The sequence below is a fragment of the Acetobacter okinawensis JCM 25146 genome, from assembly GCF_000613865.1.
Lineage (GTDB): Bacteria > Pseudomonadota > Alphaproteobacteria > Acetobacterales > Acetobacteraceae > Acetobacter > Acetobacter okinawensis.
This window is the reverse complement of sequence record NZ_BAJU01000010.1, coordinates 1-57671: the sequence shown is the minus strand read 5'-3', so window position 1 is coordinate 57671 and position 57671 is coordinate 1. Positions and strand designations below refer to the sequence as shown.

Here is a 57671-nt window from a genome sequence, read left to right as displayed (position 1 = left end):
GGGAATCCGTGCCACCCGTCACAATGTCAAACCCGCGTTCCACCAGAACTTCTGCCAGCACGGCAGCGTTCTTCTGCACCGCTTTCTGGTATTCCTTGAACTCAGGGCGCAGGGCCTCACCAAACGCCACGGCCTTGCCTGCAATAACATGCATGAGCGGGCCGCCCTGCAGACCGGGGAACACGGCGGAGTTGATCTTTTTGGCCAACGCTTCGCTGTTGGTCAGGATCACACCACCGCGCGGGCCGCGCAGGGTTTTGTGGGTCGTGGATGTGACCACATCCGCATATTCCAGCGGGTTGGGGTACAGACCCGCAGCCACCAGACCAGCAAAATGGGCCATATCGACCATAAGCTGCGCACCCACTTCGTCCGCAATGCGGCGGAAACGGGCGAAGTCGATAATGCGGGGATAGGCAGAACCACCAGCCACAATAATGGAGGGCTTGTGTTCGCGCGCAAGGCTTTCCATCTGGTCATAGTCCAGAATGCCGTCCTGCTGGCGCACGCCATACTGCACGGCATTGAACCACTTGCCAGAATAGTTGGGGGCTGCACCGTGGGTCAGGTGGCCACCAGCAGCAAGGCTCATGCCCAGCACGGTATCTCCCGGCTTGCCCATGGCCATGAATGCCGCCTGATTGGCATTTGCGCCAGAATGGGGCTGCACATTGGCATAAGCCGCACCAAACAGCGTTTTTACGCGTTCAATGGCCAGCGTTTCCACCTTGTCCACTTCCACGCAGCCACCATAATAGCGGCGTCCGGGGTAGCCTTCGGCGTATTTGTTGGTCAGCACACTGCCCTGCGCCTGCAAAACGGCCTCGGAGGCCATGTTTTCGCTGGCAATCAATTCAATGCCATCTTGCTGACGGGTCAACTCGGCGGCAATGGCGGACGCAACGTCCGGATCCGTCTGGGTCAGCGGCGCATGAAAAAAACGGTCCAGATCCGTGTGGCTCATTCGGGTGTTTCCTCAAAATCAAACTGTCGTCTGGCAGCAGGCCCGCTTCCATAACAGACAAAAGCACAGGAAGCTCTCTTACCCCGTTCCGCCCGCCCCTGACAGGAGAAAAAAGTCAAAAAAGCAGGCCCCCACCCCTTGTGGTTTCCTGCTTTTACACGCAGCCCGCGCCGGGATAAACCGTAAATCATGCCCGTGCGCAAAACGCACACTGCCCCCATGCCCGTACCCCCGCCCTCAGCGGGGCTGATCCTTGCCGCACCGGGGTTGCATAACATGAGCATGAGCGCATACTCCGCCCGTCTTATTCACCCCCGTTTGTTCTGCCTAGGTGCCGGACCACAGGTCTGGCCCCATGGCAGGCACCGTGCAAGGAGATCCCGCCCATGATGGCTGGTCGTTTCCCTTTGACCCGCCCGCGCCGCAACCGGTTTGACGATGCGACACGCCGCCTGGTTGCCGAAAATTCACTGGGTATCAGCAACCTGATCTGGCCAATTTTTTTCATGGAGGGGTCGGGTGTCACAACCGAAGTCTCCTCCATGCCCGGCGCACACCGCGTAACACTCGACCGTCTGGCCAAGCATGTGGAGCCCGCGGCCAAGCTGGGCATTCCAGCCCTTGCCCTGTTCCCCATCACTCCGGCTGAAGCGCGGGACGAACGGGGGACCGAAGCCCTGAACCCCGACAACCTGATGTGTCGGGCGGCCAGACTGCTGAAAAAAGAATTCCCCGACATGGCGCTGATCGGCGATGTCGCGCTCGACCCCTACACCAGCCACGGCCATGACGGGCTGATAGAAGGCGGCTACGTGGTCAATGAGGCATCGGTCCAGATTCTGTCCCAGCAGGCAGTCAATCAGGCTATGGCAGGGGTGGATATTATTGCCCCATCAGACATGATGGACGGCCGTATTAGCGTGATCCGTCAGGACTTGGATGCCAATGACCTGATCAATACCCGCATCATGTCGTATGCCGCCAAATATGCCTCCGCCTTCTACGGTCCGTTCCGTGATGCGCTGGGTTCTGGCGGCCTGCTCAAGGGGGACAAAAAGACCTACCAGATGGACCCCGCCAACAGCGACGAGGCCCTGCGTGAAGTGGAAATGGACATTGCAGAAGGGGCTGACATGGTTATGGTCAAACCCGGCATGCCTTATCTGGACATTATCCGCCGCGTAAAAGACACCTTCAGCGTGCCGACTTTTGCGTATCAGGTCTCGGGAGAATATGCGATGCTCATGGCAGCCATCAACAATGGCTGGCTCGACCGTGACCGCGCCATCATGGAAAGTCTGATGGCTTTCCGTCGTGCGGGTGCCAATGGTGTACTCACGTATTTTGCCATTGAAGCCGCACAGCATATTCGGGAAAGATCGGGCCTGTAACCACCTCGCCTGGCCCGCGCCGGGCATAAGCGGGTCAGCCCGTGCTGACCCGCCATGCATCCGGGATTGCCAACCATGACGTCTCCGCTGCGCAATCCGCAGTTTTTTTACACCACTACTGCTCTGCCATGCCCGTACCTGCCTGCACGCATGGAGCGTAAGATACTGGCTGATCTGGCCGTCCCCGATGCCGACACCCTGCACAGCCGCCTGTCCGCCAGAGGGTTCCGGCGCAGCCACACGCTGGCTTACGCCCCTTTGTGCGAGGGCTGCTCGGCCTGTATTCCCATCCGCCTGCCCGTAGCGGCCTTTACCCCCAACCGCACACAAAAACGGGTATGGAACCGCAATGCGGACTTAACGGCCCATCTGCTGCCAGCAGTAGCCACAGGGGAGCAGTACACGCTGTTCCGCGACTACCTGAACACCCGCCACGCAGAAGGCGAAATGGCGAACATGGGGCCGCGCGACTACCGGATTATGGTGGAAGAAACCACGGTTGATACGCAGATCATAGAATTCCGCACACCGGACCAAAAGCTGGTCGCCGTCAGCCTGACCGATACGCTCGATGATGGGCTATCGGCTGTGTACAGCTTTTACGACCCCCAGCAGACAACCCGCTCGCTGGGTGTGTACGTTGTGCTGTTTCTAATCCGCCAGACGCTACTACTTGGCCGACCGTATCTGTACCTTGGCTACTGGATTCCGGGCAGCCCCAAGATGGCCTATAAAAGCCGCTTCCGCCCGGCAGAAATCCTGCGTCAGGATGTCTGGCAGACACTGGAGCCAGACCAGCCCGTCTGCACAGGGCGCAGCGCCCTGTTCCCTGACGCACCGCTGTTTTAACAACCGGGGGGCTCAGCCCTTTTTGTTGGTCCATGTCGGGGCCAGCTTGCCAACACCGGCGCGCTTGCCCAACCAGTCCTGCAAATCGGCCATGCCGCGGCACCGCACCGCACCCGGCCAGACCAGCCCTTCGGATGCGGTAAACACAACGGCCTGACGCAGGTGCGCGCCATCGGCATATTTTTGCAAGGCAACGCCAAGACCGCGCCCCATAACGGGCAACTGGTCAAGCGGGAAAATCAGGAAGCGGCGGTTATCGCCCAGAACGGCCACGTGGTCGCCTGAGCGGGAATGCACAGCAGTGCCGAGTCATCGTCCTTGAGGTTGAGCACCTGCCGGCCTGAACGTTTTTCGGACACGAGGGCATCATCCTCCACCACCATGCCGCGCCCGGCACTGGAGGCCACAAGACGCCTGCCCCCATCCTCCAGCACAAAGACGGCCAGTAGTTCCTCATCATTGGACAGGTCCACCAGCAGGCGCACGGGCTGGCCATCACCCCGTCCACGCGGCAGATCCGTGCCCTTGACCGTAAAGGCCCGGCCATCGGTGGCAAAAAAGCACAGCCGGTCCGTGCTCTGGCAGGGAATGGCGAGTTTGAGACCATCCCCTTCCTTAAACTTCTGGCTATCCAGATCAACGGCATGACCCTTAACCGCCCGGACCCAGCCTTTTTGGGAGAGGATCATGGTCAGCGGCTCACGCTCCACTGTTTCCACTACCGAGATATCAACCGGCTTGGGAGCGGACAGAATGGTGCTGCGCCTTGGCCCAACGCGGCCTTTGGCAAACAGCTTGACCATTTTGTCCAGTTCCTGCCCGATCTGCTTCCAGCGCTGTTTTTCGTCACCCAGCAGGGCAAGCAATTCGGCTTTTTCCGCCGACAGAGCATCATGCTCCCTGCGGATTTCCATTTCCTCCAACCGGCGCAGGCTGCGCAGGCGCATGTTCAGCACGGATTCGGCCTGCATGTCGGTCAGGCTGAAAGTCGCCATAAGGCTGGCCTTGGCGTCATCCTCCTCGCGGATAATACGGATGACCTCATCAAGGTTGAGGTACACCACCAAAAAGCCTGCCAGAATTTCCAGCCGCCGTTCCACTGCTGCAAGGCGGTGGCGGCTGCGCCGCTCCAGCACCTCGTGCCGGTGGTTGAGCCATGCCTGCAACACCTGCTTAAGGCCCAGCACACCGGGCGCACGGTCGGCCCCCAGCACGTTCATGTTCAGGGGGAAGCGGCTTTCCAGCGCTGTGGCCCGGAACAGAGTCTCCATCAGCACTTCGGGTTCAATACCGCGGGTTTTGGGCTCAAGGATCAGGCGGATTTCATCCGTACTTTCATCGCGGATGTCGCCCAGCAGAGGGAGTTTTTTCTGATCAAGCAGATCAGCCACCTGCTCGATCAGGCGGGACTTTTGCACCTGATAGGGAATTTCCGACACCACAATGTGCCATGTGCCAAAGCGCCCCTGCTCCACAGCCCAGCGCGCCCGCATACGAAAACCGCCCCGCCCAGTCTCATACGCCTGCAAAATAGCGGAGGCATCCTCCACAATCAGCCCGCCCGTGGGAAAATCCGGTCCCGGCATAAGCTCCAGCAGGTCCTGCGTTGTGGCTGTCGGCTTGCGGACCAGCAGGGCAGCGGCTGCACACACTTCCGCCGCATTATGAGGTGGTATGCTGGTAGCCATGCCCACGGCAATACCCGCCGCACCATTGGCCAGCAGGTTGGGGAATGCCGCTGGCAACACAATGGGCTCGTGCTCCTCACCATCATAGGTGGGCCGAAAATCCACGGCGTCGCTCTCTATCCCGTCCAGCAGGGCTACGGCTACTTCCGTCAGGCGGGCTTCCGTGTACCGCATGGCGGCTGCGTTATCGCCATCGATCGAGCCAAAATTGCCCTGCCCTTCCACCAGCGGGTAACGGGCGGCAAAATCCTGCGCCAAACGGACAAGAGCTTCGTAAACAGAAGCATCCCCGTGCGGGTGGAACTTACCAATCACATCGCCCACAACGCGCGCGCATTTTTTAAACCCCGAGGCAGGGTCCAGCTTGAGCTGATGCATGGCGTAAACCAGCCGCCTGTGCACAGGCTTGAGCCCGTCGCGCACATCCGGCAGCGAACGCGACATGATGGTGGACAAAGCATAGGCCAGATAGCGCTCGCTCAGCGCATCCGCCAGTTTTGTCTCCTCAATATGGCCTTCAAATGTCTCGTTCATGCTCTGCCCCAGAAAAAACGGTGCGATGTGGTCGGCACAGACATACCGCCACAGGCCCGGTTGTGCCAGCCTTGCTGCGCAGTTCAGGGCTGGTTGATGTGTGCCTGTAGCTTTTCAAGCCGCGCAAGCAGCCTTTGCCGGGCAGCAGGAAGGGGCAGATGCCGCTGCCCAAAAGCATCCCGTGCCAGAAAATGCCCACTCAGCTGCAGGCCTGCGCGCCACTCCGCCCAACTCCCCTCCTGCGCAGGGTCACGCAAAAAAGCGGGCAACGGCAGGAGCCGGTCCTTCCACTCCCCTGCACCTGCCACACTAACAGCCCGCCCCGTGCGGGGGGAGACATAGGCAAGGTCCTGCGTTTGTCCGGTGACCGCACAAGCACTTAAATCCAGCCCAAAGCCCAGCACATCCAGCAGCGCCAGCTCCCATTCAATATAATTGGGCAGGCCAGTCTGTTCCGCCACATCCGGCTATAGCCAATAAAGGACAGGAGTTTGAGAGTCGCGCCAAAAAATGCCGGGCATGGCTCGCCTTCGGGCAAGGTGGCATCGGCCAGCACACACACAGACTGCATCATGGCCAATGCCAACGGCATGTCCAGAATACGCGCGGCACATCCGTAAAGCAGCTCGCCGGATACGCGTATGGGTGCGCCCTCGCCACGCTGTGTCAGACGGGCCTTGACCACGTTGCCCGGTTGCCACAAGGCGCGCCCTGCGCGGCTGGCACCCCCATAGGCCAGCGCACGCACCAGCGTCTGCCTCGGTCAACATATGGACCCGCGCCCCGCTCTCGCCTTGCGGGGCCACAAAAACAACAAGGGCGGGAGCCTCCCTTTGCAGAGAAGTCCCGCCCTTGCTCAACAGACCAGAACCTGAGGTCTTAGACGCCAGACACCTTGGCCACTTCCGCAGCAAAGTCGTCCACAGTCTTTTCAATGCCTTCGCCCAGGTGGAAGCGGTCAAAGCCAGCCAGCGTGACGCCAGCTTTCTTGACAACGTCCTTCACGCGGGTTTCGCCATCATGCACCCACACCTGCTCCAGAAGAACCACTTCTTCGTAGAACTTACGGATACGGCCTTCGACCATTTTTTCAATAATGGCTTCAGGCTTGCCCGATGCGCGGGACTGTTCAATGAGAACAGCGCGTTCACGCTCGACTTCTTCCTGATTCAGGCTGTTCACGTCCAGCGCGGAAGCGGGTGGCGGCAACGTGCATGCCAATCTGTCGGCCAAGCTGCTCAATGGCTTCATCAGCCGTCGGGGCTTCAATTGCTGCCAGAACGCCAATTTTACCCAGACCGGGGCGCAGTGCGCCATGCACGTAAGTGGCAACAACGCCAGACGGCACGGTAAACACGCGAGCGCGGCGCAGGGTCATGTTTTCGCCAATGGTGGCGATCAGGTGCGTCAGCTCGTCAGCCACGGTGCGGCCCGTGTCCAGTGTGGCAGCCTTGATGGCTTCCAGATCATCACCAACCTTGAGAGCAACCTTGGCAACGGATTCCACAAAGTTCTGGAACGCTTCGTTACGGGCGACAAAGTCGGTTTCGGCGTTGACTTCCACCATGGCGGCGGTTTTGTCGGCAGAGGCCACAGCAACCAGACCTTCTGCTGCCACGCGGCCAGATTTTTTGGCGGCGGCGGCAAGGCCCTTGGTGCGCAGCCAGTCAATGGCGGCTTCAATATCGCCCTGCGCTTCGTTCAGCGCCTTTTTGCAATCCATCATGCCTGCGCCGGTTTTTTCGCGCAGTTCCTTGACCAGTGCTGCGGTAATTTCCGCCATATTCCTACTCCTTAGAAAACCGCAACGCGCCCCTAGCAGGGCGCGCGACAGAACATTCCGTTGCCCGCAAAAAACAGGCATCTCATGTAAAAAACAGCCCGATCAGAAGACCGGGCTGTTTTTTAAAGGCTTCAGCCTGCCGCCGGAGCTTCTTCAGCCACCGGAGCCGCTTCGAGAGCGGGTTCAACCGGCAGTTCTTCAGCAGCGCCCACGTCGTGGCCCGCAGCCCCGAGCTCAGCGGAAATACCGTCGAGCACGGAAGCGGACACGAGGTCGCAATACAGGCCAATGGCGCGGATGGCGTCATCGTTACCGGGGACCGGGTAGGTCACGCCGCGCGGGTCGGAGTTGCTGTCCAGAATGGCCACAACCGGGATACCCAGCTTGTTGGCTTCTTCAATGGCCAGCTTTTCCTTGTTCGTGTCGATCACGAACAGCACGTCGGGCAGGCCACCCATTTCCTTGATCCCGCCGAGGGAGCGTTCAAGCTTGTCGCGCTGGCGGGTCAGTTCCAGCACTTCCTTTTTGGTCAGACCGGAAGTCGCACCTTCGAGTGTTTCTTCAATCTGGCGCAGACGCTTGATGGAGCCTGAATGGTCTTCCAGTTGGTGAGCATACCGCCCAGCCAACGATGGTTGACGTAGTACTGACCGCAACGACGTGCTGCTTCAGCAATCGGGTCCTGCGCTGCACGCTTGGTGCCAACGAACAGAACGCGGCCACCACCGGCCACAACATCGCGAATCGCTTTAAGCGCGCGGTCGAGCAGGCCAACGGTCTGCTGAAGGTCGATGATGTGAACCTGGTTGCGCACACCGAACAGGAACGGCGCCATGCGCGGGTTCCAGCGGCGGGTGTGGTGACCAAAGTGAACACCAGCTTCAAGCAGCTGGCGCAGTGTGAAATCGGGCATCGCCATGGGGCGTATTCCTACCTAACTGGTTAAGACCTCCGCGAGACACCACCCGGCCTTGGGACCGGGCACCAGAGGTGTTTGGCCTCGCGTGTGTTATACCCCGACCTGCGCCGGGGCGGCTCTATATGGCGTTTGACCAAGCGGGCAAGGCCAAAAAACGTAATCAGCCCTGTTCGAGCGGTTGGGCGTGGCGGTTGGGCACGCCACTACGGGCCAGCAGGTCACGCAGGCTTTTGACCACGGGGAACACCTCTATGTTGTGGTCCCCCCCCAACTCGCGCCATGCGTTCTGTTCCATTTCCACGATTTCGCGGTCTTCTTCAAAGATGCGATGCGTGAACAGGCCCAGCACCGGCCATGCAAGATCGAGCAGAAAAGTCCATTTGGGCTTTTTGACCGAGAGCAGACCAAACGCCTGAGTAACCTGCTGGGTTTCCCCCAACGGCAGGTAGCAGGCCCACAGGTCCATGATCAGGTCCCCGTCCTTATCGTGGATCTGGAGAGTCTGGTACGGATATGTGGTGCGGATGGAGACAACCTCCTCCACCGGCTGTTCGCGACCATCATCATGATGTTTGCCAAAAATCAGGGCTTCGGCCAGCGGCTGGTTGCCACCCTTGCGGGCAAAGCTGTAGCGGGCCTCCATAAAATTGTCGCCCTTGTCCTGCCCCAGAAAACGGGCGGTGATGGAGCCCATCTGGCGGCGGTGCAGGAACTGGTGGTTCATGTCCATCAGGTTTTCATGCATGAAAGTGTAGTGGCACTTCAGGCGTGGGCTGAACTGGCGGGTCTTGAACTCTGGGTTACCCACCTGTGCAATATCAGGCACCGGCACCTTGTCGGCCAGATCGGGGTCACCGGGGAAGATAAAAATCAGCCCGCTTTTTTCGCGGCAGGGATATGCCTTAACCGGGCGGCCAACGCCCTCCTTGTTCAGGTAGGGTACGGTTACGCATTTGCCCTGCTGATCAAACGCCCAGCCATGGTAGCAGCACTTTATGCACCCCTTGTCATCCACAACGCCTTTGCTCAAGGGCACCTGACGGTGGGCGCAACGGTCCTCCAGCGCGTAAACGGGGCCGTATTCGGGGCGAATCAGCGCAATGGGGTGGCCTGCAAACCGGGCGGCAAACGCCTTGCCCGGCCGCACTTTGCTGGACCACGCCACAGGGTACCAGAAATTGGGATCAACATCGATCTGTCGCAGATCATAGCGGGGGGCATTGGCCCGGTCCGCTGGTTGCTCCGTGGCTGTTGTTGCCTGTTGCATGGTGTCACCTCATCAGAATACCACAGACCGGCTGTTCCGATGCATATTATTCCGGCCTGAAAAGGACCGGCGCACGATTGAGCATTCCAGCCGGTCAGCACAAGCCCTTATCGTCGCATGCCTGCCCACCGGACGAACAGGACTTAAAACTGCACGGGTTATGTGGCGTGGAGCAGGGCGTGCTCCAACCGGGTTGTCCATGCACCATCCTCACACAACTCCTGCCCGTCCAAGGCGCGCACAATGCGTAGGGAAAGGGAGTTGACCAGCCATACGCCGCGCGCGCCAAGCAGGTCGGTCGGGCTGAGCGGGGCCTCGCGCACAAGGTGGCGTTCCAGCAGAATCTGGCGGGCAATACCCGCCAGTGCACCCTCGCTCACCGGGGGGGTGAGCACGCCTGCATCGGTTGCAACCAGCAGATTGCTGATTGTACTTTCCGTCACCCGCCCATGCGTGTTGAGCAAAAGAGCATCCTGCGCACCCCGCCGCTCGGCCTCCTGCCGGGCCAGAATACCGGGCAGATAATTCAGGCTTTTGAGGGTGGACAGGGGCGATGCCTCATCCCGCCGAATCAACCTGCTAATAACAACACGGACATGACCGAGCGAAAACACACCGGCTGTGGCCGTCAGCAAGACCGTAGGCGTTGCATGGGCCGGGGGCAGCAACCCCCGCGGCCCCTCCCCCCGCGCCACACTCAGCCGTAGTACCGCATTATCCAGCCCGCAGGCGGCCAGCAGTTCGGTCGCGGCATGCTGCACCACCGCCGGATCAGGCACACCAAGACCCAGCACCTCCCCTCCGGCTGCCAGCCGCGCCATGTGCCGGGACAGGTGCAGCACCTGCCCACCCACTGCACGCATGGTCTCAAACAGGCCATCACCCAGAGTAAAACCCCGGTCCGCCGGGCTTATGCGCGCCACATCCGGCGCACACAGCACGCCATTGAGCCAGACAAAGCTCATGCCCCCTCCACAAATGCGGCAAAGGGTGCAAGTTTTAGCTGCATTTCCGCATATTCCCTGTGTGGGTCGGACAAAATGGTAATGCCGCCCCCCGTGCCAATGCGCAGTTGCCCCGCATGGGCCACAAAACTGCGGATAATCACCGAGCTATCCATCCGCCCATCCAGACCCAGATAAAAAACAGTGCCACAATACGCCCCACGGGGGGTGGTCTCCAGTTCGTCAATAATTTCCATGGCCCTGTGTTTGGGCGCACCTGTTACCGAACCGGGCGGCAGGGTGACCCCCAGCAGGTCAAACACATCGCACCCATGCCGTAATTGCCCCCTGACCTCCGAGACAAGGTGGTGCACATGCGCAAACCGCTCCACCCCCCAGAGTTCGGGCACATGCACACTGCCAATGCGGGCAACGCGCCCTATGTCATGGCGCATCAGGTCCACGATCATCAGGTTTTCGGCCCGTTCCTTGTCATCCCGGGCGAGGTTGTGCGCCAGATGCTGGTCCTCTACCTCCGTGCGGCCACGCGGGGCGGTGCCTTTTATGGGGCGTGTGGCAATCTGCCCCGCCGGGTCCACCTGCAAAAACCGCTCAGGCGAGCATGACAGAAGGGCAAAACCTCCCCCGCAGGACAGATAAGCCCCAAACGGTGCAGGCGCGACCTGCCGCACCCTGCGGTATAATTCCGCCGCACAGACCCCGTCTGGCAGGGGCGTGGTATGCTGGCAGGTCATATTAGCCTGAAAAATATCGCCTTGCGCAATATACTCCTGAGCCACCCGCACGGCCTGACAATATGCGGCCTCGGACAAGCTGGCCTGCAACGGCTCCAGTGGCACCACAGCAGCAGGTGCGACCTGCTCGGGCAGAGCAGCCCACGCAGCCAGTGCCTGCCTCTGCGCCTGCGCGGGCTGCCCGTCCTGCGTAAAACCGGCGACAAACACACGCTGGTTCTGACGGTCCCACACATAGGCATGGTCATAAAAAGCAGCGGCAAACAGGGGCTCGTCCCCACTGCCATGGCGGGAGGTTACTCCCTGCTGGGCCATACCGAATGCATAGCTGGCAAAGCCAACCCATCCCCCGCAAAACGGCACATCAGGCTGCGGAGGCTGCTGGGGGTAGTTCCGCGCTGTTTTGCGCAGGAGTGCAAGAATATGCTCCGGGCCGGAAAAGGCCATAACGGCCCCGTCAAACTCTACCCTATCGGCAAAAACCCGCAGGGTGTGCCTTGGATTGTGGCAGAATATGTGCCAGCGTGCACGTGCATCCAGCGCCCCCGAACTATCCAGAAAAGCGCACCACGGCGCACGCCCCCACTGAGCCAGAACCACATCTGGCGTCCGCCACGCCAATGCGCGCACCCATGCCACGGGTTACACCTGCTCCACGCGGGAAATGCCTTCCAGCGTACGCAGTTTCTGCCCTAGCAGCGGAGTAACCTTGTAGCCCCCACGCAGCCGGATTTCCACATCGCAGCTTTCCGCCACACCGGGGACCAGCACAATACGGCCAGCACCACCCCTTTGTTCGCCCAGAACCATTTGCAGGGCGGGCAGAGCTTCCTCTTTTTCCAGCCATATCCGCATCTCGCTCTGGCCCTGTGCCGCGGCCTGCTCCAGTTCCACAATGTCGGACGCGGTTATGCGCATGGCCTCGCCCTCCAGCTTGAGTTCGGCAGTAACCAGCACGGCATTCCCCGCCACCAGACTCTCCCGCACACGGCCCAGCACTTCGGAAAACACGGTCACCTCACACCCGCCGGTCGCATCGGACAGGCGCACCCATGCCATTTTGTTGCCTGTGCGGGTCGGTCGCTCCTTGCGGTCCACAACGCACCCCGCAATTTTAACCCGCCCGACCCCGGCCTCCGCCGCTGCCAGCAACTGGGAGGATTTGACAACCCCCAGCCTGCGCAGGACGGGGCCATAAGCATCCAACGGATGTGCCGTCATGTGGAAGCCGATAGCATCTGCCTCCATCGCCAGTTTTTCAAACTCTGGCCAGTCCGGACCATCGGCCAGACGCAGTGGCTCCTTCTCTCCCCCACCGCCAAACAGGCCAATCTGGCCAGAGGCCGCCTCCTGCGCCTGACTGTGGGCACGGCGTAGAATGGCATCGGCAGAATGAAAGACACGCGCGCGGTTTTTATCCAGACATTCAAATGCACCCGCCTTGGCCAGATTTTCCATCTGCATGCGGTTGATGTGTTTGGGGTCAATGCGTGTGGCAAAGTCGGCCAGATCGGTAAAAGGTTTGTCACCACGGGTTGCGACCAGCACCTCCATGGCGCCAAAACCAACTTTTTTAACTGCGGCCAGCGCGTAGCGGATCGCGTGTTGCCCGTCTGGCATAACCTCCACCGCAAAATCGGCTTCCGAGCGGTTAATATCTGGCGGCAGCACGGCAATGCCCATGCGCTCGGCCTCCTGCCGCAGCGCTGCCAGTTTTTCCGTCCGTTCCCGTGCAAGCGACATACAGGCCGCAAGGAAGGCCACAGGGTGGTTGGCCTTCATCCACGCTGTCTGGTAGGAGACAAAAGCGTAGGCTGCTGCGTGAGATTTGTTAAAACCATAGTCCGCAAACTTGGCCATGAGGTCGAACACCTCCACCGCCTTGTCGTGGTCTATGCCGCGCCCGGTTGCCCCTTTGGTAAAAATCTCGCGCTGGTGGTCCATTTCCGCACGGATTTTTTTACCCATGGCGCGGCGCAGCAGGTCGGCCCCGCCCAGACTGTACCCTGCCATCTTCTGGGCAATCTGCATGACCTGTTCCTGATAGACCATAATGCCGTAGGTCTCTTCAAGAATATCGCGGATTTCCTCATGCGGGGGTTCCCATGCCTCTCCGTGTTTGCGGCGGCAGTAGTCGGGAATGTTGGCCATGGGACCGGGGCGATACAGGGCCACGGCGGCAATCAGGTCCTCCAGCCGGGTGGGGCGCATCTGCTTGAGCACGTCACGCATGCCAGCGCCTTCAAACTGGAACACGCCTGCCGTATCCCCCCGGCTGAGCATGTCGTATGTAGCGGCGTCATTCAGGGGGATGGAGGCCAGATCCACCTCCTTGCCCATTTTGTGAATAAAATCCACACCGCGCTTGAGAATGGTCAGGGTTGTCAGGCCCAGAAAGTCGAACTTGACCAGCCCCGCCTGCTCAACAAACTTCATATTGTACTGCGTGACCAGCGTATCGCTCTTGGGGTCTCGGTAGAGCGGCACCAGTTCCACCAGCGGGCGGTCCCCGATCACCACGCCTGCGGCGTGGGTACTGGCGTGGCGGAAAAGCCCTTCAAGCTGCTGGGCAATTTCCAGCAATCTGCGCAATGCCTCGTCGTTATCACGCATTTCCTGTAATTTGGGCTCGCCCGCTATGGCTTCCTTCAGGGTCACCGGCTTGGCGGGGTTGTTGGGAATAAGCTCGGCCACACGGTTGACCATGCCATAAGGCAGCCCCAGCACACGCCCGACATCACGCACCGCCGCGCGTGCCTGCAACTTACCAAAGGTAATGATCTGGGCTACGCGGTCGGCCCCGTATTCGCGCCGCACATAGGCAATGACCTCGTCCCGTCGGTCCTGACAAAAGTCGATATCAAAGTCAGGCATGGACACGCGTTCGGGGTTGAGGAAGCGTTCGAACAGCAGGTTAAAAGGGATGGGGTCAATATCGGTAATGGTCAGCGCCCATGCGGCCAGCGACCCGGCCCCCGACCCACGCCCCGGCCCTACGGGAATGTCATGCGCCTTGGCCCACTGGATAAAGTCCGCCACGATCATGAAGTAACCGGGGAACCCCATTTTGGAGATAATATCCAGCTCAAACGTCAGCCGCTCGCGGTAGCGGGTTTGCAGGTCTTCATCCAGCGTCATGGTGGTCATGCGCCGCTCCAGCCCCTCCCACGCCATGGCGCGCAGGGTCTCGTCCTCCGTAGCCCCTTCTCTTACCTTGGGGCAGACGGGGAGCAGGGGTTTGCGCGTTTCCACCTTGATGGCGCAGCGGCGGGCAATTTCGAGCGTATTGTCACACGCATCCGGCAGGTCCGCGAACAGCGTACGCATCATCTGCGGGGGTTTGAACCAGTGCTCGGGCGTTACGCGAAAGCGGTCCTTCTCCGCCATCGTGCGGCCCTGCGCAATGCACACCAGCGCGTCATGCGCCTCGTACATTTCCGGCTTGGGGAAAAAACATTCATTGGTTGCAACAAGGGGCAGGCCAAATTGGCTGGCAAGGCCCAGCACACCCGGCTCCACCGCTTTTTCCACAGCCAGTCCGTGGCGGTGCAGTTCCACCACCAGCCTGTCATCAAATGCCTCGTGCAGGCGGGCGAGCCAGCGCGTGGCCTCATCCTTCTGCCTTCCGCCAGCATCTGGAACAGCGGACCGCGCGTGCCCCCGGTCAGCAGGATCAGCCCTTCAGCCCGCTCACACAACACATCCAGACTGACAAACGGGTCTGATGGATCGGATGTCTTGAACCCCTCGGAGGAGAGGAACTGAAGGTTGGCCAGCCCCGTCGCATTCTGCGCCAGCAGCACAACAGGCTCGGAAGGAGCGCCGGGTTTGTCGTTACGGGCGGGCAGACCGATCTGGCCGCCAATAATGGGCTGAATGCCACTTTTTGTGCAGTACTGCGAGAACTCCAAGGCCCCGAACAGATTACCCGAATCTGCTATGGCCACAGCAGGCATCCGCATTTCCTGCGCCAGAGACGCAATTTCCGGCACCCGGATTGCCCCTTGGCTCAGCGAGTAGGCAGAGTGCACACGAAGATGAACAAAATCAGCGTAGGACATGTGCCTCCATAGCACAGGCATGCCCTCTCTTCACCGTCCTGTACGCACTTTAACCATCAGGGTGCGGCATGCCCCATGCATGTGGTGGGGCAGTCACACCCGCCCTGCGGCTGGAACCGCACGCCAATCGGCACTAAAGTGGGGGATCTACCCTGTTCGGGGGTTTTATCGCCCCGATGTTTCATCTGTTATTCAGGATATTTCATGCGGATTATCAGATCCAGATCAGAGCTGGCCACACAGCGCGCCCAGTGGCGCACAGAGGGCCAGCGTATTGGCGTTGTGCCCACCATGGGCTCGCTCCACAACGGCCATCTGGCCCTTGTCAACGCGCTGGATGGCAAAGCCACGCGGCGGATTGTGAGCGTATTTGTCAATCCCATCCAGTTCAACAATCTGGCTGATTTTGAGCACTATCCACGCGGGCTGGAGGCCGATGCCGCCGTGCTGGAAGGCACCGGCAAGGTTGACGTGCTCTACGCCCCAGATGAGACAGAAATGTACCCGCCGGGTTTTGCAACACGCATTACGGTTGCCGGTCCGGATGCGATGCTATGCGGGGCAGAACGACCCGGCCATTTTGATGGCGTTGCAACAGTTGTCAGCAAGCTCCTGCTCCAGACGGGCGCCGATGTCGCAGCCTTTGGTGAAAAAGACTACCAGCAGCTCTGCCTGATCCGCCGCCTGGTGTGTGACCTTGACCTGCCCGTAAGCATTGTTCCCGTCCCCACCGTGCGCGAGGCAGATGGCCTTGCCCTTTCCTCCCGCAACCGGCGGCTGAGTGCCGCACAGCGCAAACAGGCCACCCACCTGCCCGCAGCACTGCTCGCCTGCATTGCAGACATTCAAGCCGGCAGCCCCGTTACTGACAGCCTGCAAACCTGCCGCGACCGCCTGACTGCTTCTGGGTTTAATGTGCATTACCTTGAACTGCGCACTGGGGACACACTGGAGCAGACATCCACCCCCCAGCCAGATGCACGCCTGTTTGTTGCCGCAAGCCTTGGTGACATCCGCCTGATTGACAACATGCCTCTCCACCACGCCTAACCCCACGCCCCCGATTTTTTCCACAACGGAGATAACCATGAGCATCACGCGCCTTGAACCCGAAGAGCGGCTGACCGGAGCTGTTATTCACAACGGACTGGTGTATCTGGCAGGCCAGATTGCCGATGACGCCAGTCTGGACGCCCAAGGGCAGATGGCCAACATTTTGCAACAGGTCGATGCCCTGCTGGCCAAAGCCGGAACAGACAAGAGCCGCCTGATTTCGGTGCAGATTTTTTTAGCGGATATGAATGACATGGCCGCCATGAACCGGGCATGGGATGCATGGCTCGACCGCAACAACAAACCGGCCCGTGCAACGGTGGAAGCCAGACTGGCAGACCCATCGTGGAAAGTGGAATTAACCGGCATTGCAGCCCTGCCCTGAGACCTGAAGCCAGGCCAAATTACCCCCATTGCCGTGCCACGCAGCGGGGGTAGCATCTGAAAAACACCTGACATAAACACGCATTCCCTCACACGCTCGCCAAAACATGCAAGAGTGACAGCGATTACCACACAGCAAAGCGGAAGATTGCAGGTTGGGTGGCCAATAATGGGAAATACATCACGCCCGGCACAAAACCGCTCACCCATACGCGCACATTACAAAACACATAAATCGGATGCGCTTTGGAATATAATTTAAGAGATTTTTTGGGGGAAAGGTGGTGGCTCCCGAAGTAGGACTCGAACCTACGACCCAGCGATTAACAGTCGCTTGCTCTACCAACTGAGCTATTCGGGAACAGCAATTTTACCACTCTGCCGCACTTTATTGTCCGCTCCCTCAAGGGGAAAACGCAACGCCGTGCTGCTGTGTGGGTGTATAACGGGAACCCTTTTGGGGTGCAAGACCCTTTTTATATTACAAAATAGTAATCTTTATCGCCCATGCAAACAGCACAAAAAAAACTGGCCCACTGTCGCATAACAGTGGGCCAGCATCGTTATTTATTTCCTAAGTTTCTGTTCTTCCAGACTTTATACCACTCAGAAAGTCATGGACGCCTTGACGTAGTAGTAACCACCCATAAACCCGTAAGGTGAGTTGGTCGGATATTTATATGCACCGCTGGAGGTCGAGACGGACAGAGAGCGCCGCAACTGGTTAGGATAGTAGTTGAACAGGTTGTTCGCCCCGACAGCCAGATGCAGACGGTCCAGAACCTGATACCCCACTTCCAGGTCCGTAATGTAACCCGGCTTCACGTTCAGCCAGTCATTCCCGCCCAAGCTAGGCGTTGCAATGTAGGTCACAGAACCATAACGCTCTTCTTGCACAAAGATGGACAGTTTTTTCCAGCTCCAGCGCACCCCCACCATCTCGCGGTTTTTGGGTGCGGAATGCAGCAGAAGATTCTGCGCATATGCGTTAAACATTGCTGTACTGACTTTCATCTTGGAAATTTCTGTATCCGAGAAATTGATCCCAAGGTTGAACTTCAGCTGCCCCATACGCCCCACATCCAGCGTATAGTCCGTTGTAATGTCCCCACCATATGTCACGGTATTGACCGGGTTGCCGTAATAATGGGCATAGGTCACGTTTGTCATATTGTACTGGCTCAGAATACTGGCAATGGGCGATCCATTGTATTCTGTAAACTGGGTGGAGTTGGCCATTCTGTTATTGATCTGGATGCAATACAGATTGGCGTTAACATTCCAGTGGTCAAGCGGTTTGGCGTCAAACCCTACGCTGTAGTTCTTTGTTGTTTCCCCTTTAAGCCCTGTAGCACCCAGAGCCTTTGCGGCCGCGCCATTGGCGGGGAGCTGTGCCGTGGAATACCCGGGGAAGGTGGTGACGATGTAATAGTTTTCCTGCCCAAGGGTTGGCGCACGGTAGCCTGTGCCCACGTTAGCGCGGATCGCCCAACGCTTGTTAAAGTTATAGCGTGTTCCAATTGTGCCGGTTGCTGCCGTTTTACCCATATCGGAGTAATTGACCGCGTGGCCACCCAGCGTCCACTCCCACTTGGGAGTTACATAAAACTCGGTATTAACAAAACCATCGAAAATATCACGAGATGTATCGCTAGCAGCGGCTGGCTGCGCACCGGGATGGCCGGAAGCCCCCGGCGTGGCACCAGTCTTCAACCCACCATCTGACCAGGACTGGAGGTCACCCGCCATAAGCTGGAATGTATCGTGGCGGTACTCCCCCCCAAACATCAGATTAACCGGCTTGGGCAGGAACCCGACATTGAAGTTACGAGACATTTTACCACCCGCCACAAACTGGGTGGAAATATTTGTACCATCATAAAACTTTGTCTGGCTGTTCATCCCATATGTTGCGTTGACCGAATCAAGGGTGGAGTATTCCTGCTCGTCACGCCCATAGGTAACGTATGTGTCCCACATCCAGTCCTTGAACGCCGTGCCACGGAAGCCGCCGTTGATCTGGAAGTCATCTTCCTGCAGGCCCATCTGCGGCTGGAAGCCGTTGGGGTAATATTGCAAGATATTGTTCACGTTCGCAGCCGTGCGGACAGACTGCGGCGTCACGTTGTTACGGTGCGCATAAGTTGCCAGCAGATAAGCCTTGATCGTATCCGTTACCGGCATTTCTGCGTTGGCGGACATCGTGGCAACAAGCTGGCTGCCGGCACCCATCATGCGGTTCAGGTCCTGACCGGACTGAGGGTCACCCGCTTTTTGGTAAATACCGGACCGGTTGGTCGGCTGGGTGTGGGTAATCTGACCGGCAAGGTTCATAAACCCACCGCGCTTGCCAAGTTCCAGACCATAGTCAGCCGAGCCGTCCACGCCCTGCCCGTCCCCAGCGTAGTAACCCATGTTCTGGATATTGAATTCACCACCATGGCTATTGCGCTTGAGCACAATATTGACCGCACCGGCAATGGCCTCCTGCCCGTACAGTGCACTGGCACCATCGGTAATGACTTCCACATGGTCAATTGCACTAATAGGGATAAGAGCAATATCGGACGGTTCCGTGCCTGCGTTTGGTCCGTCGTTCGAGTTGAAGTTGGCACTCAGGTGGCGGCGCTTGCCGTTTACCAGAATAAGGGTTTCATCCGCTGAGAGGTTGCGCAACTGCATGGTGCGCACAAAGCCGTTGGTGCCCAACCCACTAAAGGATGGCGAGCTGAGCGATGGGCTAAGCTGCTCAAGGGCCGCCATGACGTTGCTCTGCCCGGTCTGCTTGAGCTGCTCGGACGAGACAACCTGCACGGACGTCGTGCTGTGAACCTGAGTTCTTTCCGACAGTGCGGAATTAACCCTGTGCAGCGCCTGCACCGAAACCTCTTCCGCGCTCCCTTGCAGGGATGCGTGCGAAGTTTTTCTTTTTACCGCCTTGATTGTCGCGCGGCTTTCTTTTGCCGCCCCCATCTGCTTATGCAGTTCCTCAGCGCTTGCAATACGGCCGGATACTACGGAACTACTGCCAAGGAGCATTGTAGTTGCAGAGAAAATCCGTACTGTCCTGATCCAATTCTGGGCCATAAGTTTTCCTGCCTCCCGACAAATTTGCACAGGATGAATACGGTCTGGCGATCAACAGTGACGACGGTCTCTCATCGATCAGATAGCGAAATGGTGCTGAGTGACACTAACGGCCCGTTGGAAGCTCTATTCGTACACATCGTTTCGATATCGTTATATATTGTTCGACTTGAGACATTCCACGAAAAAATCCGAAAATAAATTCATCCAACCATTCTTTTTCAGAGCATTTAGCTACAAAAAAAGCCCATAAGCGGGTGCTTATGGGCTTCTCTGGTAACGTGGCAACTATCTTAGTTGCGCAATGGCAGTCACTTCAACCAGTATATCGGGAAAAGCCAGTTTTACTTCGCTACAGCAACGCGCTGGGGCTTTTCCTTCAACAATCCATTTGTCATACACTTCGTTAACCGCATTAAAATCATCCATACATGCGAGCATAATTGTCACATTCAGCAGCCGGTCTTTGCCGCTTCCCGCCTGCTCCAGCAACGCCTCTATGGCAGCAAGAATATCTTTTGCCTGCCCGGCCGCATCCTTGGTGCGGTCCTGTGCCGTATGCCCGGCAACATAAACTGTTCCCCCAGCCACCACAGCGCGCGAACGACGATGGTTTGTATCAATGTAAGTTATATCACTCAATTTCCAAGTCCTTCATATCCGTTAAACTTGACTGCGTTGCCTTCGGCCATATCCGTCTCATTGTAGGATGCGCTCTCGGCACAGATCCAGCGTATGAAACGGGTAATCATTGGGTCATGTGCCTTTTCTGTTGGCGTGACGACGTAGTACGCCCCACGGGAGCGGATTTTTTCTTCCGTAACAATGCACAACTCCCCTTCCGCCAGTTCCCGCTCTACAAAAATGCTTGGCACAAGTGCCACCCCCAGCCCGGCAACAGCCGCTTCTATTGTTGCATTGAACTGGTCAAACACATTGCCATGGAAAGGGGACTCCACATCCACCCCCACCTCGGCAAACCAGAACTCCCACAAGGCCGGGCGTGTTGTAAGCTGGATAAGATTGGCCCGCGCCACATCCTTTGCCGCTTGAAGCTGCATGCGCTCACGGTAAGCCGGACTGCAAACAGGCACTATTGTTTCATCAAAAATATGAAAAAGCTGACCATCGGGCCAAACTGCCGCACCGTAGTGTATGGCAATATCACAGTCCGAATTTTCAAAACTGAACGGTTGAAAAACCGTCGTCAGGCTGATCCTTACATCCGGGTTTTTTTCAATAAACCGTGGCAGACGCGGAATAAGCCAGCGGGATGAAAACGTGGAAAATATATGCAGACTAAGAGTATTTTCTCCATTCCCTGAGGAAATAATCCGGTACGCCGCACCTGCAATCTGCTCCAGAATAGACACAATGGAGGGCAGTATGGACTTGGCCTGTCTGGTCATGACCAGTCTTTTACGCCTGCGATCAAAAAGCGAAACCCCGAGTGTAAGCTCCATATTCCGTATCTGTTTACTAATGGCCCCCTGCGTCAGACAGAGTTCTTCCGCAGCGGCACTGAAGTTCTGGTGCCGGGCCACAGCCTCGAACGCCAGGAGTTCAGGAATGGAAGGAATCAGACGGCGGGGTATAAGCATCAGAACCTCCTGTAGAGAAGACGGCTTGAGCAGAGCAGTGCGCCCCCCCATGCAACCGCAACCGCACAGTCCAGACAAAGCAGAACCGGAAACTGCATAACATGCGCCAAAATCAGGGCGACACAGGTTGCACCACACGTTTGCCCCATAATTCTGGCAAGGGAGATCATGCCACTTGCGCTGCTGCTACGCTCATGGGGGCTGGCAACAAGAGTAAGGCGGTTGTTGGGCGAGACAAAAAAAGCAAACCCCACACCGGCTACCGCAAAGCGCCACATAATGTCCAAGTTGCTGGCATCAAGCGGTGTCAGGCGCACCAGTAGAAAGCCACAACCTGCAATAACAAGCCCTATGGCCGAGAGAACCTGTGCGGGAATTTTGTTGGCCAGATAAGCCACCAGCGGCCCCACCATAACCATGGAACCAGGCCATGGTGTAAGCAACATACCCGTCATGACCGGGGAGCGACCAAAAAGTTCTGTTAAGGAAAATGGCATAGAAATCATAAAGAAATTTGCAGCCGTATAACCTAAAAAACAGGCCGTTACCCCAATGGAAAAATCCCGCCGGGCCAGAAGGTCCAAAGGCAGCAAAGGAGCAGCCTGCCCTTTCTGGCGCAAAAACAGGCCCAGACCGCAGACAATTCCCAAACCTAGCAGAAAACTGCCACCAAAAACCCATTCACCACGGGCCAGAAAGTCACATCCGACCAGCGTCAGGCTGAACGTTAACATGTTGAGTATAACAGAGGATTTATCAATCCTGCGTTTAGCTCCCGGGGTGCGGGGCAAATACACAAGACTGACAAATGCGGCCAGCAGCCCCACAGGCAGGTTAAACAAAAACAGCCAGCGCCATGAACTGGTGAGGTAAAGAATCCCCCCGCAACAGACGGGCCAACCGCCACCGCCAAAGACGTAATCAGCGCGTTCAGTGCCAGACTGTGCCCAAGCCTAGCGGGGGGGCACACCATGCGCACCAGCGCTGTGTTGACCGCCATAATAGCAGCCCCACCCGCCCCCTGTATGCCGCGGGCCAGAGCCAGAACCCACAACTGGTTTGCAAGACTACAAATGACCGAACCCACAACCAGAACAAGCAGCCCGCCAATACAGACAGACTTGGCCCCAACCCGCTCAGCAAAGGTCGCCAGCGGCAACAGCAGCATGCAGTTGACCAACTGGTAAGCATTGACCACCCAGATGGAAACAGATGCAGACGTATGAAGATCCTGACCAATTGTTGGCAGCGCAATATTGGCGACCGCGTAATCCAGCACAGCGAGAAACACTGCAAGAAAAATCGCGCTCAATGCTCCCTTTTGAGCCGACTGAACCGGGGCCGCCAACTGTGTGGTCATGGAACTGCCTATTCTTTGCCGCCACGACAAAAACGCTCCACCGTGTAGGGAGCCACTTCGGGCACCACATCCCCGGCGATCAGACGCGCAATAAATTCAGCCGTAAGCGGTGCACTCACCAACCCCAGATGCCCATGCCCGGTGGCATAATAAACCCCTTTGACTTTAGGAGACGGCCCAATAACCGGCAGGCAGTCTGGCGTGGATGGACGGTTGCCCATCCAGTGGTTGGTTGTGGAAAAACCGCCAATTTTCAGGCGTGGCAGGCCCTCACGCAGGCAATCCAGCAAAATGCGCGCCCGCCGCCAGTCCGGTGCAGCGCCCTTGAGGGCAAACTCTACCTGCCCGGCTGCCCGCAACCCACCAGTCATGGGTGTAATCCCGAATTTGAGATCGGACATCATAACCGGAATTGACACCCCACCTTCGGCACCGGGCACTTCTACGTGGTAACCCCGCTCGCTGACCAAAGGCAGCCTGTCCCCGATCTGGGATGCAAGCTCCACCGAGCCCATACCCCCGGCAATAACCAGATGGTCACATGCAATCTTGTTGCCATTATAGACAACACCGGAGATTTTTCCGCCATCAATCAGGAATTTTTCCGCACAGCCGGAAATGTAGCGCACGCCTTTGTTTTCTGCGTACTGGGCCAGTGCGGCCACATAACCGCCCGGACTGCGGCAATGCGCGCCATCAACAATAAAGGCTCCATACTGGTAACGCTCACCCAGTTCAGGACATAGCGCCACCAGTTCCGGGCGCTCCATTGTTTTCCAGACAACATTGTTCTCGCGCCTGAGGCTCCATGCCAGTGCATCTGCCTCATACGCAGCTTTATTGGGATAAACGACCAGCAGGCCTTTTTTCTCAATCAGTTCAGGCACACCAGCGGCTTCGGCCAGCGCACTGTGCCGTGCGGCGGAATCTGCCAAAACGGGCGCAGCGCACGCGCAATACGCCGCACACGCTTTTGCGTGGCGCCACAGGCTACAAACCCCAAAAGCCACTGCCACGACTGCAACAGCGCAGAAGGACGGAGTTTAAGTGGCCCATTAGCCGCGAGCAGATAGCCGGGAATTTTTTTCCACATCCCGGGCATGGACAGCGGAACCACTGAACCGGGGTTAAGCCAGCCCGCGTTGCCATAACTTGCCGCTTCCTGCGAACCGGGCTGGTCCATGGACAGCAATGTTACATCATGCCCACGCAAGCGCAGTTCAAGCGCGGTTGTAACGCCCACGATACCGCCGCCGACCACAACAACATGTGTGGCGGCGCACTCTGTATTTGGTTTATCCATATCACGAACACCCTGCGTGAAAGTGTTTTAGAAAATCTCTGGTCCGTTCTTCCTGCGGGTCTTCTATGACCTGCCGGGCCGGACCTGACTCAACCACGCGCCCATCGGCCATGAACATGACAATATCCGCCACGTCCCGCGCGTAGGACATCTCATGGGTAACAACAACCTGCGTCATGCCAGCCTGCGCCAGCTCCCGCATGATCGCCAGAATTTCTGCCACACGTTGCGGATCAAGGGCGGATGTCGCCTCATCAAACAGCATGACCTTGGGATTCGTGGCCAGAGCACGGGCAATGGCAACGCGCTGCTTCTGCCCACCGGAGAGACGCTGCGGCATGCTGGCGGCAAAACCCTCCATACCCACCTGCGCCAGAAGCGGGCGTGCAATAAGCTCTGCCTCGTCTTTGGAAATACCTTTTACAAATCGCTGACCAGCCATAACATTTTCCAGCACGGTCATGTTCGGGAACAGATTGAACGACTGGAACACCATGCCTGTCTCAGCCCGGAAAGCCGCCAGCTCCGTGGTGCGGTAACGCAGTGAGAGAATGCCAAAGTCCATTGTTTTGCCATTGATTGTAATGGCACCGGCATCTGGCATTTCCAGCAGGTTGATGCAGCGCAGCAGGGTCGATTTGCCCGAGCCACTCGGCCCGATCAGTGCAATGACCTTACCTTTGGGAACAGAAAAGGAGATGTCCTCCAGAACCTTGTGTTTTCCAAATGATTTTTCCAGATTAACAACGTCAATCATCACTTCTTTAGACATGATAACGGCGCTCCAGAATACGGGCTACCTGTGTGATCGGGAACAGGATCGCAAAATAGATGATGGCGATTGTTGTATAGACTTCCAAAGGCTTATACGTGGCAGATGCCACCATCTGCCCCTGATAGACCAGGTCTGGCACCGTCACGACGGAAACAAGCGAGGTGTTTTTAAGCTGGAGCACAAACTGGCTGACCAGTGGTGCAATCATGATTTTAAAGGCCTGTGGACCAATAACACGGCGCAGGGCGGTAAACGGGCGCATGCCTAGCGCATAGGCTGCATCCCACTGCCCTATATCCACTGTATCCAGCCCGGCCCGAAAAATTTCGCTGTAAAATGCCGCGCCATAACACGACAGGGCAAGCAGGGCCGCCATCATGGGGGAGAGCGTAATATCCAGCACCACAGGCAACGCATAGTAGCACCAGACCAGCTGGACAAGTGCTGGGGTACACCGGAAGACCTCAACAAATGCCACAGCAGGCACGGACAGTATTTTCCACCCGCTCCGGCGTAAAAGCGTCAGCAAAGCCCCTGTGACCATGCCGATAACGGCGCTGATAAGCGTAAACCCCAGCGTATAACCCAGACCCGTTTCAAACAGGGGCCAGTAGTGCAGAACGTCCCCGAAGTCCCAATGATAGTTCATGGATATGCCCCCTATTAAAACGTGAGACCTGCGGGCAGGCTGGCAATATCCACATGGTTTTCCTGCAACGCTTTGTACATCCACTCCTGCACAATGCTTTCGGAGCGCGAATAAAGCAGCCAGTTGTTCACAAATGTCAGGAAGCGTGAATCCGCTGTTGCAGGCACCCCAATACACGTTGGCTGGTGCGCAATGGGGGTGGGCAGAACAAGGTCTCCAATGTTCGGATTGCGTGCATGCATGACAGATGCAATCACCACCACCTGCACCACGCAGTCTGCCCGGCCTGTTTGCAGGGCCATAATGGCATCAGTTGGGGACTGAACCGCAACCGGCGTGCAGTGTGGCAGACGCCTGCGCACGAAAATATCGTGCGAAGACCCGGTATCAAACGCCACGCGCACATCAGGCTTGTTGATATCGTCCCATGTTTTGGCAACCAGACCTTTTTTGACGATTGCAGTAAAGGAGTTGTTGATTGCAATATCACTGAAAGCGATCTGCAAAGCACGGGCAGGCGTGGGACTAAGGGCAAACATGATGTCGATCTTGCCCGTCTGCAAATCCATGACGGACGCGCCCCACTCCGCCTCTGTCACCTCAAGTTTGACCTGTAGGGTCTCGGCCATATTTGCGGCCATTTCCACACAGGCGCCACTCCAGCCTCCGGTCATAATATCCTTATGAAAGAAAGGCTCAGCCCCCGGAACAGCCGCCGTACGCAGCTTGCCCGAGGCTCTGATACGCTCCAGCGTTCCGCCTTCCGCTGCTGCGGCTTGTGTCGTGTTCAAACCTGGAACAGCAGCAGCAACAGCCGCCACTCCTGCCATCGAAAAAACAGATGCAAAGGCTCGACGAGTTGTCACAGCAACCTCTCTTTCAGCGACTAGATCATATTTGCCGGGGTATCGGATACAGCCATGACACCCCGGCCAGAGAACAATCCGGTTCGTATATCCGGTTTTAAACTATCTGGTTTTTCAACGTGCCACCTGTTTCCATGGCCTGAATGTTGTGCAGGAGAATGTCCACAACATTGCGCTCGTAAAACTGCGTTTCACCAGCAGCATGCGGCGTGACCACCACATTTTCCATCCCCCACAGCGGGGAGGATGCGGGCAGTGGCTCTTCCACAAATGTATCCAGCGCTGCGGCTGCAAGTTTGCCAGACTGCAACACATCAATCATGGCGGCCTCATCCACCACCTTACCGCGCGCCACGTTAATCAGGACTGCATCGGGGCGCATGGCCGCAAACGCATCCACCCCCATAAGCGAATGTTTCTGGCGTCAGCGGGCAGGTCAGGATCACCACATCGGCCAGCGGCAGGGTGGACAGAAAATCCTTCTGGCCAATAATCCGTACACCTTCAGGAGATGTTTCGGGAACGGAACGACGCATCGCAATAACATTCATGCCAAATGCACGGCATAGAGATGCAACACGCGCGCCAATGCCACCAAAACCCACAATCAGGACCGTTTTGCTGCTCAGCTCATGCAGGCGTTCGTCCGCCTTGGTGCTTGTCGGCCGCCAGTAGGATTTTTTCTGGTCGTCACGCGCCTCATACAACCGGCGGGACAGGTTAAGGAGCAGGCCCATGGCATGGTCCGAAACCGCGTTGGCATTCACACCCTGTGCACTACACAGATGAATGCCACGCTCACGGAACAGGTCCTGCCCATAGTGGTCAACACCCGCGCTGACGGACTGCACAAGTTTGAGGTTGGGTGTCCAATCCAGAATGCGATCTTTCCAAAGCATGGAAACAACCAGCACTTCCGCATCGTGTGCTACTTTCTCCAGCGCATCAAGCGAGGTCACCTGCGTGCAGGGATAGGGAGAGCCCCGCCGGGCCAGCTCACCTTTCAGGTCATAATGTGCATGGGCTACACAAATCTGGGGTTTGTCTCCACGCCAGGGTTTTGTCATGGCTTATTTCCCTTACTATTTGATAGAATGATGAAACCTGCGTTTCCATCTCATTTCGTCTCATAGGAGCATACACCAGCGGGTTATTCTATTCCGTTTTCGTAATGAAACACGAAAAAAAATCTCTTGGCCATTACTTTTTGGAATACCGCTGATTTAAGTTCCTAAAAAATTCCGCTGTAGTCCCCGCCATCCACCAGCAGGCTCTGCCCAGTGACAAAGCCACTTGCCTGTGAACAGAAAAAACCAACAGCAGTCGCCACCTCAACAGGCAGGCCATAGCGTGCAGCGGGCGTACGGGCGGCCCGTTCGTTCCAGATATCCGCATAGCTACGACCCGTACGTTTTGCCAGATCCTGCACATGTGCGTACTGGGCCTCGGAATCGATAATACCAGGCAGGACATTGTTAATTGTCACATTATGCGCAATCACCTGTCGCGACAGGCCGGACGAGAACGCAACCAGACCAGAGCGCGATGCATTGGAAAGTCCCATTTCTGCCTGTGGGCTTTTCACACTACGGGATGCCAGATTGACAATACGGCCAAACCTGCGGGCAATCATACCATCTATGGCCAAGCGGATCATCTCTATGGGGGCAAGCATCATGGTATCGATCCCCCTGATCCAGTCCTCCCGCCTCCATTCCCGAAAATCGCCCGGTGGCATGCCTGCACCGTTGTTGATGAGGATATCGGGCTCAGGGCAGGCTTCAAAAATATGTTGCCTGCCCTGTTCGGATGTAATGTCCGCAGCAACACAGTTTACCGTCCGCCCCGGCCTGTTGCCGATCAGATGGACCGTCTCCTCCAGCTTGGTCGCGTCACGCGCCACAAGGGTCAGATCAACATCTTCCTTTGCCAAAAGCTGCGCAATGGCGCGCCCCATGCCACGGCTTGCACCACAGACCAGTGCGTGACGGCCAGAAAGTCCCAGTTCCATTGTGATCTCCCCCAGACTTTTGATCAGCCGTGCTGTGCCAGAAAGCGGCGTGGCCGCAGGCCCGACATAAACCAGCTTACAGCCGTATAAATATCGTAAACGGGCAGCCCGGTTGCCTGCGCCACGGCTGCGGCGTACGGGGGCATATTGGTGCATTCAAGCACAATGGCACCCACATCGGGGTTGTCCTTGACCAGTTGCAGCGCGGCATTCACCACATCCTGCTCGGCCTTGTCCACGTCCATTGAATCACTTTCCGCACGGATAAGAATACGGAAAAACTCTTCACCATTCTCGGTTCCGGCAATGGGCGTATCGACTGGTGCGCCAACGGCGCTCAAATGTGCCGCCGTAAGGTGCTGGCGCACACAGTAACAATACCCACGCGTTTGCCCGGTGGCAGAGTTGTCTGCACAAGCGGGATCTGAACAAGGGAGGAGGCCAGAACAGGCACCTTGAGTGCTGCCGCCAACTGGGGCTGCAACAGCGCCAGAAAACCACAGTTGGTGGTAATGGCGGAAACCCCAAGCCGGATCAGCCGCTGGCCTTCGCGGATAAACTGGTCCAGATAATCCAGCGGATTACCCATAACAATATGTTCCGGGGTAACCCCATCCACAATACAGAGCTGGACCGGGAACGGCCATGTTGTTGCATTGCCCATATCCTTCAATACGGGGGAATTTGGCCTCAAGCATCAGCACACCCAAGGGCACACCGTACAGGGAATATCCGCCTTTTGCAGTACCATACATGACTTTTATCCTATTCCTGATGACCAATAAGGCGCAGCACACCGTTTTTCATACGATCGAATGCAGCACCAAAGCCTTGTCCGATGTTGCATAGGAGAGCCGGATGAACCCCTCCCCCCAAAGCAGGAGCCCGGCACAACCGCCACCCCACACGTGTGCAGGAAGTAATGGCAAAGTTCCTTGTCATTCCGGACCTGTTTTTTAATAACCTCCGGGTTGGCAACCAGCTCACGAATATCGGCAAAAGCGTAAAATGCCCCTTCGGGCGCACGGCAGGAGATACCCGGAATATCATTCAGCGCGGCTACACTCAGGTCACGCCTGCGCTGGAACACATCCCGCCGTACGGCAATATTGTCCTGCGTGCCGTTCAGTGCCTCCACCGCCGCCACCTGACTGATTGAGCAGGGGTTGGAGGAACTCTGGCTTTGCACAACCGCCATGGCGGCCACAATCTCGGCCGAGGCCCCGGCATAGCCAATGCGCCAGCCGGTCATGGAATACGCCTTGGACACACCATTGACCGTAACCACACGCGGCTTCAGGTCCGGGCAGGCATGCGCCATGCTGACAAAAGGTGTGCCACCATACGTAATATGTTCATAAATATCGTCAGACACGATACCGACATGCGGGTTCTGCCGCAGAACATCCCCCAGCGCTTCCAGATGATCCTTGCCATACACCGTGCCCGTAGGGTTGGAGGGGGAGTTCAGGAGCAACCAGCGGGTTTTGGGGGTTATAGCCGCACGGAGCTGCTCCGCAGTCATGCGGAACCCTTCCTCAACGCTGCACTGCACTGCTACCGGTACACCACCGGCAATCCGGATAATATCAAAATAGCTGGTCCAGCATGGCATGGGCACGACAACCTCGTCCCCTTGGTTCAAGGTGGCCATGAACACATTGAACAGTAACTGCTTGGCACCGGGCCCAACGCTGATCTCGGATATTTTGTAGTCCAGATTGTTTTCACGCAGGAATTTCTGCCGTATGGCCTCTTTTAACGCGGGAATGCCATCGAGTGCCGTGTAACGTGTCTGGTTATCAATAATGGCTTTTATACCAGCCATTTTTACATTATCGGGCGTTGGAAAGTCTGGTTCCCCGGCATTGAGGAAAATAATGTCCTGCCCGTTGGCAACCAGTTTATTCGCCTCAATACCAATGCGAATGATTTCCGAAACATTAATTCCATCGAGTTTTTCTGAACGTGAGAACTCAGACCATTGCATCATGTCTTAAACACCCTTGCTCCAGGATTTCGTTCCGCAACGTTAACATGCAACAAGAGGCTTCCGTCTTTAGTCATTTTTGTAAATTTGGAGATGAAACTATTCCATTTTTTGACCAAAACATAAAAAACAGCGCTGCGTGCAAAAAAATGGTTTAAATCTTTTCTGGTTTCATGAAATTTCATCACATCCTCATGCCTGCCATTAGCAGAAACAGCACGATGCACACCACCAAACGAGCCTGAACAGCGGGCCTTCATGATATAGAAATACCTAAAACAGATATGTAAATTCTAAAATAAAACAACAAATACTATAAACATATCACTTATATGCACATCATGATATTTCGTTATTCATTAGAAATGAATTGAGCGTCAGAATCAATTGACAGATTGCCACTGAAAACAGTTTAATTTCGGCAGATTGCAATGTTGGTCGGCATTATGAAACTGGATGAAACAGACCGTGCCCTTTTGGCGCTTTTAAGTACCAACGCACGCATAAGCACCGTTGCCCTGTCCAAAAAACTGGGCCTGTCCCGTACCACCGTGCAAAGCCGCATTGAACGGCTGGAACGCAGAGGCATTATTCAGGCTACACCGTAACACTCGCCCCCGATGCCGACCTCTCCATCCGTGCGCATGTCATGATTGCCGCCAGCCCGCACACATACGCTGCAGTAGAAAACCAGCTCAGGCAGCAACGCGGCGTGCTCGAACTTTATGCCGTGAGCGGAAAAATGGACATGATCGCCCTTATCGCCGCCCCCAATATGGAAATGCTGAACACGATCATAGACAGCATTGGTGCATTGGATGGCGTGCAGCGCACACAGTCATCCATCATCCTGTCCACACGCATCAGACAGAACACGGGCCACACGGAACACCCCTCTTTTACGCCCTGACACAGTGATTGGGATTTTTTCATTTTCTCCCCACATAACGGGGACACCCCGGCCAACACAGTGTAAGTAAGAGGCATGAGCACACCTGCCCCCTCCCCCATCTCCCGCCGTGCCCTGCTGTGGGGGGCCGGAGGTTGCGCCGCCATGGGTGGCGTGGTCGTGCTTACGCACCACTCCCGCCCCCGTACGCCCCGCAAGCAGCCCGATGGTGTGTACCGCAAGCTCAAAATCGCATGGCCCGAAGCAGCGATGTCGCCCGTGCTCGCGGCTGCTCAGGAGAAGAGTTTTTTTGCCCAGTACAATCTGGACGTGGACCCCCTGCCCGATATTCATAATGGGCAGGATGCACTGGAAGCTCTGGTGCAGCAAAAAACCGCCTATGCTCTGGCCCCGGCCCTGACCTGGCTGCAACGCCTGCATGCTGGCCTGCCTGCACGTCTGATCATGGGCGTGCAGTCGGGCAGCCGCCGCCTGCTGGTCCGGCGTAGCAGCGGCATTACCCGGCTGGACCAGCTCATGGGCCGTAATGTTGCCGTGCCCGACCAGAATGCCGCCGACAAGCTGTTCTTCTGTATCATGATGCGCCGTAAAGGCATGGATGCGCTCAACCACATCAACTGGATTGACCTGCCTATCCAGCAGATTGAGCAGGCCCTCCATGACCAGAAAATAGACGCCGTTGTGACCCACGACCCCGATGCATGGACCTGCTCCAGAACAACCCCGACCTTTTGTACGAACTGGTGGGGAGCGATACGGGGCATTACGCCGCGCGCACCAGCCTTATTCTGGGTGTTGCAGACACAGCGCACGAGGCCGACCCCACCGCGGCGACCGCCCTAGTGCTGGCCCTGCGCGATGCCGCCCTATGGGTCAACACCCACCGCGATGATGCCGCCACCCTTATAGCCGATAATGCAGCAGACCTGCCTGCTGCGAGCGCACGCAATATGTTGCGTAACGAGCCAGTCATCCGCCCCCTTCTGGGGCACGGCCTACGTGAGCAAATTGCCCAGTACTGCGATGAACTCCAGCTTGTGGGCATGCTGGCCGATGGGGAGGATTCAGCAGCCCTTGCACGGCATTATACGCTGAACGTCCTACACGAATAACCGTCCCCCACATACTCTGGCCCAAAGCCACCTGCAAACAGCCCCAGCCTTACCAGAACAGGCAGGGCAGCAAGTGCTCACTCCCGCACGCGTTTGCGCGGCAAACGCACCTCACTGGTTAACACGCCCAGAATAACCATGCCGCCACCGAGCACTGCGCGCAAAGGCAGGGCATCCCCTGCCAAATGCCCCACAAGGCCCGCCCACACAGGCTCCCCCGCGTAAATGAGTGTGGCCCGCGTGGGCGAGACCGTTTTTTGTGCCCAGTTCATAACCAGCTGGATCACAGCACTCATGACCCCAAGACCCAAAGCGGGCACAGCCCACCACCACGCAAAGGCTGGCACATGCTCGCCCATGACGGGCATGGCCGCAAAAGCCAGAAGCCCAGCCACAAACAACTGCACAATAGCGACCCGAAAGCTATTGATGGCGGGGGAAGCAAAGCGGCTGATCAGCACAACCTCCATGGCAATGGCAATGGTGCTGACAAGGGTAATGACCTCACCAAACTGGAGGCGCAGATGGGTTATGGCCTGTGGCCCGGTCAGCAGCACCAGACCACAAAAAGCAAACAGCACCCCAAGCCAGACCATAAGGTGCGGCGGTTTGCGGAAGAAAAACCACTGCAAAAACGGCACCACAGGCACATACATAGCTGTAATAAAAGCGGACTGACTGCTGGAAATACTCCCCAGCCCAACAGTTTGCAGGGCATAGCCAAAAAAAATGGCCACCCCCACACAGGCCCCCGCACGTATCTCACGCAAGGTCAGGTCCAGTAACAACCTGCGGAACAACAGCATGGAGAGCAGGGCCGCCGTGGTAAAACGTAGCCCTACAAAAAACATCGCCCCCGTATAGCGCATGGCCGTATGCACGACCAGAAACGTAACACCCCACAGGACGGTAATGCTAACCAGCGCCCATTCCTCGCGCGAGAAGGTACGGAACGCTATTTTTTCCCGCGCAGGCAGGGACTGGTCAGGCAAGTCTGGTGCTCCCGGTCCGGGCTTGTCTGGCGGCGGCGGACCTGTTTGTATTCTGGCGAGGTCTTGTTTTATGGAGTGGTATACGCAGAAAAACAAGAGAACGACAAAAAACCTGAATTACATTCAGCTTCTTGAATTATTCTGCAATGTGGTAGGTTATATTGCGTAACACAACCTACCACATTTAACTTTATGTGATGGAATTCACTTCCGTCTGGCGTGATGTGTTTTCTTTATTTCGGCTTCGCTGAAATAATATATTCCAGCATGGGGCAGTTTGATCCCAAACCGATGCTGTTCCCGATAAGGAAGTCCTTCATCTTCAGGAACAATATCAGTTCTAATATCCTCAATCTCTCCAACGAAATCAAGATCGTAGTTTCTGGGCCAGCCGGTATAGACGCGAACCATATCACCTACTGAAAACGGGAGACAGGTTCCTTTCTATTATGAAGGATACCTATTTTAGGTAATATTTTTAATAAAAAATCTCTCATAACTGATTGACCTCGTGTTTTTGCCCTACGACGAGCAATATTAAGCATCAACGTCATCCCTGGCGTCGGGCGGGTCGTAGCGTGTTCACACGAGGTATAGGCACGCCCTGCTTATTTCCCTTGGGCGATGGAATGAGTGCCCCCATTCACCGCCTTGGCTCGAAAGCCGGGTGTTGCATTAGGCAGGCCACCCGACATAGGGGGCGACCTCGAGTGAAAAGGCGCTACGACACGCCGGTTCCCAACGTATGGGAAAACAGGTTTTTCAGCAATGTTTTTCCTGATTACGAAAAAACATTGAAATACATTTTCTTGTTTTAATCAGACTATATTTTATAAATCTGATCAAAGCACTTTTTGAAATCAAATAAAAGACATCTCATATCTTGTATGGATACGGTAATCCTGATCGGTTTTTCCTTGTGCTTCGCATTCCAAAGAGTAATTGATTCGATTTGTTTGATCTTATTAGGGTTGTAATGCACATCGCCATGAGCCAAGGCATGTCTTACAAAATAGATGAATTCTAGATAATTGAGAGTCCCCGCCGCCTCAGATTCAAAGGGTATCGGAGGGGGTTTTTCTCTGAAGTGCCTGATGAATTCCTTCCCTTTGGCCGATTTTTCAAAAGGATGAATGAAGGCACCCAAAAAGGTATTGATCAGTTGGGTGACCTCACAAAGGTCGTAAGCCTGATAACTTGCTTCGATAAAGTCCAAGTTGATGAAGGACCGCCTCATGATCTCCACGAAGAGGCGGCACAACATAAAAACTCTGCTTATCAGATAGTTATGGCTCCCAGTATATAAACCCCTATTTTAACCCGCTTACAAACCGCGCCATACGCGTGCAGGCCTCGGCCAGCACATCATCCGATGTTGCGCAGGACAGACGCAGGTAAGGGGACTGCCCAAAGGCGGAACCTGGCACAGTCGCCACGAACTCCTCCTCCAGCAGGGCGGTGGCAAAGTCGTGGTCAGTTTCTATCCGCTGCCCACCTGCTGATGTACGCCCCAGACAGGCCGCCACACCGGGATAGGCATAAAACGCGCCCTCTGGCATGGCGCAGGTCAGGCCCGGCACCGCGCGCAGGGCCTCCACCACAGCACTCCGCCTGCGGCTGTATGTCTCCACCATTGTGGCTACAAGGTCTGGCGGTCCATCCAGTGCAGCCGCAGCCGCGGCCTGTGCAATGGTGCACACACCTGATGTTGCATTCCCCTGCACACCCCGCATGGCACCAATAAGGTCCGCCGGACCACCGGCAAACCCCACACGCCAGCCAGTCATGGCATAGGCCTTGGAGACACCATTAAGCGTAATGGTGCGCTCCTTGAGGTCTGGCGCTACAGCCGCGATGGAGGCAGAACGCCCCCCATCAAACACCAGATGCTCATAGATCTCGTCCGACAAAATCCAGACATCGGGGTATGCGCGCAAAACCTCGGCTATCTCCGCCATATCCTTGGCCGGGCAGATAGCTCCGGTAGGGTTGTTGGGAAAATTCAGCACAACCCAGCGTGTGCGGGGTGTTAGCGCCTGCGCCAGCACGTCTGCCCGGAGCCGGAACCCGTCCTCCTCCCTGCATGGAGCAAAGACCGGCGTTGCCCCGAACATGCGGGCAATAAGGGGATAGCTGACCCAGTAGGGCGTTGGCACCACCACCTCATCCCCCGGGTTCAGGGTCGCCATAAAGGCGTTGAAGATGACCTGCTTGCCGCCGTTGGAGACCATGATCTGCTCAGGCGTGTACTCCAGCCCGCTCTCACGCACGAACTTGCGGGCAATGGCAGCCTTGAGCGCGGGCGTGCCATCCACGGGCGGGTATTTGGTCTGCCCGTCCCGCGCGGCCTTATACGCGGCCTCCACCACAGCGGGAGGCGTAGCAAAATCCGGCTCCCCCAGTGCGAGGGAGATAACCGGCCTGCCTTCCGCCCGAAGAGCACGGGCGCGCCGTGCCATTTCTATGGTTGCGGGGGCGGGCAGACCGTCCAGACGGCGTGCAAAACTCCGTGGCATGGCTTACAGCAGGCCTTCACAAAAACGCTGGATACGTGTGCAGGCGTCACGCAGGCTCTGCGTATCCGTTGCGTAGGAAATACGCATATACCCCGGATACATGAAGGCGGAACCATGAACCGCGGCCACTCCTTCTTCTTCCAGCAGGGCGGTTACAAAGTCCTCATCCGTCTGCAAAAGCTTGCCACCGGGGGAGGTTTTGCCAAGGCATTTTTCAATACAGGGGAAGACGTAAAACGCTCCTTGCGGCACGGCGCACTCCATGCCCTTGGCCTGATTGATCATGCTCACCACCATGTCGCGCCGCCCCTGATAGGTGTCGACCATGGTCTGAATAAAGTCCTGCGGCCCACTCAGGGCTTCCACCGCAGCGGCCTGCGCAATGGAGCATGTGTTGGAGGTGGACTGGCCCTGCAACTTGTTCATGGCCTTGGTCAGTTCCACCGGAGCGCCGGAAAAGCCAATGCGCCAGCCGGTCATGGCATAAGCCTTGGACACACCATTCATGGTAAGGGTACGGCTACGCAGGCGTGGCTCCACCTCCACGAATGTTGCGGGGCGGAAGCCATCGTACACGAGCTTTGCGTAAATATCGTCCGTAAAAATCCACACATGCGGGTGACGCAGCAGAACATCGCACAACGGGCGCAGGTCTTCGGCCGAATAGGCAGCCCCGGTAGGGTTGCATGGCGAGTTGAGGAAAAGCCACTTGGTGCGCGGCGTAATGGCCGCCTCCAACTCATCTGCAGTCAGCCGGAACCCGTTTTCACGCTTGCAGGGCACCACCACGGGCACGCCTTCAGCCAACGTGACAATATCGGGGTAGGACACCCAGCACGGAGCGGGAATAATGGCCTCGTCCCCCGGGTTCAGGGTCGCCATCATGGCATTGTAGATGATCTGCTTGCCACCGGTGGAAACAAGAATTTCCTCCGCCGTGTAGTCCAGTCCGCTATCAAGGCGGAAGCGTTCGGCCACGGCCTTGCGCAGTTCGGGTGTGCCCGCCACGTCCGTATAACGGGTCTGGCCCGCGGCAATGGCCTTTACAGCCGCCTGAGCAATATTGTCGGGAGTATTGAAGTCCGGCTCGCCTGCGGAAAGGCTGATGATGTTCCGCCCTTCTGCCTTCAACGCCCGCGCACGCGTTGAAATGACAATGGTCTGGCTGGGGCTGATCCTGTTCAGGCGGTCAGCAACAAGGCTCATGGTTTTTTACTTTCCGACACAATATTCAAACACCCCCACCACCCGGGCAGGCCAAAAAGCCCATCCTGCGGCGCGGATACACTGCTACGGCGCGCACAGTAATCCTCTTCCGGCCAAGGCGGAACCGGAGATTCCACCTGTTCTGTTTTTTTTGTTCTGCGCCGGCCCATTCCCTGTCATGCAAAAACGCAGGTCATGGGCACAGGGCTGGCGTTGCCTATGGTGCGCTCACCTGTGGCATGGCCGCAAACATGGCCTTGTTACGCACCTGCTCCGCACTCATTCCACTCTCGCGCATAGCACTTACGGCAAGGGCACCATCGCGCTTGGCAAGGCGGCGGCCTTCCGCATTGCATAGCAGGGGGTGGAACGCATAATGCGGCGCTGGCCAGCCCATAAGGGTCTGCAACAGCCGGTGCAGACTGGTTGCAGGGCGCAGGTCCTCCCCCCGTGTTACCAGTGTAACCCCCTGAGCGGCATCATCACATGTCACGCACAGGTGGTAGGATGCGGGAACGTCGCGCCGGGCGAGCACCACATCTCCAAACAGTTCGGGCTGACAGGGGACCGGGCCAGTATTCAGGTCATGGTAGGTCAGCGGCCATGTGGCGCCTGCTACAGCCCCACGGGCAGCCCCTTGCCCGCTGGCACCCGCGCCATCATCCGCCCCACTTCTACCTACGGGGGATATGGTACATTCTCTGGCACGGGCCATGGCACGCGCCATATCCAGCCGCAGCACATAGGGCTGCCCCGCCTCCATCCGCCGCGCCCGCTCCGCGGCTCCAAGCGTGCGGCACCGGCCGGGGTAGAGCACCGAGCCATCGGGCGCGGTATGCGGGGCGGAGAACATGGCAGCACTCTCACGCGCAATGTCCGATCTGGTGCAAAAGCAGGGGTATAGCACCCCCATGCGTTCCAGCTTATCAAGCACATGGCCATAGACCACCATGCGGGCAGACTGGTAAAGCACCGGCCCATCGGGCAGCAGACCCAGCCATGCCAGATCATCCAAAATAGCGGCAGCAAAGGCAGGTTTGCAACGCTGGGGGTCTATATCTTCCATCCGCACCAGCCATTGCCCTGAAGGCTGGGCGAGGGTCCAGCCGAACAGGGCGGATGCCACATGGCCCAGATGCAACGCCCCCGTGGGGCTGGGGGCAAAGCGTGTGACCCATTCTGTTTTATAATGGTCACAGTACTGTAATCGAATAGTCATACTGATCTTACCAAATGCATAAGGTCACCAAATATCCGTTACTATTGCCCCGCATTTTCTTGCCACGCTGGAAGACGTCTGCAATACTCCTTGCGGTAATGATCTCGACGACGCACTTCTGATGGCGGTCGGCTTGAGTTGTTTTGACCCCCTTGGAACTGTGTTCTCGTGCAAACGGGGAGACACGTCTTGGCCGATGGCAGTACTCTGAACTACCCAGCCCTTGTTCTGAACGCAGACTTTCGACCGCTTTCATATTTCCCCCTCTCACTATGGGGGTGGCAGGATGCCATAAAGGCTGTCTGCCTCGACCGGGTTTCGGTCCTGAGTGAATATGACATGGAAGTCCACTCCCCCAATCAGGCATTCCGCCTGCCCAGTGTGATTGCCCTCAAGGACTATGTACCCGCAGCGCGCAAACCGGCGTTTACGCGATTCAATGTTTTTTTGCGGGACAATTTTTCCTGCCAATATTGCGGGGAGCGCCACCCCACGCAGGAACTGACATTTGACCATGTTATTCCACGCTGCAAGGGCGGGCGCACAAGCTGGGAAAACGTGGTAACTGCCTGTGGCTGTTGCAACCTGCGCAAAGGCCCGCACATGCCCCACCATATTGGCATGTTGCCCCGCCGCACCCCCGTACGCCCCACATCATGGGAATTGCAGGAAAACGGGCGGGCGTTCCCCCCCAACTACCTGCACAAAAGCTGGCGGGACTATTTATACTGGGATGCGGAACTGGAGGGTTAGGCCCATACCCCGCCCGCTCTAGCGGGTGTAGGTATAGCCGTATTCATCCGCCAGTTTCTGCAAATCAGGCGCGCCCTTGAGATTGAGCGGAAGCGGCTTGGCCTTGGACTCGCCCAGCACAAACCCGCCGTTGCTCATGCGCTGGCAGGTATTGGCCGCCAGTGGAAAGCTCAGGAACATAGGCCCTGCCATCTGCTTGTGCAGGCAGGTTATATCCGTATCCAGCATGGGTACGCGCCCGATCTCGGACGAGCATCCGGCCAGCACGAGCCCCCCCGCCGCCATTACACCCAGAGCAAATTTGTTTGTTTTCAGCGTCACGGACCAGCTTACCTTTGTTGCCGCCCATCGGGCGGTCTTGCTACCACCGGTTGCTCCGGTGCGGAGCATGGTGCCATGTCCACCAGCCAACAGCCAGAGGCCACAACTCACGCCCCCTTTCCGCTGGCTGCATGGCAGGCATGGGCCTGTTCAGCTTACCTCGTAACCCGCTCCACGAATGGCGTCACGCAGGGAGGAAACACCAACACGTGCAGGATCGTATGTGACCTTGACCTCACCATTGGCCAGATTGACATCCGTGCCGTCCACGCCGTCAATTGCTGCCAACGCACGTTTTACGGAAGAAACGCAACCATCACACGTCATCCCTTCGACCATGAAGCTTGCTGTCGTCTGGCTCATTGCGTTTACATCCTTTTTATCAAATTCCTGAATGGCGCTTTTACACGGTCATCCCGTTTCTTCCATAACGCAACTCCCGCTTGATGCGAAACAGAAGATGTGCCGCCGCACCCAGCTCCAAAGCATGATATAAGCAGCGCATGCCCGACTTTAAGCCCCACGCCCCGACAACAGCCCCCCTGCCCTCCGTCTGGCAGGACAGTTTTTTGCACCGGCTGATGCTGGCAAGCCTGATCAACCAGATGGAAAACCGCCTGCTGGCTGAAAACAGCGCCACACAGACGCTCGAACACTGGTTGAGAGCGCATAAGCTGCTGTGCGGGCAGGAAACCCTGCGGGCCGAGCGCGTAACAAGCCCCCCACGCCCCTGCCCAGCCGACCTGCTGGCAACGCTGGACATGCCCACCCCGCACACCGGGCAGGGCCTCGGCTACCGCAAAATTCGCCTGATGGGGAACACACACACCTACTCGGAGGCGGAAAACTGGTTTGTAACAGACCGCCTGAGCCAGTCCATGACCCAGGCACTGGAGCAGACCGACACACCTTTTGGCCGTGTTGTCTCCCCCCTGCGTTTTACCCGCCAGCTTATCCGGCGCGAAACGCTGTGGTCCCCCCTACCGGATTTGTGGGAAATGCAGGAGCAGCCCCTGCACGGCACGGTACCGGGCGCACCACAGAACCAGCCACTGGCCCTGCCCCCCCACCTGTTCCGGCATGTGGCCCTTTTACGCACCCACGCGGGCACGCCCTTCAGTCTGGTGGTGGAGACCTATACCCCGCAGGCATTTGCCTTTGGCCCGCCCCCCCAGCAGACTGCGTTGTAAATTCAAAGTCCGTTCTGGCCCGGACTACCCCCCCCCAAAGAGGTCAGGCATGACCCCTATGGGGAGGAAGAAGGCTGCTCAGGCCTCTTCCCCCATGCGGGTTTTATCCACAAAGGTTTCGGTCGCATCGTCCAGCGCACGGGTTTTGCGCCCACCGGGGCCATGCACGTACAGGTCATTGCGGTCGATCTTGTCCACCGCATCGGGCTGCACGGGCATAAGGTAGCGCGCAGGGCGCTGGTGGTCGGCAAGCTGCAATTCGGGGTTGAACACCGAGTTGAACTTCCACAACATTTTAACAAAGTTGGTCTGCCCGTTCTTGAGCAAATTGACCGCAATGCCCGCCGTGTCCTTGAGTGCCTGCCAGCCATATGCTTGGTGTTGAGCACCTGCTGGGTCTTGACCAGTTCTTCATAAAACTCAGGCAACGGCAACGTGGTGGGCAGAACCGCGTGCTGGATATCAAACAGGCGGTAGTCACGCGTGGTCAGGCGGCGTGCCTCCTTGTGCCAGATTTCCGTCCCCGGATACGGCGTGGTGACGGAAATATTCACAATGTCAGGAATTTCCAGGCACCATTGCCGCACAGCCTCAAACCGCGCACGGTCCCATGACGGGTCGGCAATAATATTGATGGCCACAATCAGCCCCAGCGAACGGGCATATTCCAGCGCCTCAAAGTTCTTGTCGAGCGAGACGCGCTTGCGGAACTGCTTAAGCCCTTCCTCATCCACCGCTTCCATACCGATGAAGATGTAGGACAGCCCGATCTCGCTCCAGACCTTGAACACCTCCTTATTGCGCAGCAGCACGTCTGCGCGGGTTTCAAGGTAATATTCCTTTTTAATGCCCCGCTTCTTAATTTCGTCAGCAATGGCCATGCCGTGCTCTTCGTGCACAAAGGCCACGTCATCCACAATAAAGATGCCGGGTTCCTTGATTTCCTCCAACTCGTCGGCGATCACCTGCGGGCTGGCCGTACGGTAGGAGCGTCCGTAAAAGGTCCATGCCGAGCAGAATGTGCAGTCCCACGGGCAGCCACGGGCAAATTCAATGGAGGCAGCGGGGTCCAGCGTGCCAATAAAGTATTTGTTGCGGTGGCGCAGCAGGTCACGCGCGGGCCGCACCTCATCAAGGGATTTGACAAAAATGGGGGGCGGGCCTTCCCCATCCAGCGTCACCGTACCGGGGACGTCCAGAATATCCGTGCCATTCTGCACGGCCTCAAGCAGCAGGCCGACGGTTGCATCCCCCTCGCCCTTGAGAATGCAGTTGACCGACCCTTCGGACAGTTCAAGCACGTCCTTGGCAATGAACGAGACGGAGTGCCCGCCAATAAACTGGAACACCAGCGGAAAGCGGTAGCGGGTTTCGCGGCACAGATCGAGAATTTCGGGCACATTGGCAAGGTAGCTACCGGAGTAGCAGATGGCGTCCGGCTGGAACTCCTCAACCAGCTTCCAGTAGTCTTCGTGCGTTTCGGCCTGAAGGTCGATAATGCGCACGTCATGTCCGGCATTCCGCGCAGCACCGGCCACCAGTTCCAGCCCCAGCGGCTCCAGCCGCAGGAAAACCTTGGTGTACATCAGGGCGCTGGGATGAACCGCCAGAACTTTCATGACATTCCTTTCTGCCTACTGCGGGCGGGGAACACGCATGTCGTTCCACCTGCCCATAACGCGGGAGCATAAGGAATGTTTATATAAGAAAGGTCGCCGCTTGCCCTGCCTTGCCGCCGGGTATCTCCCATGCGCAAGACGTCTGGCTTGGCGGTTAACCGCCATTCTGGCGGCCCCGACGTATGCACAAGGCACAACGCCGGGGTGTGCTCTGCCAGAATTAGGGCAGGATTTCCGTTTCTGCAAAGAAGAAGCGGATTTCGTTTGCAGCGTTTTCTGCGCTGTCGGAACCATGCACGGAGTTTGCTTCAATGCTTTCAGCAAACTGGGCGCGGATGGTCTGGGGGTCAGCTTTTTTGGGGTCGGTTGCACCCATGACTTCGCGGTTCTTGGCAACAGCGTTTTCGCCTTCGAGCACCTGCACCACAACCGGGCCGGAGATCATGAAGGACACGAGGTCGTTATAAAAAGGGCGTTCCTTATGAACTGCGTAAAAAGCGCCAGCCACAGCGGGGGAAAGCTGCACGCGCTTCTGGGCGACAATGCTCAGGCCTGCATCTTCAAACACGGCGTTGATCTTGCCGGTCAGGTTGCGACGGGTTGCGTCCGGCTTGATAATGGACAGGGTACGTTCTTTAGCCATAAGGCCCTCCTTCGGGTGTAAACGCAGATATCCACCCTGTTCAGGCGGATGTTCAGCGTTTCCATCTAGAGCATATCGGCGCTGGCTGGTAGGTACCACACAGAATGTAATCTATTATTCCACAAGAAACGAGAGTTGCGTTGAGCCTGCTTGTCATCTCCAACCTTAGTCTGCGCATGGCTGGCCGCGTTCTGCTGGACCAGGCGAGCCTTTCCATCGCCCCCGGCCGCAAGGTCGGTCTGGTCGGGCGCAATGGTGCTGGCAAGTCCACCCTGCTGGCCGCCATTGCGGGGGACATAGCCCCCGATGGCGGGGACATCCGCCTGTCCTCACGCGCGCGCATGGCCCGCGTCAAGCAGGAAGCCCCGGCAGATGGGGCCAATCTGCTGGAAACCGTTCTGGCGGGGGATGTAGAGCGCACAACCCTGCTGGCAGAGGCCGAACAGGCCACGGACCCCATGCGTCTGGGCGAAATACACGAGCGCCTGCGCGCCATTGGGGCCGACAGTGCGCCCGCACGCGCAGGGGCCGTTCTGGCGGGGCTGGGCTTTAGCGCGGAAGCGCAGATGCGCCCCGTATCCGACTTTTCTGGTGGGTGGCGTATGCGCGTCTCGCTCGCCACAGCATTGTTTTTGGAACCCGACCTGCTGCTGCTGGACGAACCAACCAACCATCTGGACCTTGAGGCCACACTCTGGCTGGAAGACTGGCTCCGCCGATTCGCAGGGGCGGCCCTGATTGTCAGCCATGACCGGGGGCTGCTGGACTCCTGCGTGGACGCCATTGCCCACCTTGAGCGTGGTAAGCTGAACCTGACCCCCGGCGGGTATGAAAACTTTGTGCGAATCCGCACCGAGCAGGCCTTGCAGCAAACCCGGCAGGCCGAAAAAATAGCCGCCCGCCGTGCGCATATGCAGTCCTTTGTTGACCGCTTCCGTGCCAAGGCCACCAAAGCCAAGCAGGCACAGGCCCGGATCAAGGCGCTGGAAAAACTGCCCGTGATCGACGCCGTGGTGGAAGACACCGCAGCGCATTTTGCCTTCCCCGAGCCAGAGCAGCTTCCGCCCCCCATCCTCAGCGTCAACCGTGCCAGCGTGGGGTATGACGGTAAGCCAGTGTTAGGGAACCTCTCCTTCCGGCTGGATATGGAAAGCCGCATTGCCCTGCTGGGGGCCAACGGTAACGGCAAATCCACACTGGCCAAGCTGATCGCGGGGCGGCTTGCCGCCCTGTCGGGCGATGTAGAGCGCAACCCACGGCTGAAGGTGGGCTACTTTGCCCAGCACCAGACCGAAGAACTGCATCTGGACCAAACCCCCATTGCCCATATGGCGCGCGCCCTGCCCAAGGCCACCCCACCCATTGTGCGCGCCCAGCTCGCCCGCTTTGGGCTGGATGCGGACCGGGCGGAAACCGCAGTCAAAGACCTCTCGGGGGGGGAAAAAGCCCGCCTGCTGCTCGCCCTTGCCACGCGTGATGCCCCGCAACTGCTGATACTGGACGAACCCACCAACCACCTTGACCTCGACGCGCGCGATGCGCTGATCCGCGCTCTGGCCGATTTTGAAGGCGCTGTGGTGCTGATCAGCCATGATCCCCATCTGGTGGAACTGGTGGCAGACAGGCTCTGGCTGGTGGCAGATGGCCACGTGACCCATTTGAAGGGGATATGAGCGAATACCGCACATGGCTGCTTGAGCGCGCCCGCGCCGCCAACCGCCCACGGCAGGATAGTACCGGGCAGCAAAGCCGCAAGGATGACCGGCGCGACCGTGCTGAGGCGCGCAAGGCACTGGCCCCCTTACGCAAAATCGCCAAGGATGCAGAGGCCAAGCTGGCCAAGCTGGCAAGCGAGCGCGCAAAGCTGGAGGCCGCTCTGGCCGACCCGGCCCTGTATGCAGATGGCAAGGCGGCGGAAGTAACCCGCCTGAACACACGCCTGGCCGCCATTGCCAAGGACGAAGCTGAAGCCGAGGAACGCTGGCTGGCCGCGGAAGCGGAAATGGAAGAAGCCGCAGCCAGCGAGCCCTAAGCCACGCGCCGTCCTCGCGACAAAGGCCCGTACCATTCCGGCACAACGGCCCTCACCTGCGTGAGCGCACAATTTGGGCTGCAAAGCACTCTTTGCAGCCCAAGTTCTTATCCGGCCTGCCCATCCACGGCTGCAGCCTTGCTGGCGTCACGCGCTTCCACTTGCAACGAGAGCAAAAAGAGCACCAGCCCCACAAGCGAGAGCGCCATACCTGCCCAGCCCGTGGCTTCCAGCCCAAAACCCACGGCCAGCACCACCCCGCCCAGCCATGCCCCAATGGCATTGGCGAGGTTGAAGGCAGCGTGGTTCATGGAAGCGGCAAGGGTTTGCGCATCGGCAGCAACATCCATCAGGCGGACCTGCATAGCCGGACCAATGGCAATGCCACCCCCGAGCATGAAAACAGCCAGAGCCGTCAGCCATACCGAATGCGCAACCAGCGCAAACAGGCCCAGTGCCGCAGCATTCCACAAAAAAGCAGAAATGGTCGCCCATTTAAGGTTTTTGTCCATCAGATGCCCGCCAGCCCATGCGCCCGCACCACATACCCACACCCCAGAGCGCCTGAAAAAGCGGCACCCCCCATAACGGCACATGAGTTACGTCCTGCAAGGTCACGGAAAAATAGGTGTACACACAAAACATGCCACCACAGCCCACAGCCACCGTGCCCATGACGTACCAGACCTGCTTGCGCGAAAAGGCTCCCAACTCCGACAGGGCCGAGCGCGCCCGGTTTGGCGGGTCATAGGGTACCCATGCCAGCACCATAAGGCAGCACATTACGCCAATAAGGCCGATAAACAGGTAGGACAGCCGCCAGCCAAAATAGGACCCGGCATAAGTTGCAAAGGGAGCGCCCACCACATTGGCAATGGTCAGGCCCGAAAAACACGCCCCACAGCCCGCCCACGGTAACCACGCTCCACCAGCCCGGCCGCCACAAGAGCCGCAACCCCCATAAAGGAGCCATGCGGCAACCCGGTTACAAACCGCGCCAGATCAAGCATGCCCAACGAGCCCGCAAGGGTACCCAGCGCGTTGGTCACTGCAAACCATGCCATGAGCAGCACCAGCAGTTGCCTGCGCGACATCCGCGCCGCCATGACCGACACGACAGGTGCGCCCACCACCACACCCAGCGCATAGGCCGAAATGGCCTCCCCGGTACGGGGAATACTGGCGTGCATGCTGTCCGCCATCTGGGGCAGCAGCCCCATTGCCGCAAATTCCCCCGTGCCGATGGCAAATGTGCCCACCGCCAGAGCGAGAATGGCTTTGGAGGCAGCCGCCAGTCCCCCGTCGTTCCCGCCAGACATGTCCGTTCGTGCTCCTGCAACTATCAAAGAAATGTCTTCTCACATCCACGCCAGAATGGATAAGACTACACAAAAAAGTAATAAGTCGTGTGCTTACACACAGAATGAGCGGACAGCCGTTACACAGCCTCCCCCGATCCTGAAAGAGTTTTCTTGCATGTCATCCGATAGCGGTTTCTCCCCCCCACACACGCCACGGCCGGACACCCCCACTTTTGGCCCTGAACACATTGCCCGCATTCTGCGCCTGTGCGCGGGAGCTGTGTGCATGGGCCTGCTCATCTGGCTTTTGGGTGATGTGCTGATGGTGGTGTTTGCCTCCGTGCTCTGCGCGGTGGTGCTTTATGGCCTGTCCAATATCCTGCGTCGCCACCTTGGGCTGTCGCACGGCTGGGCGCTGTCCATTGTGGTGCTGGCCCTGCTGTCCAGCGCGGGTCTGCTGGTATGGAACAGCGGGCCGTCCATTGTGAGCGAGGCAATCCGCCTGCAAGAGGCCCTGCGCCAGCAGGAAATGGCCTTGCGTGACACCCTGCAGGGCACTCCCACCGCAGATGATCCTGAACTATCTGCCTGCCTCGCTCGGGGGGCACCATACCGGAGGGGATAGCGGGCTGGCCTCCCTTGGCTCGCGCATTGCAGGCTCCATGACCGGTATTCTTGGCTCTGCCTTTGGCGCCATTGGCACACTTCTGGTCGTGCTGATTGCGGGGCTGTATTTTGCCATGTCCCCCGCCACCTATGCCAACGGTCTGCTACGATTGGTCCCCCCCGAGCGGCGACCGATCATCCGCCAGTTGCTGCTGCGCGCAGGCCAGACCCTGTGGGCATGGGTTGCGGGCCAGTCTTTGGACATGCTGGTGGTTGGCACGCTCTCGGGCATAGGACTGTGGTTTATTGGCGTGCCTTTAGCACTCGCACTGGGCGTGCTGGCGGGGATGTGTAATTTCATACCCTATATTGGCGCGATCATGGGTGCTGTTCCCGCACTGCTCCTCGCACTCTCCCTTGGCACGCGGGAGACCATTATGGTGGCCGTGCTTTACAGCGTGATCCAGTTTTTTGAAGGCAACGTGCTGGCCCCCGTCATCCAGCGCCATGCGGTGCAGATGCCACCAGCACTAACCGTTCTGTCCCAGACCCTGTTTGGAGCCATTCTGGCTTCCCCGGACTGATATTCGCCTCCCCCCTTACGGCGGTTTTGCTGGCAATACTCGATTCCCTCACAAAACCCCTAGCCGAAACAGACCGTATATGAAACATTTCCGCACTAAGTCGTGACAAGAACATATATTTCTTGTAAGAATTTCGTAATCCGCTTGGGTAACTTGGGGTCTGTCTATGCGTGTTCTTCTAATAGAAGATGATCAAACGGTCCGTAACTTTGTCGCCAAGGGCCTGGCGGAAGCGGGTCATCTGGTCGAACAGGCAGCAGACGGCAGACAGGGGCTCAGCCTTGCCTGCCAGGACAAGTTTGATGTCATCATTCTCGACCGTATGCTGCCCGGCGGGGTAGAGGGGCTCCATATTCTGGAAACCCTGCGCCGCGAGGGCAACATGACCCCCGTACTCCTGCTTTCGGCACTGGCGGATGTGGATGAAAAAGTGGCCGGGCTCAAGGCAGGCGGGGACGACTACGTCAGCAAACCCTTCTCCTTCTCCGAGCTACAGGCCCGGCTGGAAGCACTTGTGCGCCGCAACCGCAACGAGGCCCAGCCCCTGACCAAGCTGACCGTCAGCGATCTGGAAATTGACCTGCTCTCCCGCTCGGTCCGCCGGGGGGGGCAGAAAATAGACCTCCAGCCGCGCGAATTCCGGCTTCTGGAGTTTTTAATGCGCCATACCGGGCAGGTGGTTACCCGCACCATGCTGCTTGAAGGGGTGTGGGACTACCACTTTGACCCACAGACCAATGTGATTGACGTCCACATCTCCCGCCTGCGGCAGAAAATAGACAAGCCATTCGAGCATGCTCTGGTGCACACCATTCGTAACGCCGGATACATGCTGCAGGAATGAAGGCTCTCCAGCGATTTATGCAGGCCAATTTCAGCAAGGTCCGCATACAATCGGTCAGCCTGCGCTTTGGCGTTGTTTACAGCGCCCTCTTTATCATCTCCGCAGTCATGTTCCTGTCTTTTGTATGGTGGGGCACCATTGGACTGCTGGACCAGCGCGTCCGCCACTCCATTGCTCTGGACGCCCACGCCATGCTCACCGAATGGACGCACGAGGGCGTTCTGGGGCTGGAAAACCTGATAAGCAACCGGCTGGCGCAGGATATAGATGATAACGCCATTTATCTGCTGAGCGGACCGGACAACAAGCTGCTGGCAGGCAATCTGGCCCACTGGCCCACACGGCTGGACCCCAACCTGAGCTGGCAGACCCTGCCTGTCCTGCGTGACGGCCAGCTCAACCTTGCCCAGATCCGGGTATGGACCTTGCAGGGCAATTACCAGTTACTGATCGGGCGCGACATAAGCGAGCGTACCCAGATCCAGCGCATGCTCACCGATGCCATGCTCTGGACCTGCCTTATGGTCGGGCTGCTGGCTGTTGGGGGCGGCTGGGTCGTGCGTACCCTGTTCCGCCAGATCATCCATTCCATCAACCGCACCACGCTGGCCATTACTCAAGGTGACATGTCACGCCGCATTCCCGTATCGGGCATGGGGGATGAACTGGATGACGTGGCCCTGACCATCAACCAGATGCTCGACCGCATTACCCGGCTGATGGATGGGGTCAAGCAGGTTTCCAACTCCATTGCGCACGACCTGCGCACCCCCATTGCCCGTGCCCGTGCGGAACTGGAGGACGCAGCCTGCTCTGCCACAAACGAGCAGGCCCTGCGTTCAGCCATTGATCAGGCCGTCATTAATCTGGACAACGTGACCGGCATTTGCGAGGCACTGCTCCGCATTGCCCAGATTGAGGCAGGGACCCGCCGCTCGGCCTTTGCCATATTCGATCTGGCCACCACCTTGCGTGACATGGCTGAACTGTACGAAGCCGTGGCCGAGGAGCATGGCCTTGAGCTGCGGACCGACCTGCCCGCCCACCTGCCCTTCTGGGGCGATCAGGCTATGTTCCAGCAGGCTCTGGCCAACATACTGGACAACGCCATAAAGTTTTCGCCCCCCAACGGCACCATCAGCCTGAGTGCTTGGAACACTCCCACCGACCGGGAGCAGCCGGGTACTCTGCGCATCAAGGTCGTGGACTGTGGCATTGGCATGAACGAGGCTGACCTTGCCCGCGCCCCCGAACGCTTTTTTCGCGCCGAGCGTGCGCGCCACACACCGCTCGGGCCTTGGGCTGGCTCTGGTGCAGGCCATTGTGGAACTGCACGGCGGAACCCTGCTGCTAAGCCACAATAATCCCGGCCTTGCTGTAACCATTGACGTACCAGCAACGTATGATCTGCCGGGCCAAATCTAAATATTACGTAATTCTTCAATCATGACCAGAAACTATTAACGTCAATAGATCGTTTTCCGGGGAGAGTTTAGTTGAAATAACATTGATTTATGTTTCTTAGTGATCCCATGAAGCTCCGCTTACCTCTGGTTCTGGCCCTTGCTATGGCCTGCGTTGTTACGGGAGGGTCCGTTACCCTCGCCAGTAACCTGCATGTGCCAACCGGCCTGCCCTTTGGCTGGCATTTTTTTCCATCGGACAGGCTCTCCACCCCTGTGATTGTCACATCCGACAGCCTTTCATTCTGCCTTGAGCTGGCCCATCTGGTTGAGTCATACCCGGATACCTCCCCTTCCGCCGCCATCACCAACCTGAAAAAAGAAGGCATGAACCTGTGCGAAACCGGGCATGTCCGCTTGGGGCTGGTCCGTCTGCGTCGCGCCTTAATGAATGCCGAAGGAGCACCGTCTTGACACACCCAGCCCGCTTTTACCCCACGGCCCAGTTGGCGCTGGCGCTGACCTCGGGCGTACTTGGCCTGACCTTTGCCCCCCTTGCCCATGCCCAGACCAGTACGGAACCCTTTACCCGGCTGGAAATCCACGCAACGGGCACAACACAGGCCACACCAGACAAGCTGAGCGCGCATTTCCGCGCGGAAAGCCAGAACCGCAGTGCGGCCTCCGCCCAGACCGGCGTAAATGCCATGGTTAAAAAAGCCACGGATGAGGCTACCAAAAACACGGACATTAAAGCCGCAGTACTCCAGTACTCGGTGTACGAAACCCGGCCAGAAAAAGCCCGCCCATACTGGACCGCCAGCCAGACCCTGACATTTTCAGCCACAGACGGCACCAACCTGCTGCCACTGGCCGGTCAGTTGCAGGCGCAGGGCTTTATTCTGGAAGGTCTGGAATGGTCCCTCTCGGATGAAAAGCGGCAGACCCTGTTCCTCGAAGCAGAGAAAAAAGCCGTAGAGGAACTGAAAAAACAGGCTGACACACTGGCTGCTTCACTGGGGCTGCATGTGGCGCGGTTTATGCAAGTCAGTGTTTCTGACCAAGGTTACCCGCACCCTATGCCTGTTATGCTGCGCGCAGCCGCAGGTGTGGCTGATTCCGCCAGTTACAGCCCTTCCAGCACGGCAGAAGAACAGACCGTTCGGGCAGACCTTCGGGCCACGGTCCTACTGGGCCCCTGAGCGCTCCCCCCCCCATGGTACAGCTGGCATCTGAGGTGCTGGCAAATTCTCACCCAGCCCGGACACGGCAGATACCGTAAAAAAAACCGCCCGAGGGAAGCCCCCGGGCGGTTTTTTGTAGCCAGTCCAATTTGGAACGGCGCTTAGCGTGGTGCAAGCACCATAATCATCTGACGGTTTTCCAGACGGGGCATCTGCTCCACCTTGGCCAGTTCGTCAAATTCGGTCCGAATCCGCTCCAGAACCTTGATCCCCAGTTCCTGATGCGCCATTTCGCGCCCACGGAAACGCAGTGTGACCTTGACCTTGTCGCCGTCGCCAATAAAGCTTTTTACAGCACGCATTTTGACCTGATAGTCATTTTCGTCGATATTCGGACGAACCTTGACTTCCTTGATCTCGATGACTTTCTGCTTCTTTTTGGCTTCGTTGCGCTTTTTCTGCTGCTCGTATTTGAACTTGCCGTAGTCCAGAATCTTTACAACCGGCGGCTCAGCATTAGGGCTGATTTCCAGCAGATCAAGCCCAACGCCATAGGCACGGGCCAGAGCATCACGCACGGACATAACGCCCGCCATTTCGCCTGTTTCATCAATCAGGCGAACCTGCGGCACACGAATTTCTTCATTCACACGCGGCCCTTCTTTGCTGGGTGCCGCGGGGTAAGGGGATCTGACTATGGTCGGCTCCTGTAATTCATTTCAAAAACAAACAGGGGCACCATCATTCGGTGCGCCCGCCTGCGTGTAGTATGTGCGCAATTCTCCGCTCTTTATCAAGCGGTCCATGCAATAAATCAGGGGCATTGCAGCATTGCCACAAAAACCCGGCCTGCTTCACGCTTTTTTGCGTAAATCGGGGGGTGTTGCCTCCAGTCCCAGTGTTGCAATGGCCTGCGCAAGGGGGAGTACCTCCTGCGCCTGCGAGCCAAGGCGGCGCATGGCCACCGTGCCTTCCTCCGCCTCGCGCCGCCCGACAACCAGAATAACCGGCACGCGGCCCACACTGTGCTCGCGCACCTTGGCGTTGATCTTGTCGTTCCGTGTATCGGCCTCGGCCACCAGACCGGCGTTGCGCAGGGCTGCGGCCACCTCCTGCGCATAGGGTGCTGCATCACTGACAATGGAAGCCACAACCACCTGCACGGGCGCCAACCACAGCGGGAAGCGCCCGGCGTGCTGCTCGATAAGAATACCAAGGAACCGCTCGAACGACCCCAGAATGGCACGGTGCAGCATAACCGGACGGTGTTTGGCCGAGTCCTCGCCCACGTAGCTGGCATCCAGCCGTTCGGGCAGCACAAGGTCCACCTGCAAGGTACCACACTGCCAGTCCCGCCCGATGGCGTCACGCAGCACAAATTCAAGCTTGGGGCCATAGAACGCGCCCTCACCCGGATTGTACTCGTACTCAACCCCCGCCACGGAGCAGGCTTCCTTCAGGGCTGCCTCGGCCTTGTCCCACACGGCCTCGCTCCCGGCGCGCTGCTCGGGGCGGTCGGCAAACTTGACGCGCACATGCTCGAACCCGAGGTCCTGGTACACTTCATGCAACATCTGCACGAACTGCACGGTCTCGGCCGCAATCTGGTCTTCGGTGCAGAAGATATGCGCATCATCCTGCGTAAAGCCGCGCACACGCATCAGCCCGTGCAGAGCGCCCGAGGGCTCGTAACGGTGGCAGGCACCAAATTCCGCCATACGCAGCGGCAACTCACGGTAGGAGCGCAGGCCGTGGCGGAATATCTGCACATGGCACGGGCAGTTCATGGGTTTGAGGGCGAGTGTCTTGTCCTCATCCTCCACCGTGGCCACAAACATGTGGTGGCGGTACTTGTCCCAGTGGCCCGATGCCTCCCACAGGCCACGGTCGACCAGTTGGGGGGTGCGGACCTCCTGATACCCATGGCGGGTCTGCGCGCGGCGCATGTAGTCCTGCAATACGGAGTACACACGCCAGCCCTTGGCGTGCCAGAACACCTGCCCGACGGCTTCTTCCTGAAAATGGAACAGCCCCATTTCCCGCCCGATGCGGCGGTGGTCGCGCTTTTCGGCTTCCTCAAGCTGGAGCAGGTATGCGTCCAGTTCCTTCTGGTCACGCCAGGCGGTGCCGTACACGCGGGTCAGCATGGGATTGCGATGGTCACCACGCCAGTAAGCCCCGGCCACCTTCATGAGTTTGAAGGCTGTTCCCACATCCTTTGTGGTGCGCAGGTGCGGGCCACGGCACAGGTCCAACCACTGGCCCTGACGGTAGATGGAAATATCTTCGCTCTCGGGCAGGTCACGGATCAGTTCGGCCTTGAACGACTCGCCACGCTCCTCAAAAAACGCGATGGCGGCATCCCGTGGCCAGACTTCGCGCTCAAACGGCTCCGCCCTTGCCACGATCTCCTTCATCTTGGCTTCGATCGCGGCAAAGTCTTCGGGTGTAAAAGGCTCGGCACGGAAAAAATCGTAATAGAAGCCGTGTTCAATGGACGGGCCAATGGTGACCTGCGTGCCGGGGAACAGTTCCTGCACGGCCTCGGCCAGCACATGGGCTGCATCGTGGCGGATCAGTTCGAGCGATTCCGGGTCTTTTTTGGTAATAAAGCGGACCTTGGCATCAGCTTTGATAGACTGGCGGATGTCGCTCAGCTTCCCATCCACCTCCATGGCAAGTGCAGCTTTGGCCAGCCCCGCACCTATGGATTCCGCCACCGTAGTGCCCGTGACTGGCCCGTCAAAACTACGAACAGAACCGTCAGGCAGGGTGATAGCGGGCATGGGTGCAAGCTCCAGAAGGGTGCAGAAAATAAAAACGAAGGATGTTTAATGGCGCTACCAGAGCGCGGCTGCAACCCTCTGGAGCGAAAGGAGTGCAAGATCACGCACCCACAGCACCTCCACCTGCCCCGGCCTGTAGCCCAAAGGTGCTGTGCGCGCGGGTGTGCTGGCGCGTGAGAACAGCACAAGGCAGCGGCAGCCAACCTCCGCCGCCAGATGCATGGGGCCGGTATCATTCCCCACAGCGCCCCATGCGCGCGCGGCCAGCCCTGCCAGCTCTGGCAGGCTGGTCTGGCCTGTCAGGTCGCGGGCCTGCGGGCAGTGCTGCATAATTGCCGCAGCCAGCGGCTGCTCTGCGGCACTCCCCACAATAACAGGCGTAATGCCGCGCTCCACCAGCAGGGCCGCCAACTGGCCATAATGCTCCACAGGCCAGCGCTTTTGCGGGCGGTGCGGGGCCGCGCCGGGTACAAGGAGTGCATAGGGCGCAGGCAGCTGCGGCCCACCCTCCACAAGCCAAGACAGGTCTGGCCGGTCCACCGGGGCAACACCGGCCATACGCAACTGGTCACGCTGGCGGGGCCTTGTGTGCATGATGTTGCGCCACGGGTTGGCGTGGAGGAAAGCCGCCCCCGCCACATGCCCCGACCAGACGGGCCTGCCCGCCAGCCAGAAATACCGTGCCGTGCGCCCCGATGTCTGCAAATCGTAAACCCGGTCATACCCCCGCAACTGGCGGCGCAGGGCCAGCACACCAGCAAGGTCGGTCCAGCGGGGGCGGTGGTCCACCTCCACATGGTCAAACCATGGAGCAAGGCGGGCCAGTTCCACAAAGGGGCGGGTTGTCAGCAGGGTAATCCGGGCGTTGGGGTGCGCCCGCCTTATGGCTGCAAACGGGCCAAAGCTCTGTACAAAATCCCCCAGCGCACTCAGCCTGATTACCAGAATGCGCTGTGTTCCTCCCCTTGTCCGCTGGTCATGGGGAATCGGGGTCCGCCGCCATAACGGCAAGGTCCTGCCGGGCCATGTCCGCCTCATGGCTGTCGGGGGACAGGTCGAGCACTTTCTGCCAGTCCTGCCGCGCCCCTGCCGCATCCCCCTTGCGCTCGCGGATAATACCGCGCTCCAGCAGGGCGGCGGCATTCTCCGGGGCAACACCGAGCGCGTGGGTTATATGCTGCATGGCCTGCTCCAGCCGCCCCATTTTACGCTCGGCCTCGGCCAGCATGATGTAGGCCTCCGGTGCCGTGCCGGGCTGGCGGGTAACAAGGGCTGTCAGCTCCTGCTCGGCAAGGTCCGCCCGGTTCTGGGCCAGCAGGCTGCGCGCACGCGCGACCTGCAACCCCTGATTACCCGGCTGGACCGAAAGACCAAAATCCGCACTGGCCTGTGCCTTGGCAGGCACCCCGGCAGCAAGCCATGCCTCTGCGGCTTCTTCTTCCATAATGGCGCGCAGGGCCGGAGGCATGCTGTCCCCCTTTTGGGCAGTCTGGTGGGCCAGATCATCCAGCTCCCGCGCGGCTGTGTCCTCATCCCCTGCCTCCAGCAGAGCCAGTGCGTGGCAGTGCCGGGCATCGCGCCCGCCACCATGATGCTGCCAGTCCAATGCGTAATCACGCGCGCCGTACGGGTCATCCCCGATCATGGCCATGCAGGTGGTCGCGGACCAGACCTGCTTTCCCTCCCCCGACACCTGTTGCGTGCGGGCCTGCGCAACACCTTCCATGGAAGATGTTCCCGCCAGAACAACAGCGCCAGCCAGCATGCAAGGCAAGGACCGACGCGTGGAAAAAGCTGCTTTCATACATCATCCATAGCAAACTCTGGTCCGTATTGGTCAAGCGCGGACCTAGCGTGTTCAGAATATGGCACTTTTGCGTTTTTGCATGGTAAGAGGAGCAGCATGGCCAGTTTTTTAAATCCTCCTGTTATTCTGCAAATTCTGCCCGCCTTACAGCAGGGCGGTGTGGAGCGTGGCACGCTGGAAATGGCGCAGGCCATTACACAGGCCGGAGGCAGGGCACTGGTCGCCAGCAGCGGTGGACGCCTTGTGCCATTACTGCGGAGTCTGGGGGCGGAGCATATGACCCTCCCCGACTGTGGCAGCCGTAACCCCGCGCACGTGCTGCGCAATGCCCGCATGTTGGCGCGCCTGCTGGGCGAGCACAATGTTGCACTGGTGCATGCCCGCTCGCGTATTCCCGCATGGACGGCCAGACTGGCATGCCGGCGCACCCGCACACCATTTGTCACCACATGGCATGGGGTGCATGCCAACACCATACCGGGTAAAAAGCTCTACAACTCCGTACTGGCCAGCGGAGACAGGGTTATTGCCATAAGCGCTCATATCGGGCGGATGCTCAGGCAGGAGTACCATGTCCCCCCTGAGCGGCTGCGGGTTATTCCGCGCGGGGCGGATATAGAGCAGTTCAGCCCCCATGCGGTCAGCGGCCAGCGCATGCACCATCTTGCCGAGCAATGGAACATTCCCGCAGGCTCGGCCATTATTCTCATGCCCGGCAGACTGAGCGCATGGAAGGGCCAGTCCCTTGTTCTACAGGCTCTGGCCCAACTGGAGGCGGGCCTGCCAGAACAGCCATGGCACTGCGTCTTTGCCGGGTCCGACAAGGAAAACGGGCGCTACGTGGGCGAATTGACGCAACTGGCCAGCAGCCTTGGGCTGGACGACAGAATCCGCTTTGCCGGACATTGCGAGGATATGCCCGCCGCCATGGCGCTGGCCACCATGGTGCTTGTTCCCTCCCTGCGCCCCGAGCCATTTGGCCGTGTTGTGGTGGAGGCGCAGGCCATGTGCCGCCCTGTTATTGTCTCGCACCACGGTGCGGCGGTCGAGACAGTGGAGCACGGCATAACAGGCCTGTCCGTAACCCCCAATCATGTGGAAGAACTGGCGGATGCCATGTTCGCGGTGCTGAACGCCCCGGCCGCAACCCTTGCCGACATGGGAGAGGCCGCCCGGCAGGCCGTACTGGCCCAATACACGACACAGGCCATGCAACATGCCACACTGGCTGTGTATGACGAGGTGCTGGGCACACAGCTTGCCCCGGACTTTCTCCTCACCAAAAATGCGCCTGCCCCCTTTCAGGACCACGACCTTGCGGGGTAAGACACTTCCTCCCTTCCCCCACCCACAGGGCAGAGCATGAGTGCCGCACCCCCCTCCACGCAGCCCCTTTTTGCCCAGACGCCGCGCAGGCTCGCCTTCATGGCCGCCCCCACGCATGAGGCGCGGGCCGAGCTGGACCGGCTGGTTGCGCATTACGGCAACTGCCATCCGGGAGATGCGGAAATTATTGTCTGTCTGGGCGGGGACGGCTTTATGCTCGAAACCCTGCGCGTGGTGCTGGAAACACAGCTGACCGCCCCGGTTTATGGCATGAACTGCGGCTCCGTCGGGTTTTTGATGAACCCGATGAACGAGGAAGACCTGCCAGAACGGCTTTTCCATGCGCAGGCCGCCACATTGCACCCTCTGCGCATGACCGCCACCACGCGTGACAATGAAGCGCACGAGGCCCTTGCCCTCAACGACGTGTATCTGTTCCGCCAGACCCGTCAGGCGGCCAAGCTGCGCATTGATGTGGATGGGCTGGTCCGCGTACCCGAACTGATCTGCGATGGCGCGCTACTGGCAACCCCGGCTGGCTCCACCGCGTACAATCTTTCAGCCCATGGGCCGATTGTGCCACTCTCAGGCAATCTGCTGCCACTGACCCCTATATGCGCTTTTCGTCCACGCCGCTGGCGGGGCGCCCTGCTGCCCTCGACCGCGCATGTCGGCTTTACGGTCATGGAATCGGAAAAACGGCCCGTGGCTGCCGTGGCCGATTCGATAGAAGTGCGCGATGTTACCTCCGTGCAGGTGCGCGAGGACCGCAACCTGACCGTAACCTTGCTGTTTGATCCGGGGCAGACACTCTCCGAACGTATTGCCGAAGAGCAGTTTTCTGCATGAGTGCGCGCATTTTTGCCGCGCTGTGCCAGCATACCCCGTTTTATCCCTGCCACCTTCTGGGCTAGTCTGCACCGTAATGAAAAAAATGCTCTCCCTTTCGTGCCGTCTTTCCCTGCTCTGCGCCGCAGGACTGCTTGAGGCAGGCACGGCACAGGCCCAGATCACCACCAATGCGCAGGCACTCGACAGCCTGAGCAGCCCCGAGGCCCCGGCCCGCCCGGCTGCCACGCAAAA

Annotated in this window: 51 protein-coding genes, 1 tRNA gene and 9 pseudogenes (1 of these 61 running past the window's edge); 18 read left to right on the top strand and 43 right to left on the bottom strand. The window is 58.2% G+C overall.

The genetic code is table 11. The features are described from left to right. On the bottom strand, positions 1-964 hold the 5' portion of the coding sequence (gene glyA / locus JCM25146_RS06635) for a serine hydroxymethyltransferase (RefSeq protein ID WP_025826761.1). 326 nt of this gene lie to the left of the window's left edge; the window shows 964 of its 1290 coding nt (coding positions 1-964); its start codon is at positions 962-964; its stop codon lies beyond the left edge, outside the window. 386 nt (positions 965-1350) lie between these two features. Here glyA and hemB point away from each other — a divergent pair, with 386 nt between their 5' ends. Continuing rightward, positions 1351-2355: a porphobilinogen synthase gene (hemB, locus tag JCM25146_RS06625; protein ID WP_025826758.1), complete on the top strand. Its 1005-nt coding sequence runs from the start codon at positions 1351-1353 to the stop codon at positions 2353-2355. A gap of 75 nt (positions 2356-2430) precedes the next feature. After that, the gene (locus JCM25146_RS06620) at positions 2431-3204 is read left to right on the top strand and encodes an arginyltransferase (protein WP_025826757.1); all 774 of its coding nucleotides are present in this window, start codon (positions 2431-2433) and stop codon (positions 3202-3204) included. 12 nt (positions 3205-3216) lie between these two features. Here JCM25146_RS06620 and parC read toward each other — a convergent pair. From parC to dnaE, 8 genes and pseudogenes are all read right to left on the bottom strand, one after another. Next, positions 3217-5426: pseudogene (gene parC / locus JCM25146_RS17820) on the bottom strand (DNA topoisomerase IV subunit A). Between the two features lie 83 nt (positions 5427-5509). Next, positions 5510-6265: pseudogene (gene recO, locus JCM25146_RS17815) on the bottom strand (DNA repair protein RecO). A 40-nt stretch (positions 6266-6305) separates the two neighbouring features. Next, a pseudogene (gene tsf / locus JCM25146_RS17810) lies at positions 6306-7209 on the bottom strand (translation elongation factor Ts). A 131-nt stretch (positions 7210-7340) separates the two neighbouring features. Beyond that, a pseudogene (gene rpsB / locus JCM25146_RS06600) lies at positions 7341-8128 on the bottom strand (30S ribosomal protein S2). Positions 8129-8288: 160 nt separating this feature from the next. Then, on the bottom strand, positions 8289-9395 hold the full coding sequence (locus JCM25146_RS06595; RefSeq protein ID WP_025826752.1) for a Rieske 2Fe-2S domain-containing protein: 1107 nt from the start codon (positions 9393-9395) through the stop codon (positions 8289-8291). A 158-nt stretch (positions 9396-9553) separates the two neighbouring features. Further along, entirely contained in the window at positions 9554-10360 is an 807-nt protein-coding gene (locus tag JCM25146_RS06590) for an aminotransferase class IV (protein ID WP_025826750.1), read from the bottom strand. Continuing rightward, positions 10357-11733 carry an anthranilate synthase component I family protein gene (locus JCM25146_RS06585; protein WP_025826747.1) on the bottom strand — a complete coding sequence of 459 codons (1377 nt, stop codon included), beginning with the start codon at positions 11731-11733 and terminating at the stop codon, positions 10357-10359. Before JCM25146_RS06585 ends, JCM25146_RS06590 begins: the two co-directional genes overlap by 4 nt. A 3-nt stretch (positions 11734-11736) precedes the next feature. Then, positions 11737-15155: pseudogene (gene dnaE / locus JCM25146_RS17805) on the bottom strand (DNA polymerase III subunit alpha). Between the two features lie 204 nt (positions 15156-15359). Here dnaE and panC point away from each other — a divergent pair. Further along, the gene (gene panC, locus JCM25146_RS06575; protein ID WP_025826744.1) at positions 15360-16205 is read left to right on the top strand and encodes a pantoate--beta-alanine ligase; all 846 of its coding nucleotides are present in this window, start codon (positions 15360-15362) and stop codon (positions 16203-16205) included. 37 nt (positions 16206-16242) lie between these two features. Continuing rightward, complete coding sequence (locus tag JCM25146_RS06570) at positions 16243-16593, top strand: RidA family protein (RefSeq protein ID WP_025826743.1); 351 nt, start codon at positions 16243-16245, stop codon at positions 16591-16593. 284 nt (positions 16594-16877) lie between these two features. Here JCM25146_RS06570 and JCM25146_RS06565 read toward each other — a convergent pair. The 17 genes and pseudogenes from JCM25146_RS06565 to JCM25146_RS06500 form a co-directional block, all read right to left on the bottom strand. Next, positions 16878-16953, bottom strand: a tRNA-Asn gene (locus tag JCM25146_RS06565). Between the two features lie 245 nt (positions 16954-17198). Next, positions 17199-19679, bottom strand: a complete 2481-nt coding sequence (locus JCM25146_RS06560; protein WP_242400975.1) for a TonB-dependent receptor plug domain-containing protein — start codon at positions 19677-19679, stop codon at positions 17199-17201. Between the two features lie 288 nt (positions 19680-19967). Then, positions 19968-20321 (bottom strand): RidA family protein, encoded by a 354-nt coding sequence (locus JCM25146_RS06555; protein WP_025826738.1) that lies wholly within the window; start codon positions 20319-20321, stop codon positions 19968-19970. Then, entirely contained in the window at positions 20318-21280 is a 963-nt protein-coding gene (locus tag JCM25146_RS06550; protein WP_025826736.1) for a LysR substrate-binding domain-containing protein, read from the bottom strand. Before JCM25146_RS06550 ends, JCM25146_RS06555 begins: the two co-directional genes overlap by 4 nt. Continuing rightward, a complete protein-coding gene (locus tag JCM25146_RS24500) occupies positions 21280-22107 on the bottom strand; it encodes an MFS transporter (RefSeq protein ID WP_277909558.1) in 828 nt (275 codons plus the stop codon). Before JCM25146_RS24500 ends, JCM25146_RS06550 begins: the two co-directional genes overlap by 1 nt. Continuing rightward, positions 22008-22640 carry an MFS transporter gene (locus tag JCM25146_RS24495; protein WP_051544089.1) on the bottom strand — a complete coding sequence of 211 codons (633 nt, stop codon included), beginning with the start codon at positions 22638-22640 and terminating at the stop codon, positions 22008-22010. Before JCM25146_RS24495 ends, JCM25146_RS24500 begins: the two co-directional genes overlap by 100 nt. Positions 22641-22648: 8 nt before the next feature. After that, on the bottom strand, positions 22649-23575 hold the full coding sequence (locus JCM25146_RS20690; RefSeq protein WP_159101967.1) for an NAD(P)/FAD-dependent oxidoreductase: 927 nt from the start codon (positions 23573-23575) through the stop codon (positions 22649-22651). Continuing rightward, on the bottom strand, positions 23515-23943 hold the full coding sequence (locus tag JCM25146_RS24490; protein WP_051544085.1) for an FAD-dependent oxidoreductase: 429 nt from the start codon (positions 23941-23943) through the stop codon (positions 23515-23517). Before JCM25146_RS24490 ends, JCM25146_RS20690 begins: the two co-directional genes overlap by 61 nt. Position 23944: 1 nt before the next feature. Further along, positions 23945-24715 (bottom strand): amino acid ABC transporter ATP-binding protein, encoded by a 771-nt coding sequence (locus tag JCM25146_RS06535; RefSeq protein WP_025826734.1) that lies wholly within the window; start codon positions 24713-24715, stop codon positions 23945-23947. Next, positions 24708-25367 carry an amino acid ABC transporter permease gene (locus JCM25146_RS06530; RefSeq protein ID WP_025826732.1) on the bottom strand — a complete coding sequence of 220 codons (660 nt, stop codon included), beginning with the start codon at positions 25365-25367 and terminating at the stop codon, positions 24708-24710. Before JCM25146_RS06530 ends, JCM25146_RS06535 begins: the two co-directional genes overlap by 8 nt. Positions 25368-25381: 14 nt before the next feature. Further along, positions 25382-26233, bottom strand: coding sequence for a transporter substrate-binding domain-containing protein (locus JCM25146_RS06525; RefSeq protein WP_025826729.1), 852 nt, complete (start codon positions 26231-26233; stop codon positions 25382-25384). Between the two features lie 97 nt (positions 26234-26330). After that, positions 26331-27132 (bottom strand): annotated as a pseudogene (locus JCM25146_RS17790) (D-2-hydroxyacid dehydrogenase). A 332-nt stretch (positions 27133-27464) separates the two neighbouring features. After that, a complete protein-coding gene (locus tag JCM25146_RS06515) occupies positions 27465-28244 on the bottom strand; it encodes an SDR family NAD(P)-dependent oxidoreductase (RefSeq protein WP_025826727.1) in 780 nt (259 codons plus the stop codon). A 23-nt stretch (positions 28245-28267) separates the two neighbouring features. Then, on the bottom strand, positions 28268-28585 hold the full coding sequence (locus JCM25146_RS23585; protein ID WP_242400974.1) for an aspartate/glutamate racemase family protein: 318 nt from the start codon (positions 28583-28585) through the stop codon (positions 28268-28270). Beyond that, positions 28582-28908 (bottom strand): aspartate/glutamate racemase family protein, encoded by a 327-nt coding sequence (locus JCM25146_RS23580; protein WP_242400973.1) that lies wholly within the window; start codon positions 28906-28908, stop codon positions 28582-28584. The genes JCM25146_RS23585 and JCM25146_RS23580 overlap by 4 nt, the downstream gene beginning before the upstream one ends. Positions 28909-29004: 96 nt before the next feature. Further along, positions 29005-30237, bottom strand: a complete 1233-nt coding sequence (locus JCM25146_RS17780) for a pyridoxal phosphate-dependent aminotransferase (RefSeq protein WP_242400972.1) — start codon at positions 30235-30237, stop codon at positions 29005-29007. After that, the gene (locus JCM25146_RS06500; RefSeq protein ID WP_148298994.1) at positions 30234-30494 is read right to left on the bottom strand and encodes a hypothetical protein; all 261 of its coding nucleotides are present in this window, start codon (positions 30492-30494) and stop codon (positions 30234-30236) included. Before JCM25146_RS06500 ends, JCM25146_RS17780 begins: the two co-directional genes overlap by 4 nt. A gap of 171 nt (positions 30495-30665) precedes the next feature. Here JCM25146_RS06500 and JCM25146_RS23575 point away from each other — a divergent pair, with 171 nt between their 5' ends. The 4 genes from JCM25146_RS23575 (at position 30666) to JCM25146_RS23565 (ending at position 32256) form a co-directional block, all read left to right on the top strand. Beyond that, a complete protein-coding gene (locus JCM25146_RS23575) occupies positions 30666-30842 on the top strand; it encodes an Lrp/AsnC family transcriptional regulator (RefSeq protein WP_242400971.1) in 177 nt (58 codons plus the stop codon). 41 nt (positions 30843-30883) lie between these two features. Then, positions 30884-31144 (top strand): Lrp/AsnC ligand binding domain-containing protein, encoded by a 261-nt coding sequence (locus tag JCM25146_RS23570; protein ID WP_242400970.1) that lies wholly within the window; start codon positions 30884-30886, stop codon positions 31142-31144. A 75-nt stretch (positions 31145-31219) separates the two neighbouring features. Continuing rightward, entirely contained in the window at positions 31220-31987 is a 768-nt protein-coding gene (locus JCM25146_RS17770) for an ABC transporter substrate-binding protein (RefSeq protein ID WP_242400969.1), read from the top strand. Further along, positions 31987-32256 carry a substrate-binding domain-containing protein gene (locus tag JCM25146_RS23565; protein ID WP_242400968.1) on the top strand — a complete coding sequence of 90 codons (270 nt, stop codon included), beginning with the start codon at positions 31987-31989 and terminating at the stop codon, positions 32254-32256. Before JCM25146_RS17770 ends, JCM25146_RS23565 begins: the two co-directional genes overlap by 1 nt. Positions 32257-32333: 77 nt before the next feature. On the opposite strand, the gene JCM25146_RS06485 is transcribed toward JCM25146_RS23565, so the two are convergent. The 6 genes from JCM25146_RS06485 to gluQRS all read right to left on the bottom strand — a co-directional run bounded on the left by JCM25146_RS06485 (position 32334) and on the right by gluQRS (position 38189). After that, positions 32334-33248: a DMT family transporter gene (locus JCM25146_RS06485; protein ID WP_025826724.1), complete on the bottom strand. Its 915-nt coding sequence runs from the start codon at positions 33246-33248 to the stop codon at positions 32334-32336. A 204-nt stretch (positions 33249-33452) separates the two neighbouring features. Further along, positions 33453-33659: a hypothetical protein gene (locus JCM25146_RS21960; protein WP_048854327.1), complete on the bottom strand. Its 207-nt coding sequence runs from the start codon at positions 33657-33659 to the stop codon at positions 33453-33455. A gap of 412 nt (positions 33660-34071) precedes the next feature. Beyond that, a complete protein-coding gene (locus JCM25146_RS06470) occupies positions 34072-34464 on the bottom strand; it encodes a hypothetical protein (RefSeq protein ID WP_242400967.1) in 393 nt (130 codons plus the stop codon). Positions 34465-34558: 94 nt separating this feature from the next. Further along, a complete protein-coding gene (locus JCM25146_RS06465) occupies positions 34559-35764 on the bottom strand; it encodes a pyridoxal phosphate-dependent aminotransferase (RefSeq protein ID WP_025826718.1) in 1206 nt (401 codons plus the stop codon). Between the two features lie 3 nt (positions 35765-35767). Continuing rightward, positions 35768-36970 carry a pyridoxal phosphate-dependent aminotransferase gene (locus JCM25146_RS06460; protein ID WP_025826716.1) on the bottom strand — a complete coding sequence of 401 codons (1203 nt, stop codon included), beginning with the start codon at positions 36968-36970 and terminating at the stop codon, positions 35768-35770. 217 nt (positions 36971-37187) lie between these two features. Continuing rightward, positions 37188-38189 (bottom strand): tRNA glutamyl-Q(34) synthetase GluQRS, encoded by a 1002-nt coding sequence (gluQRS, locus tag JCM25146_RS06450; protein ID WP_025826714.1) that lies wholly within the window; start codon positions 38187-38189, stop codon positions 37188-37190. Between the two features lie 189 nt (positions 38190-38378). On the opposite strand from gluQRS, the gene JCM25146_RS06445 reads away from it, so the two are divergent. Then, a complete protein-coding gene (locus JCM25146_RS06445) occupies positions 38379-38942 on the top strand; it encodes an HNH endonuclease (protein ID WP_025826712.1) in 564 nt (187 codons plus the stop codon). Positions 38943-38960: 18 nt separating this feature from the next. Here the strand turns inward: JCM25146_RS06445 and JCM25146_RS06440 are convergent, their stop codons facing one another. Both JCM25146_RS06440 and JCM25146_RS06435 read right to left on the bottom strand, forming a co-directional pair. Further along, positions 38961-39227: a hypothetical protein gene (locus JCM25146_RS06440; protein ID WP_051544101.1), complete on the bottom strand. Its 267-nt coding sequence runs from the start codon at positions 39225-39227 to the stop codon at positions 38961-38963. A gap of 186 nt (positions 39228-39413) precedes the next feature. Further along, the gene (locus JCM25146_RS06435; protein ID WP_025826709.1) at positions 39414-39626 is read right to left on the bottom strand and encodes a heavy-metal-associated domain-containing protein; all 213 of its coding nucleotides are present in this window, start codon (positions 39624-39626) and stop codon (positions 39414-39416) included. Positions 39627-39766: 140 nt separating this feature from the next. Here JCM25146_RS06435 and JCM25146_RS06430 point away from each other — a divergent pair, with 140 nt between their 5' ends. Further along, positions 39767-40453: a hypothetical protein gene (locus tag JCM25146_RS06430; protein ID WP_025826707.1), complete on the top strand. Its 687-nt coding sequence runs from the start codon at positions 39767-39769 to the stop codon at positions 40451-40453. A gap of 78 nt (positions 40454-40531) precedes the next feature. Here JCM25146_RS06430 and hpnR read toward each other — a convergent pair. Then, a pseudogene (hpnR, locus tag JCM25146_RS17765) lies at positions 40532-42072 on the bottom strand (hopanoid C-3 methylase HpnR). Positions 42073-42292: 220 nt separating this feature from the next. Further along, positions 42293-42715, bottom strand: coding sequence for a nucleoside-diphosphate kinase (ndk, locus tag JCM25146_RS06420; protein WP_025826705.1), 423 nt, complete (start codon positions 42713-42715; stop codon positions 42293-42295). A gap of 140 nt (positions 42716-42855) precedes the next feature. On the opposite strand from ndk, the pseudogene JCM25146_RS17760 reads away from it, so the two are divergent. After that, positions 42856-44747: pseudogene (locus JCM25146_RS17760) on the top strand (ATP-binding cassette domain-containing protein). A 107-nt stretch (positions 44748-44854) separates the two neighbouring features. Here JCM25146_RS17760 and JCM25146_RS23560 read toward each other — a convergent pair. Genes JCM25146_RS23560 through JCM25146_RS24855 form a run of 3 tightly spaced genes read right to left on the bottom strand, consistent with a single transcriptional unit; the run spans position 44855 to position 46066 of the window. Beyond that, entirely contained in the window at positions 44855-45259 is a 405-nt protein-coding gene (locus JCM25146_RS23560; RefSeq protein WP_025826703.1) for an MFS transporter, read from the bottom strand. After that, positions 45243-45614 (bottom strand): MFS transporter, encoded by a 372-nt coding sequence (locus JCM25146_RS24860; RefSeq protein WP_025826701.1) that lies wholly within the window; start codon positions 45612-45614, stop codon positions 45243-45245. The genes JCM25146_RS23560 and JCM25146_RS24860 overlap by 17 nt, the downstream gene beginning before the upstream one ends. A gap of 11 nt (positions 45615-45625) precedes the next feature. Next, a complete protein-coding gene (locus JCM25146_RS24855; RefSeq protein ID WP_025826700.1) occupies positions 45626-46066 on the bottom strand; it encodes an MFS transporter in 441 nt (146 codons plus the stop codon). A gap of 268 nt (positions 46067-46334) precedes the next feature. Between JCM25146_RS24855 and JCM25146_RS17750 the strand changes: the two are divergent. The 5 genes and pseudogenes from JCM25146_RS17750 (at position 46335) to JCM25146_RS06375 (ending at position 50687) form a co-directional block, all read left to right on the top strand. Then, positions 46335-47321, top strand: a pseudogene (locus tag JCM25146_RS17750) (AI-2E family transporter). An 83-nt stretch (positions 47322-47404) separates the two neighbouring features. Then, complete coding sequence (locus tag JCM25146_RS06390) at positions 47405-48082, top strand: winged helix-turn-helix domain-containing protein (protein ID WP_025826699.1); 678 nt, start codon at positions 47405-47407, stop codon at positions 48080-48082. Positions 48083-48099: 17 nt separating this feature from the next. Beyond that, positions 48100-49446 (top strand): HAMP domain-containing sensor histidine kinase, encoded by a 1347-nt coding sequence (locus JCM25146_RS17745; protein ID WP_242400966.1) that lies wholly within the window; start codon positions 48100-48102, stop codon positions 49444-49446. A 168-nt stretch (positions 49447-49614) separates the two neighbouring features. Then, positions 49615-49959 carry a hypothetical protein gene (locus JCM25146_RS20680; protein WP_148298993.1) on the top strand — a complete coding sequence of 115 codons (345 nt, stop codon included), beginning with the start codon at positions 49615-49617 and terminating at the stop codon, positions 49957-49959. Beyond that, positions 49956-50687: an SIMPL domain-containing protein gene (locus JCM25146_RS06375; protein ID WP_025826695.1), complete on the top strand. Its 732-nt coding sequence runs from the start codon at positions 49956-49958 to the stop codon at positions 50685-50687. The genes JCM25146_RS20680 and JCM25146_RS06375 overlap by 4 nt, the downstream gene beginning before the upstream one ends. 143 nt (positions 50688-50830) lie before the next feature. Here the strand turns inward: JCM25146_RS06375 and infC are convergent, their stop codons facing one another. The 4 genes from infC to JCM25146_RS06355 all read right to left on the bottom strand — a co-directional run bounded on the left by infC (position 50831) and on the right by JCM25146_RS06355 (position 55259). Then, on the bottom strand, positions 50831-51367 hold the full coding sequence (infC, locus tag JCM25146_RS06370; protein ID WP_035372106.1) for a translation initiation factor IF-3: 537 nt from the start codon (positions 51365-51367) through the stop codon (positions 50831-50833). A 156-nt stretch (positions 51368-51523) separates the two neighbouring features. Further along, the gene (gene thrS, locus JCM25146_RS06365; protein WP_025826691.1) at positions 51524-53455 is read right to left on the bottom strand and encodes a threonine--tRNA ligase; all 1932 of its coding nucleotides are present in this window, start codon (positions 53453-53455) and stop codon (positions 51524-51526) included. A gap of 54 nt (positions 53456-53509) precedes the next feature. Then, positions 53510-54493 carry a glycosyltransferase family 9 protein gene (locus JCM25146_RS17735; protein ID WP_081774779.1) on the bottom strand — a complete coding sequence of 328 codons (984 nt, stop codon included), beginning with the start codon at positions 54491-54493 and terminating at the stop codon, positions 53510-53512. Further along, on the bottom strand, positions 54432-55259 hold the full coding sequence (locus JCM25146_RS06355; protein WP_025826689.1) for a tetratricopeptide repeat protein: 828 nt from the start codon (positions 55257-55259) through the stop codon (positions 54432-54434). The genes JCM25146_RS17735 and JCM25146_RS06355 overlap by 62 nt, the downstream gene beginning before the upstream one ends. 99 nt (positions 55260-55358) lie before the next feature. On the opposite strand from JCM25146_RS06355, the gene JCM25146_RS06350 reads away from it, so the two are divergent. Together JCM25146_RS06350 and JCM25146_RS06345 are read left to right on the top strand one after the other, a co-directional pair. Further along, on the top strand, positions 55359-56588 hold the full coding sequence (locus tag JCM25146_RS06350) for a glycosyltransferase family 4 protein (protein WP_025826686.1): 1230 nt from the start codon (positions 55359-55361) through the stop codon (positions 56586-56588). Positions 56589-56624: 36 nt separating this feature from the next. Further along, complete coding sequence (locus JCM25146_RS06345; RefSeq protein ID WP_025826684.1) at positions 56625-57437, top strand: NAD kinase; 813 nt, start codon at positions 56625-56627, stop codon at positions 57435-57437. Positions 57438-57671 lie beyond the last annotated feature (234 nt).

Coding starts and splice junctions, on each gene's coding strand:
- hemB (WP_025826758.1), top strand. CDS start 1,351: ATGATGGCTGGTCGTTTCCCTTTGACCCGCCCGCGCCGCAACCGGTTT.
- JCM25146_RS06620 (WP_025826757.1), top strand. CDS start 2,431: ATGACGTCTCCGCTGCGCAATCCGCAGTTTTTTTACACCACTACTGCT.
- JCM25146_RS06595 (WP_025826752.1), bottom strand. CDS start 9,395: ATGCAACAGGCAACAACAGCCACGGAGCAACCAGCGGACCGGGCCAAT.
- JCM25146_RS06590 (WP_025826750.1), bottom strand. CDS start 10,360: ATGAGCTTTGTCTGGCTCAATGGCGTGCTGTGTGCGCCGGATGTGGCG.
- panC (WP_025826744.1), top strand. CDS start 15,360: ATGCGGATTATCAGATCCAGATCAGAGCTGGCCACACAGCGCGCCCAG.
- JCM25146_RS06570 (WP_025826743.1), top strand. CDS start 16,243: ATGAGCATCACGCGCCTTGAACCCGAAGAGCGGCTGACCGGAGCTGTT.
- JCM25146_RS06560 (WP_242400975.1), bottom strand. CDS start 19,679: ATGGCCCAGAATTGGATCAGGACAGTACGGATTTTCTCTGCAACTACA.
- JCM25146_RS06550 (WP_025826736.1), bottom strand. CDS start 21,280: ATGCTTATACCCCGCCGTCTGATTCCTTCCATTCCTGAACTCCTGGCG.
- JCM25146_RS24495 (WP_051544089.1), bottom strand. CDS start 22,640: ATGACCACACAGTTGGCGGCCCCGGTTCAGTCGGCTCAAAAGGGAGCA.
- JCM25146_RS24490 (WP_051544085.1), bottom strand. CDS start 23,943: ATGGATAAACCAAATACAGAGTGCGCCGCCACACATGTTGTTGTGGTC.
- JCM25146_RS06535 (WP_025826734.1), bottom strand. CDS start 24,715: ATGTCTAAAGAAGTGATGATTGACGTTGTTAATCTGGAAAAATCATTT.
- JCM25146_RS06530 (WP_025826732.1), bottom strand. CDS start 25,367: ATGAACTATCATTGGGACTTCGGGGACGTTCTGCACTACTGGCCCCTG.
- JCM25146_RS06515 (WP_025826727.1), bottom strand. CDS start 28,244: ATGGAACTGGGACTTTCTGGCCGTCACGCACTGGTCTGTGGTGCAAGC.
- JCM25146_RS23580 (WP_242400973.1), bottom strand. CDS start 28,908: ATGGGCAATGCAACAACATGGCCGTTCCCGGTCCAGCTCTGTATTGTG.
- JCM25146_RS17780 (WP_242400972.1), bottom strand. CDS start 30,237: ATGATGCAATGGTCTGAGTTCTCACGTTCAGAAAAACTCGATGGAATT.
- JCM25146_RS06500 (WP_148298994.1), bottom strand. CDS start 30,494: ATGAAGGCCCGCTGTTCAGGCTCGTTTGGTGGTGTGCATCGTGCTGTT.
- JCM25146_RS23575 (WP_242400971.1), top strand. CDS start 30,666: ATGTTGGTCGGCATTATGAAACTGGATGAAACAGACCGTGCCCTTTTG.
- JCM25146_RS23570 (WP_242400970.1), top strand. CDS start 30,884: ATGATTGCCGCCAGCCCGCACACATACGCTGCAGTAGAAAACCAGCTC.
- JCM25146_RS17770 (WP_242400969.1), top strand. CDS start 31,220: ATGAGCACACCTGCCCCCTCCCCCATCTCCCGCCGTGCCCTGCTGTGG.
- JCM25146_RS21960 (WP_048854327.1), bottom strand. CDS start 33,659: ATGGTTCGCGTCTATACCGGCTGGCCCAGAAACTACGATCTTGATTTC.
- JCM25146_RS06465 (WP_025826718.1), bottom strand. CDS start 35,764: ATGCCACGGAGTTTTGCACGCCGTCTGGACGGTCTGCCCGCCCCCGCA.
- JCM25146_RS06460 (WP_025826716.1), bottom strand. CDS start 36,970: ATGAGCCTTGTTGCTGACCGCCTGAACAGGATCAGCCCCAGCCAGACC.
- gluQRS (WP_025826714.1), bottom strand. CDS start 38,189: ATGACTATTCGATTACAGTACTGTGACCATTATAAAACAGAATGGGTC.
- JCM25146_RS06440 (WP_051544101.1), bottom strand. CDS start 39,227: ATGGCGGCGGGGGGGCTCGTGCTGGCCGGATGCTCGTCCGAGATCGGG.
- JCM25146_RS06435 (WP_025826709.1), bottom strand. CDS start 39,626: ATGAGCCAGACGACAGCAAGCTTCATGGTCGAAGGGATGACGTGTGAT.
- JCM25146_RS06430 (WP_025826707.1), top strand. CDS start 39,767: ATGCCCGACTTTAAGCCCCACGCCCCGACAACAGCCCCCCTGCCCTCC.
- ndk (WP_025826705.1), bottom strand. CDS start 42,715: ATGGCTAAAGAACGTACCCTGTCCATTATCAAGCCGGACGCAACCCGT.
- JCM25146_RS23560 (WP_025826703.1), bottom strand. CDS start 45,259: ATGGACAAAAACCTTAAATGGGCGACCATTTCTGCTTTTTTGTGGAAT.
- JCM25146_RS24855 (WP_025826700.1), bottom strand. CDS start 46,066: ATGTCTGGCGGGAACGACGGGGGACTGGCGGCTGCCTCCAAAGCCATT.
- JCM25146_RS06390 (WP_025826699.1), top strand. CDS start 47,405: ATGCGTGTTCTTCTAATAGAAGATGATCAAACGGTCCGTAACTTTGTC.
- JCM25146_RS17745 (WP_242400966.1), top strand. CDS start 48,100: ATGCAGGCCAATTTCAGCAAGGTCCGCATACAATCGGTCAGCCTGCGC.
- JCM25146_RS20680 (WP_148298993.1), top strand. CDS start 49,615: ATGAAGCTCCGCTTACCTCTGGTTCTGGCCCTTGCTATGGCCTGCGTT.
- thrS (WP_025826691.1), bottom strand. CDS start 53,455: ATGCCCGCTATCACCCTGCCTGACGGTTCTGTTCGTAGTTTTGACGGG.
- JCM25146_RS17735 (WP_081774779.1), bottom strand. CDS start 54,493: ATGAGGCGGACATGGCCCGGCAGGACCTTGCCGTTATGGCGGCGGACC.
- JCM25146_RS06355 (WP_025826689.1), bottom strand. CDS start 55,259: ATGAAAGCAGCTTTTTCCACGCGTCGGTCCTTGCCTTGCATGCTGGCT.
- JCM25146_RS06350 (WP_025826686.1), top strand. CDS start 55,359: ATGGCCAGTTTTTTAAATCCTCCTGTTATTCTGCAAATTCTGCCCGCC.
- JCM25146_RS06345 (WP_025826684.1), top strand. CDS start 56,625: ATGAGTGCCGCACCCCCCTCCACGCAGCCCCTTTTTGCCCAGACGCCG.